The organism is Paucisalibacillus algeriensis, from assembly GCF_000577245.1.
In the GTDB taxonomy this organism is placed as follows: Bacteria; Bacillota; Bacilli; order Bacillales; family Amphibacillaceae; genus Ornithinibacillus.
Genome location: NZ_CBYO010000009.1, coordinates 1 through 57,671, shown reverse-complemented (window position 1 = coordinate 57,671; position 57,671 = coordinate 1). Strand labels below are relative to the sequence as shown.

Annotated in this window: 58 protein-coding genes and 3 pseudogenes (1 of these 61 running past the window's edge); 16 read left to right on the top strand and 45 right to left on the bottom strand. The window is 35.7% G+C overall.

Annotation, left to right across the window (positions count from 1 at the left end; translation table 11 throughout):
- The 3 genes from TY11_RS06925 to TY11_RS06915 form a co-directional block, all read right to left on the bottom strand.
- Window positions 1-238: the 5' portion of an ABC transporter ATP-binding protein gene (locus tag TY11_RS06925; RefSeq protein WP_042144416.1), read on the bottom strand. Its footprint begins 1,496 nt before the window's first position; only the first 238 of its 1,734 coding nucleotides appear in the window; the start codon lies at window positions 236-238; its stop codon lies beyond the left edge, outside the window.
- A gap of 328 nt (window positions 239-566) precedes the next feature.
- A complete protein-coding gene (locus TY11_RS06920) occupies window positions 567-2,165 on the bottom strand; it encodes an ABC transporter permease (RefSeq protein WP_042144414.1) in 1,599 nt (532 codons plus the stop codon).
- Window positions 2,165-3,079 (bottom strand): ABC transporter ATP-binding protein, encoded by a 915-nt coding sequence (locus tag TY11_RS06915; RefSeq protein ID WP_042144411.1) that lies wholly within the window; start codon window positions 3,077-3,079, stop codon window positions 2,165-2,167. Before TY11_RS06915 ends, TY11_RS06920 begins: the two co-directional genes overlap by 1 nt.
- A gap of 160 nt (window positions 3,080-3,239) precedes the next feature.
- On the opposite strand from TY11_RS06915, the gene TY11_RS06910 reads away from it, so the two are divergent.
- Window positions 3,240-3,830 (top strand): TetR/AcrR family transcriptional regulator, encoded by a 591-nt coding sequence (locus TY11_RS06910; RefSeq protein WP_042144409.1) that lies wholly within the window; start codon window positions 3,240-3,242, stop codon window positions 3,828-3,830.
- A gap of 55 nt (window positions 3,831-3,885) precedes the next feature.
- On the opposite strand, the gene TY11_RS06905 is transcribed toward TY11_RS06910, so the two are convergent.
- The 5 genes from TY11_RS06905 to TY11_RS06885 all read right to left on the bottom strand — a co-directional run bounded on the left by TY11_RS06905 (window position 3,886) and on the right by TY11_RS06885 (window position 6,607).
- Window positions 3,886-4,695, bottom strand: a complete 810-nt coding sequence (locus TY11_RS06905) for a DUF4097 family beta strand repeat-containing protein (RefSeq protein WP_042144408.1) — start codon at window positions 4,693-4,695, stop codon at window positions 3,886-3,888.
- Window positions 4,688-5,248: an HAAS signaling domain-containing protein gene (locus tag TY11_RS06900; RefSeq protein ID WP_042144405.1), complete on the bottom strand. Its 561-nt coding sequence runs from the start codon at window positions 5,246-5,248 to the stop codon at window positions 4,688-4,690. Before TY11_RS06900 ends, TY11_RS06905 begins: the two co-directional genes overlap by 8 nt.
- Window positions 5,241-5,564, bottom strand: coding sequence for a PadR family transcriptional regulator (locus tag TY11_RS06895; RefSeq protein ID WP_042144403.1), 324 nt, complete (start codon window positions 5,562-5,564; stop codon window positions 5,241-5,243). The genes TY11_RS06900 and TY11_RS06895 overlap by 8 nt, the downstream gene beginning before the upstream one ends.
- Window positions 5,565-5,761: 197 nt before the next feature.
- Complete coding sequence (locus tag TY11_RS19825) at window positions 5,762-6,271, bottom strand: DUF2812 domain-containing protein (protein WP_052345767.1); 510 nt, start codon at window positions 6,269-6,271, stop codon at window positions 5,762-5,764.
- A complete protein-coding gene (locus tag TY11_RS06885) occupies window positions 6,272-6,607 on the bottom strand; it encodes a PadR family transcriptional regulator (protein WP_042144400.1) in 336 nt (111 codons plus the stop codon).
- Window positions 6,608-6,842: 235 nt separating this feature from the next.
- Between TY11_RS06885 and TY11_RS06880 the strand changes: the two genes are divergently transcribed.
- The 3 genes from TY11_RS06880 to TY11_RS06870 are packed head-to-tail and all read left to right on the top strand — an operon-like array spanning window position 6,843 to window position 9,252.
- Window positions 6,843-7,598: a GTP cyclohydrolase II gene (locus TY11_RS06880; RefSeq protein ID WP_042144397.1), complete on the top strand. Its 756-nt coding sequence runs from the start codon at window positions 6,843-6,845 to the stop codon at window positions 7,596-7,598.
- A complete protein-coding gene (ribD, locus tag TY11_RS06875; protein WP_042144395.1) occupies window positions 7,591-8,679 on the top strand; it encodes a bifunctional diaminohydroxyphosphoribosylaminopyrimidine deaminase/5-amino-6-(5-phosphoribosylamino)uracil reductase RibD in 1,089 nt (362 codons plus the stop codon). The genes TY11_RS06880 and ribD overlap by 8 nt, the downstream gene beginning before the upstream one ends.
- A gap of 15 nt (window positions 8,680-8,694) precedes the next feature.
- Window positions 8,695-9,252 (top strand): 5' nucleotidase, NT5C type, encoded by a 558-nt coding sequence (locus TY11_RS06870; RefSeq protein ID WP_042144393.1) that lies wholly within the window; start codon window positions 8,695-8,697, stop codon window positions 9,250-9,252.
- A 48-nt stretch (window positions 9,253-9,300) separates the two neighbouring features.
- Here TY11_RS06870 and TY11_RS06865 read toward each other — a convergent pair whose 3' ends face one another.
- The 3 genes from TY11_RS06865 to TY11_RS06855 all read right to left on the bottom strand — a co-directional run bounded on the left by TY11_RS06865 (window position 9,301) and on the right by TY11_RS06855 (window position 12,411).
- The gene (locus tag TY11_RS06865; RefSeq protein WP_042144390.1) at window positions 9,301-9,765 is read right to left on the bottom strand and encodes a MarR family winged helix-turn-helix transcriptional regulator; all 465 of its coding nucleotides are present in this window, start codon (window positions 9,763-9,765) and stop codon (window positions 9,301-9,303) included.
- A gap of 158 nt (window positions 9,766-9,923) precedes the next feature.
- Window positions 9,924-12,035: a heavy metal translocating P-type ATPase gene (locus TY11_RS06860; protein WP_042144388.1), complete on the bottom strand. Its 2,112-nt coding sequence runs from the start codon at window positions 12,033-12,035 to the stop codon at window positions 9,924-9,926.
- Entirely contained in the window at window positions 12,022-12,411 is a 390-nt protein-coding gene (locus TY11_RS06855) for an ArsR/SmtB family transcription factor (RefSeq protein WP_042144385.1), read from the bottom strand. The genes TY11_RS06860 and TY11_RS06855 overlap by 14 nt, the downstream gene beginning before the upstream one ends.
- Window positions 12,412-12,536: 125 nt before the next feature.
- Between TY11_RS06855 and TY11_RS06850 the strand changes: the two genes are divergently transcribed.
- Complete coding sequence (locus TY11_RS06850) at window positions 12,537-13,574, top strand: flavin-containing monooxygenase (protein ID WP_042144383.1); 1,038 nt, start codon at window positions 12,537-12,539, stop codon at window positions 13,572-13,574.
- A 20-nt stretch (window positions 13,575-13,594) separates the two neighbouring features.
- On the opposite strand, the gene TY11_RS06845 is transcribed toward TY11_RS06850, so the two are convergent.
- The 4 genes from TY11_RS06845 to TY11_RS06830 all read right to left on the bottom strand — a co-directional run bounded on the left by TY11_RS06845 (window position 13,595) and on the right by TY11_RS06830 (window position 16,395).
- Window positions 13,595-14,353, bottom strand: coding sequence for a GNAT family N-acetyltransferase (locus TY11_RS06845; RefSeq protein WP_042144380.1), 759 nt, complete (start codon window positions 14,351-14,353; stop codon window positions 13,595-13,597).
- 20 nt (window positions 14,354-14,373) lie between these two features.
- Complete coding sequence (locus TY11_RS06840; protein WP_042144379.1) at window positions 14,374-14,748, bottom strand: VOC family protein; 375 nt, start codon at window positions 14,746-14,748, stop codon at window positions 14,374-14,376.
- A gap of 71 nt (window positions 14,749-14,819) precedes the next feature.
- On the bottom strand, window positions 14,820-15,764 hold the full coding sequence (locus TY11_RS06835; protein WP_042144376.1) for an RNA polymerase sigma factor: 945 nt from the start codon (window positions 15,762-15,764) through the stop codon (window positions 14,820-14,822).
- Window positions 15,765-15,789: 25 nt separating this feature from the next.
- On the bottom strand, window positions 15,790-16,395 hold the full coding sequence (locus TY11_RS06830; RefSeq protein ID WP_042144374.1) for an SAM-dependent methyltransferase: 606 nt from the start codon (window positions 16,393-16,395) through the stop codon (window positions 15,790-15,792).
- Between the two features lie 194 nt (window positions 16,396-16,589).
- Between TY11_RS06830 and TY11_RS06825 the strand changes: the two genes are divergently transcribed.
- The gene (locus tag TY11_RS06825) at window positions 16,590-17,753 is read left to right on the top strand and encodes an MFS transporter (protein ID WP_042144370.1); all 1,164 of its coding nucleotides are present in this window, start codon (window positions 16,590-16,592) and stop codon (window positions 17,751-17,753) included.
- 283 nt (window positions 17,754-18,036) lie between these two features.
- Here TY11_RS06825 and TY11_RS06820 read toward each other — a convergent pair whose 3' ends face one another.
- Window positions 18,037-18,660 (bottom strand): class I SAM-dependent methyltransferase, encoded by a 624-nt coding sequence (locus TY11_RS06820; RefSeq protein ID WP_042144368.1) that lies wholly within the window; start codon window positions 18,658-18,660, stop codon window positions 18,037-18,039.
- A 151-nt stretch (window positions 18,661-18,811) separates the two neighbouring features.
- On the opposite strand from TY11_RS06820, the gene TY11_RS06815 reads away from it, so the two are divergent.
- The 4 genes from TY11_RS06815 (at window position 18,812) to TY11_RS06800 (ending at window position 21,935) form a co-directional block, all read left to right on the top strand.
- Complete coding sequence (locus tag TY11_RS06815; RefSeq protein WP_042144366.1) at window positions 18,812-19,243, top strand: YugN family protein; 432 nt, start codon at window positions 18,812-18,814, stop codon at window positions 19,241-19,243.
- Window positions 19,244-19,732: 489 nt separating this feature from the next.
- Window positions 19,733-20,503, top strand: a complete 771-nt coding sequence (locus tag TY11_RS06810; RefSeq protein ID WP_042144364.1) for a transporter substrate-binding domain-containing protein — start codon at window positions 19,733-19,735, stop codon at window positions 20,501-20,503.
- A 62-nt stretch (window positions 20,504-20,565) separates the two neighbouring features.
- A complete protein-coding gene (locus tag TY11_RS06805; RefSeq protein ID WP_042144361.1) occupies window positions 20,566-21,210 on the top strand; it encodes an amino acid ABC transporter permease in 645 nt (214 codons plus the stop codon).
- The gene (locus TY11_RS06800) at window positions 21,207-21,935 is read left to right on the top strand and encodes an amino acid ABC transporter ATP-binding protein (protein ID WP_042144359.1); all 729 of its coding nucleotides are present in this window, start codon (window positions 21,207-21,209) and stop codon (window positions 21,933-21,935) included. Before TY11_RS06805 ends, TY11_RS06800 begins: the two co-directional genes overlap by 4 nt.
- A 192-nt stretch (window positions 21,936-22,127) precedes the next feature.
- Here the strand turns inward: TY11_RS06800 and TY11_RS06795 are convergent, their stop codons facing one another.
- The gene (locus TY11_RS06795; protein WP_042144356.1) at window positions 22,128-23,198 is read right to left on the bottom strand and encodes a C45 family autoproteolytic acyltransferase/hydrolase; all 1,071 of its coding nucleotides are present in this window, start codon (window positions 23,196-23,198) and stop codon (window positions 22,128-22,130) included.
- A 117-nt stretch (window positions 23,199-23,315) separates the two neighbouring features.
- On the opposite strand from TY11_RS06795, the gene TY11_RS06790 reads away from it, so the two are divergent.
- Window positions 23,316-23,528 carry a hypothetical protein gene (locus TY11_RS06790; protein WP_042144354.1) on the top strand — a complete coding sequence of 71 codons (213 nt, stop codon included), beginning with the start codon at window positions 23,316-23,318 and terminating at the stop codon, window positions 23,526-23,528.
- Between the two features lie 264 nt (window positions 23,529-23,792).
- Here TY11_RS06790 and TY11_RS06785 read toward each other — a convergent pair whose 3' ends face one another.
- The 5 genes from TY11_RS06785 to TY11_RS06765 all read right to left on the bottom strand — a co-directional run bounded on the left by TY11_RS06785 (window position 23,793) and on the right by TY11_RS06765 (window position 30,163).
- Complete coding sequence (locus TY11_RS06785; protein ID WP_052345766.1) at window positions 23,793-27,062, bottom strand: ABC transporter permease; 3,270 nt, start codon at window positions 27,060-27,062, stop codon at window positions 23,793-23,795.
- The gene (locus tag TY11_RS06780; RefSeq protein ID WP_042144352.1) at window positions 27,059-27,751 is read right to left on the bottom strand and encodes an ABC transporter ATP-binding protein; all 693 of its coding nucleotides are present in this window, start codon (window positions 27,749-27,751) and stop codon (window positions 27,059-27,061) included. Before TY11_RS06780 ends, TY11_RS06785 begins: the two co-directional genes overlap by 4 nt.
- Before the next feature lie 165 nt (window positions 27,752-27,916).
- Window positions 27,917-28,855, bottom strand: a complete 939-nt coding sequence (locus TY11_RS06775) for a nucleoside hydrolase (RefSeq protein ID WP_042144350.1) — start codon at window positions 28,853-28,855, stop codon at window positions 27,917-27,919.
- A gap of 195 nt (window positions 28,856-29,050) precedes the next feature.
- Entirely contained in the window at window positions 29,051-29,587 is a 537-nt protein-coding gene (locus TY11_RS06770; RefSeq protein WP_052345765.1) for a cupin domain-containing protein, read from the bottom strand.
- A gap of 84 nt (window positions 29,588-29,671) precedes the next feature.
- On the bottom strand, window positions 29,672-30,163 hold the full coding sequence (locus tag TY11_RS06765; RefSeq protein WP_042144347.1) for an NUDIX hydrolase: 492 nt from the start codon (window positions 30,161-30,163) through the stop codon (window positions 29,672-29,674).
- A gap of 223 nt (window positions 30,164-30,386) precedes the next feature.
- Between TY11_RS06765 and TY11_RS06760 the strand changes: the two genes are divergently transcribed.
- Window positions 30,387-31,730, top strand: coding sequence for a sodium-dependent transporter (locus tag TY11_RS06760; RefSeq protein ID WP_042144344.1), 1,344 nt, complete (start codon window positions 30,387-30,389; stop codon window positions 31,728-31,730).
- Window positions 31,731-32,109: 379 nt separating this feature from the next.
- Here the strand turns inward: TY11_RS06760 and copZ are convergent, their stop codons facing one another.
- From copZ to rpoD, 13 genes and pseudogenes are all read right to left on the bottom strand, one after another.
- Window positions 32,110-32,316, bottom strand: coding sequence for a copper chaperone CopZ (copZ, locus tag TY11_RS06755; RefSeq protein ID WP_042144342.1), 207 nt, complete (start codon window positions 32,314-32,316; stop codon window positions 32,110-32,112).
- Window positions 32,317-32,332: 16 nt separating this feature from the next.
- Entirely contained in the window at window positions 32,333-32,635 is a 303-nt protein-coding gene (locus TY11_RS06750) for a metal-sensing transcriptional repressor (RefSeq protein ID WP_042144341.1), read from the bottom strand.
- A 209-nt stretch (window positions 32,636-32,844) separates the two neighbouring features.
- On the bottom strand, window positions 32,845-34,266 hold the full coding sequence (locus TY11_RS06745; RefSeq protein ID WP_042144339.1) for an MFS transporter: 1,422 nt from the start codon (window positions 34,264-34,266) through the stop codon (window positions 32,845-32,847).
- A 315-nt stretch (window positions 34,267-34,581) separates the two neighbouring features.
- Window positions 34,582-34,731 carry a DUF1541 domain-containing protein gene (locus TY11_RS21090; protein WP_155982679.1) on the bottom strand — a complete coding sequence of 50 codons (150 nt, stop codon included), beginning with the start codon at window positions 34,729-34,731 and terminating at the stop codon, window positions 34,582-34,584.
- Window positions 34,732-34,878: 147 nt separating this feature from the next.
- Window positions 34,879-35,088 carry a hypothetical protein gene (locus tag TY11_RS06740; protein ID WP_042144335.1) on the bottom strand — a complete coding sequence of 70 codons (210 nt, stop codon included), beginning with the start codon at window positions 35,086-35,088 and terminating at the stop codon, window positions 34,879-34,881.
- 38 nt (window positions 35,089-35,126) lie between these two features.
- Complete coding sequence (locus tag TY11_RS06735) at window positions 35,127-35,798, bottom strand: DUF8832 domain-containing protein (protein WP_042144333.1); 672 nt, start codon at window positions 35,796-35,798, stop codon at window positions 35,127-35,129.
- Between the two features lie 263 nt (window positions 35,799-36,061).
- Window positions 36,062-36,238 carry a copper ion binding protein gene (locus tag TY11_RS20070; RefSeq protein ID WP_081755859.1) on the bottom strand — a complete coding sequence of 59 codons (177 nt, stop codon included), beginning with the start codon at window positions 36,236-36,238 and terminating at the stop codon, window positions 36,062-36,064.
- Between the two features lie 669 nt (window positions 36,239-36,907).
- Complete coding sequence (locus TY11_RS06730) at window positions 36,908-37,858, bottom strand: cation diffusion facilitator family transporter (RefSeq protein ID WP_042144331.1); 951 nt, start codon at window positions 37,856-37,858, stop codon at window positions 36,908-36,910.
- A gap of 272 nt (window positions 37,859-38,130) precedes the next feature.
- Complete coding sequence (locus TY11_RS06725) at window positions 38,131-38,454, bottom strand: ArsR/SmtB family transcription factor (protein ID WP_042144328.1); 324 nt, start codon at window positions 38,452-38,454, stop codon at window positions 38,131-38,133.
- 485 nt (window positions 38,455-38,939) lie between these two features.
- Window positions 38,940-40,370, bottom strand: a complete 1,431-nt coding sequence (locus TY11_RS06720) for a 6-phospho-beta-glucosidase (protein WP_042144326.1) — start codon at window positions 40,368-40,370, stop codon at window positions 38,940-38,942.
- An 11-nt stretch (window positions 40,371-40,381) separates the two neighbouring features.
- The gene (locus tag TY11_RS06715; protein WP_042144324.1) at window positions 40,382-42,241 is read right to left on the bottom strand and encodes a beta-glucoside-specific PTS transporter subunit IIABC; all 1,860 of its coding nucleotides are present in this window, start codon (window positions 42,239-42,241) and stop codon (window positions 40,382-40,384) included.
- A gap of 87 nt (window positions 42,242-42,328) precedes the next feature.
- Entirely contained in the window at window positions 42,329-43,159 is an 831-nt protein-coding gene (licT, locus tag TY11_RS06710; protein ID WP_042144322.1) for a BglG family transcription antiterminator LicT, read from the bottom strand.
- A gap of 475 nt (window positions 43,160-43,634) precedes the next feature.
- Window positions 43,635-44,506, bottom strand: a pseudogene (rpoD, locus tag TY11_RS06705) (RNA polymerase sigma factor RpoD); the annotation flags it as partial.
- A 330-nt stretch (window positions 44,507-44,836) separates the two neighbouring features.
- Here rpoD and TY11_RS06700 point away from each other — a divergent pair.
- Window positions 44,837-45,250, top strand: coding sequence for a TetR family transcriptional regulator C-terminal domain-containing protein (locus TY11_RS06700; protein ID WP_042144319.1), 414 nt, complete (start codon window positions 44,837-44,839; stop codon window positions 45,248-45,250).
- Window positions 45,251-45,402: 152 nt separating this feature from the next.
- Here the strand turns inward: TY11_RS06700 and TY11_RS20640 are convergent.
- Window positions 45,403-45,660 (bottom strand): annotated as a pseudogene (locus tag TY11_RS20640) (cation transporter dimerization domain-containing protein); the annotation flags it as partial.
- 117 nt (window positions 45,661-45,777) lie between these two features.
- The gene (locus TY11_RS06695; RefSeq protein ID WP_042144317.1) at window positions 45,778-46,476 is read right to left on the bottom strand and encodes a Crp/Fnr family transcriptional regulator; all 699 of its coding nucleotides are present in this window, start codon (window positions 46,474-46,476) and stop codon (window positions 45,778-45,780) included.
- A gap of 94 nt (window positions 46,477-46,570) precedes the next feature.
- On the opposite strand from TY11_RS06695, the pseudogene TY11_RS06690 reads away from it, so the two are divergent.
- Window positions 46,571-47,348: pseudogene (locus tag TY11_RS06690) on the top strand (HAD-IIB family hydrolase).
- A 244-nt stretch (window positions 47,349-47,592) separates the two neighbouring features.
- Here the strand turns inward: TY11_RS06690 and TY11_RS06685 are convergent.
- The 7 genes from TY11_RS06685 to TY11_RS06655 all read right to left on the bottom strand — a co-directional run bounded on the left by TY11_RS06685 (window position 47,593) and on the right by TY11_RS06655 (window position 55,128).
- Window positions 47,593-48,639 (bottom strand): NAD-dependent epimerase/dehydratase family protein, encoded by a 1,047-nt coding sequence (locus tag TY11_RS06685; RefSeq protein ID WP_042144314.1) that lies wholly within the window; start codon window positions 48,637-48,639, stop codon window positions 47,593-47,595.
- A 239-nt stretch (window positions 48,640-48,878) separates the two neighbouring features.
- Window positions 48,879-49,838 carry a serine hydrolase domain-containing protein gene (locus TY11_RS06680; RefSeq protein ID WP_042144312.1) on the bottom strand — a complete coding sequence of 320 codons (960 nt, stop codon included), beginning with the start codon at window positions 49,836-49,838 and terminating at the stop codon, window positions 48,879-48,881.
- Between the two features lie 642 nt (window positions 49,839-50,480).
- Window positions 50,481-51,338, bottom strand: coding sequence for a PhzF family phenazine biosynthesis protein (locus tag TY11_RS06675; RefSeq protein ID WP_042144310.1), 858 nt, complete (start codon window positions 51,336-51,338; stop codon window positions 50,481-50,483).
- A gap of 112 nt (window positions 51,339-51,450) precedes the next feature.
- Entirely contained in the window at window positions 51,451-52,452 is a 1,002-nt protein-coding gene (locus TY11_RS06670; RefSeq protein ID WP_042144308.1) for a zinc-dependent alcohol dehydrogenase family protein, read from the bottom strand.
- 731 nt (window positions 52,453-53,183) lie between these two features.
- Window positions 53,184-54,143, bottom strand: coding sequence for a proline dehydrogenase family protein (locus tag TY11_RS06665; RefSeq protein WP_042144305.1), 960 nt, complete (start codon window positions 54,141-54,143; stop codon window positions 53,184-53,186).
- A gap of 379 nt (window positions 54,144-54,522) precedes the next feature.
- Window positions 54,523-54,690 carry a hypothetical protein gene (locus TY11_RS06660; protein ID WP_231495793.1) on the bottom strand — a complete coding sequence of 56 codons (168 nt, stop codon included), beginning with the start codon at window positions 54,688-54,690 and terminating at the stop codon, window positions 54,523-54,525.
- 9 nt (window positions 54,691-54,699) lie between these two features.
- Complete coding sequence (locus TY11_RS06655; RefSeq protein ID WP_042144303.1) at window positions 54,700-55,128, bottom strand: DUF2000 domain-containing protein; 429 nt, start codon at window positions 55,126-55,128, stop codon at window positions 54,700-54,702.
- Between the two features lie 127 nt (window positions 55,129-55,255).
- On the opposite strand from TY11_RS06655, the gene pdxR reads away from it, so the two are divergent.
- Both pdxR and TY11_RS06645 read left to right on the top strand, forming a co-directional pair.
- Complete coding sequence (pdxR, locus tag TY11_RS06650) at window positions 55,256-56,653, top strand: MocR-like pyridoxine biosynthesis transcription factor PdxR (RefSeq protein WP_042144301.1); 1,398 nt, start codon at window positions 55,256-55,258, stop codon at window positions 56,651-56,653.
- Complete coding sequence (locus TY11_RS06645) at window positions 56,646-56,945, top strand: transposase (protein ID WP_255342660.1); 300 nt, start codon at window positions 56,646-56,648, stop codon at window positions 56,943-56,945. Before pdxR ends, TY11_RS06645 begins: the two co-directional genes overlap by 8 nt.
- 211 nt (window positions 56,946-57,156) lie before the next feature.
- Here the strand turns inward: TY11_RS06645 and TY11_RS06640 are convergent, their stop codons facing one another.
- Window positions 57,157-57,507, bottom strand: a complete 351-nt coding sequence (locus tag TY11_RS06640) for a DUF3221 domain-containing protein (protein WP_042144299.1) — start codon at window positions 57,505-57,507, stop codon at window positions 57,157-57,159.
- Between the last annotated feature and the right edge of the window lie 164 nt (window positions 57,508-57,671).

Here is a 57,671-nt window from a genome sequence, read left to right as displayed (position 1 = left end):
AAACCCCATCAACAACTGCTTGGAGAATAAACACCACAAATATTACGATGACAAGAGTGGTGCTTAACGAAGCAACGGAAAATCCGTCGACCAATTCTCTTGTCAAAAGTGGGATGGATAGTCCAACAAGCATGGTAATAATGCTCCCGATTAACCCGATAGTTAATGCTAATTTGGGAATATTCGTTGACAACATCAGGGCAATAAAGGGTTTGAGACTATTTTCTTTTTCTTTCATATAAATACACCTTCTTCCAGTATTTATTACTTCTTCTATTTCTACTCTTGGTACATGTAGAATTTAAAAAACACCTGATATTTGCTTTTACTCACGGGCAAATACCAGGTGTTTACAATATGGGTTCCAGACCCCATATCCCATTCATCCATTCTAATCCTTAGTGTGTTAATAACATTATATCATGTTACCGTTACAAACGATACTTCTAGAGTACTCAGGAAAGATTTGATATGACCTCTGAGAAAATCCTATATCAGGTGTAATTCTAAAAAATGCTTTTAGTATTTCCCTCCTGACCGTGAGGCGAAACTGGAGCATCTGATTATTATTGGATATCACGTTTTCGATATCCAATAATACCAATAATTGATAGCATTATAGCTACTATGACCAGTATTATACTTACCATCCAATCCATTTCCTCAATAGGTAGCTGCGGAATATACCCAAATGGTGATAGCTTACCTACCCAATCAGAAAACTGGAATAGTCCACCAAGATATAAGACAAAGAAGGAATAAAATACATATAACCATATGAAGCTAGTTCTTCTAGGAAACCATCCTATAAGAAATACTGCTATACTAATCATAACTAGTACTGCCGGATAATACACTATTGTTGCTCCATACACCATTCCAAAGTCAAGGCCGTCTTCTACAACAGAAGTACCCGTAGCCCACAAGCCAATCCCTGATAAAGAGAGCATGACAAATCCACTAACTATGGAGATTAATAGAAAGCTAGCCATAAGTTTTGTGCGAGATACGGCCTTGCTTAATACATGCTCCATACGCCCCTTTTTCTCTTCCCCACATAATTTGTTCATATTCATGACTGCCGGAACAGTAGCAAGTATCGCCATAACCATCATTAACATAGGTAAAAACTGTTCCGTTAAGGTATATCCATCAGCTGTAACTAACATATTCTGTAATTCTTCACTACCCTCAAAGAAGGATTCGAGATCACCTAAAACAGAACCATACGAGGCACCCATAACAAACATTCCAATTGCCCATGCAATAATTCCAGTACGCTGAAGTCTCACTCCTAGCCCAATTGGTGTTTGTAAAAACGTGCTTGCTTGTTTTCTACCTGGTTTAGCAGGTAAGAATCCTGCTCCCATATCCCGAATGGAATTTAAATAATAAGCTAGAGCAATCAGTACAATGGATACTACTAACAATAATATTACTGGCCACCAGTTATTAGAGGAATAGACGTCTGTTTGTGTGACCAACCCCATTGGAGATAACCAGCTTAACATTTCATTGCTAACATCACCGATTGCTCGTAATAAATAGGCTAGTATCAATACTGTAATGGATAACCCAATTGTTCCTCTAGGGCTTTCCGAAGCTTGAGCAAAAACAGCAGTTAAAGCAGTAAAGAAAATACCTGTTGCTCCTAAAATAGAACCATAAAGAAGAGAACCTTCTAGATTCATACTTTCAATATTTAACGCAAATAACCCTAAACCTACAATAAGAGCTAATAGAATATACGTAACCACATAGACTACAATAGCTGCATTAAGATTTGATAAACGGCCAACTGGTAGTGAACGAACCATTTCAATTCGTCCATCTTCTTCATCAGCACGAGTATGTCGTGTTACAAGTAAAATACTCATTAATCCTACTACGATTGCTGTAAAAATTAACATCTGGTGGGCAGTCATAACCCCAATCGTATAATTCTCGAAATCTGCAGGGCCAGCCATTGCTATCATAGCTGGATTTTTCATTGTTTCTGCCATGATATCTCTGTCCTGCTGTGTAGGATATAAATCCAAAAAGGCAGCAGGGATAATGAATGTAAAAAATACAATGCCCAAAATCCATAAAGGTAGACGTACTCGATCTCGTTTTAAAATAAATCTAGATAAGCGTCCTGTCTTTGTAAAAGAAGTTGAAGCCATTAGGATCTCCCCCCTACCCCTGTTTCTGAGATTCCTTTCCCTTCATAATGTTGCATAAACAAGTCTTCCAATGTAGGGGCAGTACTTTCCAGCTTTGTCACTCCATACTGACTAATATGTTTTATAACAGAATCCAAATGTTCCGAATCAACCTGGAAGGAGATTGTTTTACCTTTTTCTACTATTTCCTGTACTCCAGGGAACTCTTGTAGATTTATAATAGGATTCTTTGTTTCAACTATTAAATTGGTACGTGTTAAATGACGTAATTCATCTAATGTACCAGTTTCAATGATCTTACCTTGTCTTATAATGCCAACTCGGTCACATAACTTCTCTACTTCTGACAAAATATGACTTGATAACAGGATACTTTTTCCTGCATATTTCGCTTCTAATACACATGCTTGGAAAATTTGTTCCATCAGTGGATCTAGCCCCGATGTTGGTTCATCTAAAATATATAAATCTGCATCAGAAGAGAAAGCAGCGATTAACGCTACTTTTTGGCGATTCCCCTTGGAATATGTCCGACATTTTTTAGATGGATCTAAGTCAAATCGCTTTATAAGTTCATTACGCTTTTGTTTATCGATTCCTCCACGAAGGGCACCAAATAAGTCAATCACTTCTCCACCAGTTAGATTTGGCCAAAGATTTACATCACCTGGAACATAGGCAATTCGCTTATGAATTTCTACCGCATCAGACCAAGCATCCTTCCCAAAAATCTTAGCCTTACCTTCTGTTGCTTTTAATATTCCAAGTAAAATACGGATAGTTGTAGACTTACCGGCTCCATTTGGGCCAATAAAACCAAAAACCTCTCCTTCGTTTAACTCTAAATTGACGCCTTCTAAAGCAGTAAATTTCCCAAAACGTTTTGTTAAATCTGTTGTCTGTAAGACCGCCATTATCCTGCCCCCTTATATAAAATTAGCAACCTAGTTTTGAAATATTTTATCATTATAAGTTCATAATATAAAAAACTAATGAATTATGCAATATATTTATGAACTATTTTAATTGTTATATTTCAAAAGTTTTATTAAACTAATGGAGAGGTGAACGACATTGGATGGTTTTAAACGAAGAAGTGAATTGAAAAAGACTAGTATTCTTCAATCCGCACTAGATCTTTTTATGAAATACGGAATTAAAAAAGTTTCAGTAGCTGAAATAGCCAATGCAGCTACTGTATCACAAGTAACGATATATAATTACTTTGGGAGTAAGGACCAATTAGTGGATGAAGTAATAGCTTATTACATTGATGATATGTGGAATGAATATGAAGTAATCGTAAAAAGTGATATAGATTTCTCTGAAAAAATAAGGAAGTTTATTTTTAATAAAAGAACATCCGCAAACTCCATACATGAAGAAGTCTATAACTACATTATGCAGGAATTTACTTCTGGTAAAAACTCCTATATTGAAGAATTTTATACCAAAAAAGCACTTCCTGAATTGATTAAACTATTTGAGCAAGCTAAGAAAGATGGAAAAATTGACCCAACTATTTCGAATGAGTCCATCTTAGTTTATATCCAGATGTTCCGTGAATATTTACAACAAAGAGATGTTTACGAACATATTCTGCCATTAACAGAGGATCTAACAAAACTTTTCTTTTACGGTATTGTTGGGGGTCGGGATAAGTAATAACTCTTTTAGATTATTAAAGGGTAGAGGCAAATTGTTGTCTCTACCCTTTATACTATTTAGAAACCGTCACACTTCCATTAACAGTCTTCAACTTAATCTGATGCTCTCCATCACCAATTACCACGCTGCTCGAATCATTTCCAAAAATATCGACTTTTCCATTTACCACATTTACTTCTATCGTTGCATTGGTTGGTTCTGTATCAGTTTGTACTTTTATTTTTCCATTAACCGATTCTAAATCTATCGTGCGATCTAAATTATTCGTGATAAAAGTTGTACTACCGTTTACAACATCGCTCGTGATAGTTCCATTTACATATTCGAATGCAATACTTCCATTTTCCGAAGAAACAGTAGTTCTAGTTGTATTCGTATCTTCCATCTCAATTCTGCCATTGATTGTCTTGACAATAATAGTTTCAACATCAAGTTGTTCAACCTTAACTTTACCGTTTACATTATCAATTGTTAATTTTTCATATTGTTTCTCCGGTAAATATACAGTAATTTTGGGTCCCGAAAAATCAAAATCTAAATTAAAATTAATGAATTTGATAATCTTTTCGTTTAATTCTACAGAAAGAGCGTCCCCTTTCTCTTCAATATCTAATTTGTATTTATTGTATTTAGACTCTTTAGCGGAAAACGTAACTGTAATAAGTTCTTCCGTTGTAGGTAATACCTCGATTGTTGCATTGTCTGATTCAATTGATATTTCGGTTATGTCCGGATTCTGAACCACTTTCGATCTATTTATTTCTTCTCCAGCTCCAGATGACTTATATGTGAATATTACGCCTACTAAACCAATAACAATTAGACCCGTAGCAATAAAAGTCAATAGCCTGCGTTTAGGCATGTTTCATTCCTCCTTTAACCATTCTCACATTAAAGTTCAAATACTTCACAAATACCTTAAACAACCAAAGTGTTACATAATACATTCCTATAGCTATAAATATACCTATCCCCGATAAGAATAAAGCAAAAAACAAATCATACAGCATAAATATTTCTGGATAGATTACCACGTTTAATAGATACAAAATAGGCGATAAGATGAACCCTAATCCCGCAGCCCATCCTGACAGCACGATTCCAGCTATGGCAAGGAACGGTCCAAGCACGATAACCAGATTAAAGAATCCAAGTCCAACCACTGCCCAAACTGCTCGAAGCACATTTCCTGTAGAAGCTGTTTCTTCCAATTGCTCTAATCTATATGATGCAACCATTTCCTTAGCAATCTGCTGAGGTGAACCAAGTCCACTTGTAATCTCTTCTTCTGTATTTCCTTTACTTAAACCAACTTCAAAATGCTCTCTGAAATCCTGTAATATATCCTCCCGTTCAGTAGAAGGTAGCCGCTTCAAAGAGTCATTCAATTTTGTTAAAAATTGTTCCTTATTCATCCCTTACACCTTCCTTTATTAATTGATTCACACCATTGGTAAACCTCTCCCAATCGGCAAGGAGTTCTCCAAGATATGTTCTTCCTTCCTCAGTTAGAGCATAGTACTTACGTGAAGGTCCTTCTGAAGATTCTTTTAAATACGTCGTAAAATATCCCTCTTTGGTTAACCTTCTTAATAATGGATAAACCGATCCTTCCGATATAGCAATTTGGTCAGAAATTTTTTGAACTAATTCATATCCATACCGATCTTGTTTATCTAACAAAACGAGCACACAAAGCTCTAATACGCCTTTTTTGAATTGTACATTCAAGATTTTCACCTCTTTAAAATGGTAGGGTTTCACTACTATATATTGTATAGTACTAAGTTATAAAAAATACCCTTGGCTATAATTTAACACACACTACTGTTCAATGCAAGGTACTATTATAAAAAAATAGTAAAATAAGTAAAAAGCCCAGGAAATCCCTGAGCCATGGAAAAGAAAACTTTCTATGCGATATACCGTTAAGATCTTTTATAAAAGTTTATTCGTTTATTAAAAACATAGAACAAGCGTAAGTATAGCATGATAACTCCTGCGTCTACAGCAATAACAATATAACGAGGCCATCCATTCCAGGATGTAAATACTCCCAATTGTGACACGAGAAACAGAATGAAAATTAATAAATAGAAGCCTCGCATTCTCATATAGGAATCCTGAATAGACTGGCTATCTGAATATATCTTTTGAACATCTGACCTTGTGGATTCTGTGCGAAAATAGTGAAATACACCAATAGATTCGGTTACATATTCCCATCCTGCATCTTGATATAATTGAAAATAATCATGTTTAGCACCTTGTCTAAAATCAATCTGATACCTATATGATTTAGAGGGGTCTTCCTCAAAGTGATAGGTAAAGAAACGATATTTTTGTAGATGTAATCCTTTACGGGACATCTCTGTTAACCATTCTTCCTCTTTCGTAATATCTGGAGCTATCCATAATCTAAATTTTTTCACCGTCATCTACTTCTCCTCCATTTCTTTAATCAGCTCACCTGAATTTTCTACTAAAGACTTCAACCTCTTATACTCTAATTGCAATACTTCTTTTCCCAAATCAGTTAATTGATAATACTTTCTTCTGTCATCATCTTGAACAGTAGCTTTTTCGATAACCTTCTGCTTTTCTAGTTTACCCATTGCACCGTACAATGTACCCGGACCTATCTTCACTTCACCTTTACTTACCTCTTCTACATCCTGCATAATTCCATACCCATGTCGAATCTCCCTTAAGGACAACAGAATATAGTAAGTAGCTTGGGACAAAGGTAAAAATGATTCTGGTTGCTTCGGCATATTATCACCACCAACATATATCATGATTCGATACATCTAGTATCGATATATCGTATGTCGATATAGTAGCATGGATTATTTAGGTTTGCAATAAGTAATTTCTTAGAATACAGACCTAACTGAATAAAAAAGCATATTTTAATAGCAAATGGTTAATTATCTTTAATTGCGAGAAAGATAAATTGAAGCAATTATGGTTTTTCATTATACTAGGGACAGTGAAAGGGGTAAGTATATGGATCAAACTAAATTAGAATCAAAAGTACTATCTGTTTTACAGGATAAAATTCAATCAATTAAGACACCAGAAGGCGCAATTTATTTAGTAGGGCCTATTCGCCTTCCTGTTAATTTATATGGGGAAACTGTCGAGTTTAAATGGTATTGCTGGTTAAACTGCTCAGATGTTGCCGATGATTATCAAAAAATTATCGATAATCTATCCTCTCAAAACTTGGCAGAATACCAACAATCGAGTGTATTAGTTTACGGAGACTTTGAAAACGATGATGATGCCTTAATTCGCATGCACTCCATTTGTCATACTGGGGACATTTTTGGTAGTAAGCGTTGTGACTGTGGATTTCAGCTGAAAGAATCCATGCACAAAATTAAAGAACATGGGACTGGAGCTATCTTCTATTTAGCGAACCATGAAGGCAGAGGAATCGGTTTATTTTCAAAAGCAATGGCTTATATCCTACAAGAAAATGGTTATGACACAGTCGAAGCAAATGAAGCTCTTGGTTTTGTAAATGACTCCAGAAATTATAGCGATGCTATTCAAGTTCTTAAGCGACTGCGTTCTAAACCAGTGACATTAATTACAAATAACCCACTAAAGCTCGAGGCAATGAAAAATGCCGGTTTAACACTAGCTGGTCGTGTTCCTCTATGGGGGGATGTTTCAGAATATAATGAGCGTTATTTGAAAACTAAAGTAGAGAAGTCGGGCCATATGGAGGAAGAAAGGAACTGCTCCAATGACTAGTCATGAATTTTACATGGACCTAGCCCTCCAAAATGCTAAAGCAATGAAAGGACAAACTGATCCAAATCCACTTGTTGGCTCTGTTATTGTAAATGACAATCGTATCGTTGGTGTTGGGACCCATTTGAAGGCAGGAGAACCCCATGCAGAAATTCATGCCCTACGCATGGCTGGTGACAAAGCTAAAGGCGGAACTATTTATGTTACCTTAGAGCCTTGTTCCCACCATGGACGAACCGGGCCATGTGCGGAGGCGATTGTGCAAGCTGGGATTAAAAAGGTTGTCATAGCTACCCTTGACCCTAACCCAATAGTTGCTGGGAACGGAGTTAAGATCTTAGAAAGTGCCGGTATTGAAGTTATTACAGGTATTAGAGAACAAGTTTCCGTTAAAATGAACGAAGTGTTTAATAAGTTTATTGTGGAGAAAAAACCATTTGTAACCATGAAAGCAGGAGTGACACTTGACGGGAAAGTAGCAACACATACTTTTAGTAGTAAGTGGATTACTTCAGAGGATGCTAGGCGAGATGTTCACCACCTTAGAAATGAACATATGGCAATTCTAGTAGGTATTAATACTGTATTAAAGGATAATCCATCCTTAACAACAAGAATTCCGAATGGACGTAATCCGCTTCGGGTCATTATGGATTCTTCTTTAAAGATTCCATTGGATGCTAATGTAGTTAATGATAGGCAAGCAAAAACATGGATATTTACTAGTCAACATTATGATGAACTTAAAAAGCAAGCACTAGAAGATATGGGCGTTCGCGTCTTTGTGACATCTAGTAGGAACTCCATTGACCCAAAAGAGGTTGTGGATATTCTAGGAGAACACCTTATTTCTTCTGTGTTTATTGAGGGCGGTGGTAATATCCATGCTTCATTCCTCGAAAACAAATTAGTAGATAAGGTCGTCCTTTATTTTGCCCCTAAGCTAGTTGGTGGAAAGGATGCCCCAACATTCTTAGAGGGTGAAGGAATAAGCGATATGGCAGATGCTATAGAACTATCGGATACAGACATGGAGAAGATTGGGAAAGACTTTAAATTTACTGGTTATCCAATTTACTAAAAATAAGGAGATATCATGAAGTTTGGTTTTGATATTGATGATACGTTAATAAACTTACGTGAACATGCTTTCATTTTGTATAAAAAGAAGCTAAATAAAGATGTTCCTCAGGACGAATTTTATAAATTACAAAGGGTAGAGATTCATGAGCCCTTTGGTTTAACAGACGATGAAGGTAGTGAAATGTGGAATCGTTCACTTGAGGAGATTTATTACACTGACTGTCCTCCATTTCAAGGCGCTGTAGAAGCATTGAATAAGTTAATAGAAGATGGCCATGAAATTTTCTATATTACAGCAAGACCAAAGCAGCATGGTGAGAGAACGAAAGAATGGTTGAAGGAGCAAGGCTTTCCTGTTCAAGATAACCGTTTCTTCTATGGTATGCAGGATCATGAAAAAGTCCATATCATTAAAGAATTGAACCTAGATTATTATGTAGATGATAAACCAGCTATCCTGGATACCTTATCAGAAGAACCGATAAAGCTATTCTTGATGGACCAATCGTATAATCGCACACATAAATATAATAGAATTCTGAAATGGTCAGAGTTTATAGAAGAAATATAACAAAAGGTACTGCTCATGTGGAAGCAGTACCTTTTGTCAAAAACTTAATTATATTAGTTCTAAGTTTTTAGCGAATAGACCTAATCTCTTCAATTGATCTACTGCAACTTTTTTCTCTTCAACGGATAGACCACCCATAATTTCACTCATTGCAGCCGCATGCTGCGGGAAGATCTCATCCATTAATTCCGTACCAGCCTCGGTTATGACGGCGTGTGTAACCCTTCTATCATTAGGACATGCTTCACGAGTTAAGAAATTCTTTTCTTCCAATTTATCTACCACGTAGGTAATACTACTACTTGCAAGTAACACCTTTTGTCCGATCTTCTGGATAGGTTGTCCACCTTTATGATATAGCAACTCAAGTACACCAAATTCGGTTAAATTAAGTCCATAACTTTTAATATTTTGAGTAACCTGTTTTTCAATTGCTTCGATAGCTCTCGTTAAAACAATAAAAAGTTTCAGAGAAAGCTCCTGGTCTTCATTAAATTGATTCGATTTGACCATAAATATCAATCCTTTTACTTATTGTAATCAAGTTGAGTATAGTATATCTTATATAATTAGGATTTTCTATGAATTTAATAGTAAATAGTTATTTTTTTCCATTCATGAAGGTTGATAGAAGCCATATCATAAGAGGGATGTGCTACAGGGACTTTTCCCTATAGCACATCCTTTTTGATTAGTCGCATAGAATTGAGGACAACAATAAGCGTAGCACCCATGTCAGCGAAAATAGCAATCCATAAGGTTAACCACCCTGGAATGACTAATAGCAATGCAACGATTTTTAAAGCTAATGCGAATGTGATGTTTTGTTTAATAATTGCTAATGTTTTTCTGCTTAAAGATATGGTATATGGGAGCTTTTCCAAGTCATCTGCCATCAGGGCAATATCTGCAGTTTCAAGAGCGGTATCTGTTCCAGCTCCTCCCATTGCAATCCCAACATTCGCACTTGCTAAAGCTGGTGCATCGTTTATCCCATCTCCAACCATTGCAACATTTCCATATTTCTCTTTTATATTGTTTATAGCTATTAATTTATCTTCGGGTAAAAGTTCTGCTTTTGTTTCTGTTAAACCAAGACTCGACCCAATCGCATTCCCAGTTAACTTATTATCACCGGTTAACATAACAGTTTGTTTGATTCCAAGTTCATGCAGCTTATGAATGATGGTTTTGCTTGATTTACGAATTTGGTCAGCAACCGCAATAAGCGCATCGACTTTAGTTTCTGTTCCTAGTAGCATAACAGTCTTGCCGTCTGCTTGTAGACGACTAATTTTTTCTCGCACTTTACTACCTATGTCCAATATATCTTCAAATAAAGTTGGAGAGCCAATATAATATTCTACTCCCTGCACCGTAGCCTTTGCACCTTTTCCAGTAACAGAAATGAATCCATCCGCTTGATACGATTCTGCATGAACACGAATGGCTTTACGTGTAATCGCAGAAGCAAGTGGATGTTGCGAAAACTGTTCAATTGACTGAGCAATACTTAATATTTCCGACTCGCTTTTATCGGTTAATAATACTATATCCGTTACTTCTGGTTTTCCTTCTGTAAGTGTCCCTGTTTTATCAAAGGCAATCGCATTTAGTCGTCCTGTTTCTTCCAGATGAATTCCGCCTTTAATTAACACACCGTTTCGAGCAGCATTTCCAATTGCTGTTACAATTGCGACTGGTGTTGAAACAACTAATGCACAGGGGCACCCCACAACCAATACCGCTAATCCACTATATACCCATTCTGACCAAGAACCTCCAAATAGTAGTGGAGGTATGACGGCAACTAAAAATGCAATTATCATAATAGCTGGAGTATAATATTTAGCAAATCGATCAACAAACTGCTGGGAAGGGGCTTTTTCAGCCTGTGCCTCTTCCACGAGATGAATTATTTTAGCAATAGTCGTATCTTCTACACGCTTGGTAACGCGTACTTCTAATGATCCTTCTTCATTTATTGTCCCGGCAAATACTTCATCACCAGCTGTTTTATGAACTGGGATAGACTCACCTGTAATGGCAGCTTGGTTGATAGAGGACTGACCTTTTACTACTTCGCCATCCATTGCAATTTTTTGACCTGGTTTAATGATTAGAATATCGCCAATCCGAACATCTTCCACATCAATTTCCATTGTCGCACTTCCACGTCTAATGGTAGCCTTCTTTGGCGCAATATCCATTAATGACTTAATGGATTGACGTGCCTTTTCCATTGAATAACTTTCCAATGCTTCACTTAGGGCAAATAAGAATACTACAACTGCCCCCTCTGCCCACTCACCAATAATTGCTGCTCCAATAATAGCTATCGTCATCAAGGTCTTCATATCAAACTGAAGCTTTAATAAATTTTTCATACCAACTTTAAATAGACTATAACCACCGATTAAGATCGCACTTATGAATGCACCTACTGTAGCAGGGTGACTTTCATCTAACATAAAGTAAAGTACGTAGCCTACCACTGTAAAAAACAGCGATATTATTGTGGTAATATTTTCACGTTTCTTCCAAAAGGATTGCTTCTTCTCAGGCTCGCGACGATTATCCGGATAAACCTTGATTCCATCAAAAGCTCCCGCTTCTTCTAATTCATCAATTGTTGCTGCTCCTTGTACCGTTAACTTAGCTGCACCAAAATTCAACTGAACATCTTCTACACTTGTAATCTCTCGTACATTTTTTTCAAACTTAGCAGCACAGTTTGTACAGGATAAACCTTGTAGTCGATAAACCTGTTTATTTTCCTCCAACTGTGACACCTTCCTTCGAATGTTCTAGTGCAATGGAAACTAGTTGATGCACGTGGTCATCCTTTAAAGAATAGAAAACCAGTTTACCTTCCTTACGGTATTTTGCCAGTCCCATATTTCGAAGTAATCGTAAATGATGGGATGCAGTTGCTGATGTTGAATCAATAATATTTGCAACATCACATACACATAGTTCTTCTTCTAAGGTAAGAGCATAGGTGATCTTTAGTCGTGTTGCATCTGACAATGCTTTGAATATCATTTCAACCCCGGCAACCTCTTCTACTTGTGGCTTTATTTTATTAACCTTTTCCTCAGCATAACAAAAAGTTTCACATGTATCTTTCTCCACTTTTTTCAACACTGTATCCGCCATATTTATCGCCTCATTCTAATATTCGTTTGATTATAGTAATATTGTATGCTGCAAAAGAATATTTTGTCAATTATAATATTCAAATGGGTATTTGAATGATAAAATAATAGTAAGGGGTGATTCGATTGTACAATACCATTGTTGTTGGGGCTGGCCAGGCAGGTCTTTCCATTGGGTATTATCTAAAAAAGACTGGTCTGGACTACCTTATCCTAGATAAGAATCAAGAAATTGGCCAGGTGTGGAGAGAACGATATGATTCTTTAATACTTTTTACATCCAAACAATATAGTTCTCTCCCGGGATCAATAGTAGAAGGTGATTCAAATTCACTTCCAACTAAAGATGAAATTTCATTCTATTTGAAACGATATGCAGAAACGTTTGATTTACCAGTTAGACTTAATACTGAAGTATATCAAATACATAAGAATGGGGATTATTTTTCTATATCTACAAATCAACGAGAGTATAAAGCTAAGAATGTCATTATTGCAACAGGGCCATTTCAGCACCCGAAAATCCCAACTTTTGCAAAAAAACTGGCATCCGAAGTCTTGCAACTACATTCGTCTGAATACAAAAACCCTACTCAATTAGTAGAAGGAAACGTTTTAGTTGTTGGAGGAGGAAATAGTGGAGCGCAGATAGCTGCGGAAGTCTCTAAGGAGAGAACCACCTATCTATCAACCGGTCAAAGTCTAAAGTTTATGCCACTATACATAGGGAAAAAGAGTATTTTCTGGTGGTTTGATAAATTGGGTATATTATCAGCAAGTTCTACCTCCTTCTTCGGAAAAAAGATTCAAAAGCAAGGAGACCCTATTTTTGGTAATGAATTAAAGCAAGCCATTGTTGAAAAGAATGTAAGAATAGTGGGGCGTTCTTTCGATGCAAGGGGAAATACGGTCTTTTTTAATGGGCAAGATCATTTGGAGATACAGAATGTGATCTGGGCAACAGGTTTTAAGCCAGATTATCATTTTCTTTCCAACATTCCAGAGGTTATTAATCAGAACGGAGCCCCACTACATAAAAGAGGAATTACAAATATAGAGGGGTTGTTTTTCCTTGGTTTACCATGGCAATATAGAAGAGGTTCTGCTTTACTACAAGGAATTGGGTATGATGCGAATTACTTAGTTGAGCATCTAAGACAATAGGACAGGTATCCCCCGTCCTATTATTCCTTCTCATACACTTTCAAAGCCTCATATTGGAAACCTACATATTTATAATTTTGCCTCTGGTACATCTCTCTAGGAGTATCATCCCCATCGGCAACTAAAATTACCTTATTATCTTTATAGGAATCCATAACAAACCGCTGTAATTGGCTACCAATTCCTTTACGTTGAAATGGCTCCTTCACAAATAAATTATCAATCTCAACAATTCCTTCGGTTAGAATAACATCTACTGCACCAGCGGGACTTCCTTTATAGTAGGCAATAATTTGAATAACTATACCACTGTCATAATTACGCTTTAGTAGATTCTGTTTCTCTTTTGCAAAGTTCTCGCCATACTTTAGGTCCTGCTCATACTGAAGGAGTAGATAATCCTTCAGCGTCTCCATACCTACCTGTTCAACAAGAATATCTTTAATTGATCGAGCCTCTGGGAATTTGCTTGGTTCAATGGTATATAATTCATTTTTTGCAATGGAGTACTCTTGTTTATTAAGGTACTCATCTAGTTCAGTAGTTGGTTTCTTATCTTGAGGAAAGACAAATTCCACATGATGTTGCCCATGTTTTAAATGAAAGTCACGTAAGAACTGTTCTGTTCCTACAAATTCATGAAGAGTTGGCATTTTCTTGAACGCTATGAAATTACTTGAATATCGATTCAACATTTCTGGGTAATGATAGTGTTTGTATAGATTATTCTCCTTTATAACGTTCCCTATGATGTCGATATTTTTAAATGAAATATTCATGTTTCCCTCTTACCTTTCAGTTATCCTGTGCAAATCATTATGATATTATGGTCTGGATCACGGACTGTGAAGTAGGAAAAGTCCTCAAACCTAATAATCTCAGAGTTGATATCATAATCTAGTTGATTAATATATTCATATGCTTGGTCTATATTCTCTGTATGAAAATTAAATAAAGGATAGTCTAGGAATCCAAGATTTTCCCTTAATCCCGATGGTCCTGCATCTATGGTTATACCTAATTCCTGATTTACCTGTAAGTGGTAAACCGGTCTTATTACTGATGATAAATCATAATCTTGCCCCATTAAGTCACAATACCATTTTACCAATTTTTCCAAGTTACTCACATGAATAAAAATTGTATTCACTTTGTTTTGAATTGGGCTTTTCATTCTAACACTCTCCTATAATAGTTATATCACCTTATATAACGAGTGATAAATAAAAAACCTTACATAGAATTTTAAAAAATATGATAAAAATTTGCTGCGTTTAGTCTCACATCAAGTGTAGCTGCAACCAATTTCATGAAATCATAAGAGAAACAGTAAAACTTCCAATGGATGACCTTATCTTGATGCAATTCCATATAGTGGACATTATTAAGATAAAGATAATTGTCAGACTTTCTTTCCATTTCAATAATAACCGGTTTCCCCCATAACTCGATATACATAACTTCTAAAAGATGTTGTTTATCCACGATTTCTTTCCAATCCTTCAACGAGTTCCGTTTAGCTTCATTAACTCCAAGCTCAACTCCTGAGTGGATGATATCTACCGTTATATTATCATCTAGCATAGAAGCAATTAGCATTGGATCTTTATTTCGAAAACCTGCAATCAGCCTGTCCATAGCTTTATTAGCTTCAATCGGATGTATGGAGTTCGGGAGCGATATTTTCTTCCTATTGTTCTTAAGAACACTTCTTGCCCTACTTAAGCCTGTATAAATCGCTCCTTCAGAAGAACCTATTATTCTGGCAACATCTTGTGCTTTGAATCCAAATCCATCTGAAAGAATTAGTGCTACATATTGCATAGGTGTAAGTTGCTGAACCAGTATCTCTAAGTTTTCATACAGCATATAATCAAATTCTGAGGAGTTTTCCTGTAAAACAAATTCTTTCAGTGGTAGTTGAGTAATTCGATTTTTTCTTATATGGTCAATCCACTGATTGGTAGCTATTCTAAATAAATATGCTTTAGTTTCTACAGGTTGAAATAATTTGGCTAATACAGATAATGACTTTAATAAAGTTTCTTGAACCAAATCTTCCGTATCCCAAGGCGATCCAGTTAGTCTATAACAATACCTCCATAAATCCGAGCGATGGGGCTCTATTTTTTTCTTAAATTCTCTCTCAATTTTTCTTAGTTCATCGCCTATTTGATTCAAATTTTCCATTAGAATACTCTCCTATCATGATTACTTATATGTTTAAACGGTAGATTAAAAACCGTTCATTTGGGTTCTTTTCAAAATATCCAGGTACAACAATTTCCTTATCCAACCTAAAAACACTTTGATTGTCCATATAATATATATAATCCTCCGAAGGATAGTACAAGATGATATCAACTTCTCTAGGAGATTCTTCAACTGAACGAAGAATTCGATTGATGATGCGTTGGAAAATATGGATAGAAAACGGATTAAAGAAATAAAACCGATTGTCTTTTTCAGTAATACCATAATCCTCTGCTCGGCAACATTTAAACTCTACCCTTTGAATCGGTTTCTTTATCTTCTTTGCATATTGTTTTTGGTTTTGGAGAGCCTTCCTATAAGAGATTTCATTCATCTCAACTCCTACCACAGAAGCTTGGTAAAAATAATGAATGAAGAAATTTAATCTTCCTAGGCCACATCCAAAATCAACAACATGGTCACTGCTTTCCAACTCGTACTGTTCAAATAATGCTTCCAATGCTTCATACGGCGTTGGCTCGTATGGATAATAATGACCTAATTGATTTGGGGTACCTTTCTCATTTGTATGTATGTTCAGAAGTTTATCGTACGAGTATTCCTTCATTTAGGGTTCTCCTTTGTAGTATTTATCGTGTTCTAAGGTTCTTTATTTGTATAGACAAGAGATATTCTTCCGTAAGGGGTAGCTAACTTCTGCTTATCTACTTATTCCTATCTCCTCTTCTATTATTTCGCGCTTGTTTTCCCTCGTCAACACGGTTATCATTAAAAGGTATTTAGAAAGGACGTACTTACTTCATGGACAAACGCGTATATTTTTTAATGATTGTTTCGTTTATCGTTGGAATGGTTGAACTGATTATAAGTGGATTATTGGATTTAATTGCTAAGGATTTAAATGTATCCTTAGGAGCTGCAGGCTTTCTAGTGACTATCTTTTCATTAATATTTGCAATCGCCTCGCCAATCCTACTAATCATGACAGCAAAAATTGAACGAAAAAAATTAACGTTAAACTTTTTAATTCTTTTTTTACTTGGGAATATCATATCTGTTATTAGCCCAACTTACGCTATATTATTAACCGGTCGGATTATCTCTGCTTTTAGTGGGGCACTTCTTATTATCTTATGCCTTGTTATGGCACCAAGGCTTGTAGAGCCAAAATACCGTGGACGAGCCATCGGTATTGTATCGATGGGGGTTAGTGGATCGTTAGTGCTTGGTGTACCAATTGGATTAATGCTAGGAGAAATGTTTAGTTGGCGAGCACCCTTTGTTCTTATCTCTATATTAACAGCATTTTCCATTATCGGTGTTTATCTATGGATGGACCGAGTTGAACCAAGTCCCTCTGTACCAATTGGTGTACAGCTCGCTACTTTGAAAAGCCGAAAGATACTGTTTGCACATATTACAACCTTTTTATATATGACTGGACACTCTGTGCTATATACGTATTTAAAGCCTTTTCTACAGGAATCAATGGATTTTGGAGCAACATGGATTAGTATTATCTTTTTGATCTTTGGTGTTGCCGCGGTAAGTGGTGGTGGAATTGGCGGTACATTAGCAGATACACTAGGAACAAAAAGAACGGTGATTTCTGCCATTGTTCTTTTTGGTATGATTATGATGATTATTCCTTTTACAACTGGTATAATGCCAATATTCATAATCAGCCTAATCATTTGGGGCATCATGAGTTGGGCTATTTCGCCTGCTATGCAAAGCTATCTGATTGAGAGTTCACCGGAAACAGCTGATATTCAACAAAGCTTAAGCAATTCCTCTTTACATTTTGGAATAGCTGTTGGTGCTTTCTTTGGTGGAATTATTATTGGACAATTTTCTACTGATGCCAATGCTTTTATTGGAGGGATATTAATTATTGCCTCCCTTGCATCCATGTATATATCGATGAAAAGTGGAAATATAAATAAATCTACAACAACAAACTAACCAAAAACACCCTTGGAGGATGTCCCCCCAAGGGTGTTTTCTACATTAAGCTACATCATAGCCTTGATCTTCAACTGCTTCTAGCAATTGTGCTAATGTTACTTTTGATTCATTATAACACCGTCACCTACCATTGCCACTTTCTTACCTTGCAATTGAATTCTTTTATTCGGTTGGCTTTCGTACACAACGTTTCTTTAAACTAAATTCTCCTTGAACTAAATTACTTGTCTGTTAATAACATTACAAATACACTGCCACAAAAAAACCGAATTCCTTAGAATTAAGTCTTTTTCCTACATATTGCTATTCCAAGTGGAAAATTTTTATCTTCAGTAGCATCTGCTGGCTGAATCAATACACCTTTTTGATAGTAAAAATCTGTATTCTGATACTCATGAAATAAATGTTTAAATTCCTCAACCGTTAACTGGTGAATATGAAACTCCTGTCCACTAGGTATACCCCTTCCTTCCCCAAATGGGGTCGATAAAATTAAAGTCCCTCCAGGCTTTAGCATCCGATATATATTTTGTAAGAATGCTTCTTCTTCTGAAACATGTTCAATCGTTTCAAAGCTAACAATGCAATCAAATACTCCGAGCTTATCTGGGAGTTTCGAATCAACCACATTCCCAACAAGAAACTTAGAAAGCGGATGATAATAGGTAGCCTGTGCATATTTCACTGCATCCTGGTTAATATCAATTCCAATTACTTCATCAATCGTATTCATGTTAGATTTTGCGATAATGTGGGTACCGAATCCTGAGCCACTTGCAAAATCAAGTACTCTTCCATAAACATACTCCCTTGCAAAATGGTATCTTGCTACATGCTCTAACAATAAACCATTCATGATTTTCATTTTTTCTGGTATGACTCTTTCACCTGTATCCTCTAGCATAAATTTCCCCACATTCCTTCATTATAAAATCAGTCTATCACTCCTTTTGACAGACTGCGAAATATATTATTTAGTAGCTTATATATTTAAAGGTATTTTATCCCAATTATTGCTAATGATAGTAAATATAAATCTAGGAAGGAGTACATATATGATTGAATTAGAAACGGAACTAGAAGGAAAAAGGATATACTTCGGAGATGCCCGCAGGTTAGCAAAACAATTTGGTCTTAGTTTGTGTGGGAGTTGGGAGTATGATGGGGCTTTCTTTGATGCAACACTACATCGTGAGGGTGGAGAAACTATTTATCTTCGTATGCCATTCCATGTGTTAGAGGGCATGTTAGATCGAAACGATGCATTCATTGAATTCCGAAAACCATTTGTTATTAAACACGTTGTACATTTAGGCTTAGATAAGGATGAAAATTCCTTACTTGCAGCAACAGGATTTAATCAATTTCAGGCTCCACTTGATAAAGATGGCTATATCCGTGAAAAGAATAAGTGGGAAGAGATTGGTGAAGATGTATCCAATCAGTTTGCTAACGAAATAGCCATACGTAATAAATCTATATCTTAACAAATGAAGAGGCAAGTTTAAATGAAGAATCGAACAATATAGTGCTAATACCTGCTTTGGAAATATACTTCACTTTAACTTCCAGCATAGGGACGAGTAAGCGCAGTCCCAAGCAAGGCTACGGCAGCGAAACATCGCACACAGAAAAAGCGTTTTTCTTTTTCAAGGTACTTATATTTCGGAAGATAGTAAAGCGCAACGACAGCCTTTTCCTTTTATAATCTAGTTTAGTAATGTCCCTACCTCTTCTCGTTTTATGCATTTATAGCTTAAAAAGCTGAAATTCAAAAATACTTAATTTTATACCTGAGACTAAGGCAACATATTCTTTTTATATGTTGCTTTTTGTAATTTCGTCAGTTAATTAACGAAAGTAATTAATTATTTTTCATTTTTGATTAATTTTGATTTTTCTTGACAATTACTTGTGCGTATGTATAGAATACTAGATATGTAAGCGTTAAATATAAATCAAGGAGGCATTAGCACATGAAAAAATTACTATATTTTGGTTTTATAATCACATTAATTCTCATCTTAACCGCATGTGGTGACTCAAATTCAACCTCAGGAGAAGGTGGAGATGACACAGTTTATACAGTTGGAGTTGATACTACATATCCACCATTTGAATATCAAGAAAATGGTGAAATGAAAGGAATCGATATTGATTTAATAAATGCAATTGCTGATGACCAAGGATTCGAAATTAAAATTGAAGCAATGGACTTCAGTGGCATTATTCCAGCAATGCAAGCTGGTGAACTGGATATTGGTATGGGTGGAATGAGTATTACGGAAGACCGAAAGAAAACGGTAGATTTTTCTGATCCTTATTTTGAATCTGGGTTGTCACTAGTTGTTGCTGAAGACAATACAGAGATTTCTAGCATTGAAGATTTAGAAGGAAAGACAATTGCTGTTAAAAATGGAACTACCGGTGCAAATTATGCAACGGAAAACAAGGATGAGTATGGCTATGAAATCATCCAAGTCAAAGACAGTACTTCCATGTTCCAAGAAGTTTCAAACGGTAGTGCCGATGCCTTGTTAGAAGACTATCCGGTCATCAAGTATGCCATTGCTACAAGCGACCTTGAATTAAAAGTTGTGGGAGATAAGTTAAACGGTGATAACTATGGAATCTCAGTATTAAAAGGTAAAAATGATGAGTTATTGAAGAAAATAAATGATGGCTTAGCTAGTTTAAAGGAAAATGGAAAATACGACGAAATTATCAGTAAGTACCTAGGAGAGTAAGTAATCTGTATTCCAAGCGCGCAAGAAGTTAGCGCGCTTTCTTGTTTAAAGGAGCTGAGTAAATGGAGGCAATAATGAATGCCCTTCCATACCTTTTGGAAGGCTTAAAAGTAACTATATATATTTTTGTTATCGCAATTATTCTAGGTTTTATTATAGGACTTATTATGGCATTGTTACGTTTATCACCCATAAGGGCATTAAATTGGATTGCCAAAATTTTTATCGATGCAATTCGCGGAACCCCTATACTAGTTCAATTGTTCTTTTTCTACTTCGGTCTAAACTCCCTTGAATTTATCTCTTTTGATCGAACAACAGCGGGTATTATCACAGTAGCAATCAACGCCGGAGCTTATTTTGCCGAAATAATTCGTGCTGGTATCCAATCCATGGATAAGGGGCAAACCGAAGCAGCACGTTCACTAGGTTTAACTAGTGCGCAAAATATGCGCTATATCATACTTCCTCAAGCATTTAGAAGAATGCTACCAACCTTTACAAACCAAGCAATAATTAGTTTGAAGGATACATCCTTACTATCTGTAATTGGTATTGCTGATTTAACACAACAAGGTCAAATTGCCATCGCTGCAACATTTAAGGCATTTGAAATATGGCTTGTAGTTGGTATTATGTATTTTCTATTAATCTACTTATTATCATTATTATCTAATTTCCTGGAAAGGAGATTTGAATTACGATGACAATGATCGATGTAAAAAACTTAAAGAAATCGTATGGTAAGTTTGAAGTATTGAAAGATATTAGTGTAGAAATTAAAGAAAAAGAAGTTGTTTGCGTAATTGGAGCATCTGGTTCGGGGAAAAGTACATTTCTTCGTTGCTTAAACAGGCTTGAGGAAATCACAGCTGGCCAGGTAATTATTGATGGGCAGGATATAACAGCAAAGGAAGCAAATATTAATAAAATACGCCAGGAAGTAGGAATGGTATTCCAGCAATTTAATTTGTTTCCTCATAAAACAGTATTAGAAAATATTATTCTGGCACCAATGAAAACGCGCGGAACAGCAAAAGCGGAAGCAACTAAAAATGCTATGGAATTATTAGAAAAGGTTGGTTTAAAGGAAAAAGCAGATAGCTACCCTGGTGAATTATCTGGAGGACAGAAGCAGCGTGTTGCGATAGCTAGAGCTTTGGCAATGAATCCGAAAGTAATGCTATTTGACGAACCTACATCTGCTTTAGACCCTGAAATGGTCGGGGACGTATTGGAAGTAATGAAACAGCTAGCACAAGAGGGAATGACAATGGTCGTGGTAACACATGAAATGGGGTTTGCTCGAGAGGTTAGCGACCGCGTTTTATTTATCGATGAAGGTGTTATTGCAGAACAAAATGTACCAGGGGAATTATTTTCGAATCCTAGAAATAAGCGTACACAAGCGTTTTTAAGTAAAGTATTATAAGGAATATGGTTTAATAGCGGGAGTAATTCATGAAGTTTAATTCATCACGGAGTTGCATCAATTCGCATCAGACCACATCTTATTGGTAAAAGCAAATCAAATAGACAGAGTTTCTGCTTTTGCGTTAACTCTGTCCATATCATCTTTCTAACAAACCTATCTACTACCTATCCCTTTTCTTTTGTCCCATCACTACAGCATAATACCAGGATTTGTGAGAAGCTCCATATTTACAAATGGTGAGTTTGAATTTAGCTTACCTTTTATTTGCTTAATAAGTACCTTTTCACCATCTAGCCACTTGTTAAAGTCAAAAATGACGGGTTTCTGATCTCCACCAATCGAAATCCAAGCCCTCATCTCTTTCGGAAAATAGACAGCCGTGTGAAGTGTTCCTGCCCACGCACCATACTTCTCAGAAAATATCCCTCTATCCATATTATTCATCATTTGGAATGCTTGATAGGCATCCTGTGTATCTACGGCTTGCGTATTCATCGTCTGCTGCCTTTTCAAAGATTCATCCATACGATAGCGATTTTCTTCGGTTAACTTTTCAAAATGATTGGTACATGCGTGATTATGGTGGATATCTACCCTTCGTGGAGAAGCCTCCACCACATAAGCCTCGCCACTTTTATCTAATAGAACATAACTGAACGAATGCCTATGTGGAATTTCCTTCAATAAATCTACAGCCTCCTCAACGGATGCACAAGCCTCCAGAATAATCCGTCCAACCATATTACATACAAATCCACTTCCAGACTTTTTCCGATTAACAAAGTTATACCCCATTGCAAGACCCTTTTCATTTAATCCATCGATTCGCCCAGTTATTTGCATCGAAGGCCCAACTACTGCATAGCCCTGATCGGTAGGGTGATAAAACATATATCTCCCCTCATATGAGGCAGGATGATTATCATAATTTCGAACTATATAATCCTTTCCAGTAAAAATAGAGCATCCGCTTCTTCCATACTCCAAATAATACCCACCAAATTCACGAATGGCATCATTAAGATTCCACTGTAGCGCATCAGATAGACCCACGATCTCATCCCATATTCCAGGGGCAAACTTCATTAAGGTGTTTTGAACTTCCTTTTCATCTATAGAAAAATGATATTTTCTTTTCGATCCCCACTGTTTTTCACGGTTGGGAAGAATTGGGGACTCTCTTAATAATTCACCTTGCATATATCCAAAATCATAGTGACTTCCACGAAACTGGATGATATCACTTATTACTTGCTTCATATTAACTCTCCCCTCTTATTAATCATTAGTTTAGTTTATTTTTAAAGAGATATGAAAATTTATGCTTAATCGCATAAAAGAAACATCATTAGACAGTCTACTACTGAGGTGATAAATATGACAAAAGAGCCAGGAAAGAAAAAGTTTGATATGCCTAACCAGGCTAATACCGATGGGGACATTGGTGTTCAAAATGGATTAAGAGCAAATTATCCATTTGATTATTTAAACAAGATGGTCGGGGATTCGGTTAAAGAACATAAAGAATTAGAGGCAGCTAATGAGATTATTGCGGAGAAGGAAATTGGACAGAGCTTTAATAACTCTTAGAATTTCGCTTATTAAAAGAAGCAGGAATAACGTATGGAAGTAGTGTGCAAATGGTAAATCACCCTTCATAAAAAGGTTAGGAACAGGATTTTATTGTGGATTTAGTTTTACTAAGAAAATTTCGTTTGAAGATATGGTTTCTATTACGTGAATATACAAAAAAACTCTGATTGGTTAATCAGAGTTTTTTTGTTGTTTATTACTTTCCTTTATTCATAGGCCTTATTAATGCTGTATAGACTACTCTACCTGTACCTAACTACCTCACCGTTCAAACCAAACTAATATCCCGTCTCCGAAGCCAGTAGTTCTTAATACGAACCCAAAATCCTCCACATCATCAGGTACAGTATAATCTAATACCGCATCCATCTTTCCTTTTAACCATTGATTTTCATCCCAGTCTTCTACTTCAAGTATTGTCACATTCTCCGGATAATATTTTTTCTCATCAACGATAATGGTAAATTCCCTCTTTGGTCGCATTAGATAGGACGTAAAAGGTGAATCCTCTATAACTTCGAAGGTAAATTCAATGGAAATATTCTTCATTCCTTCATCTGCTGGAGGTTGTTTACTTTCAACCTCTGTTGCACTATAAGATAGAATCCAGCTTCCCTTGTCGGTTGTATTTTCACCTTCATTTAATATCTCAAAGAAATTACCATCTACTTTGTCACTATACGTGAATGCATTGTTTTCTTCTGATTTATCCTGCTCAGTAGTGTCAACTGGTTGCCTTATCTCGGCCTCACCTTCTGTCGGACTAAACGCATACTCTACTTCAGCCGCCTTATCAGTAGTTTCAATATTTGGAGCCACCTTAATCATGGTAAATAAAAAGGTACCAACTAACATGACTGCTATTGAAGTAACTACCAACTTCATTCGTTTTTCAGTTACTTTACGATTCGAATAGTTTCCAACCATTCCCTGGTTTGGAACAATTCGCACAGCACGCTCTGCCGGGAATATAGTTCCAACTAAGCCGATTACGATTGGAATAACTCCTGTAGCCAAAATAAAGCCTATTTCTTCAGCTGGGAATTCTCCATATAATCCCCACATCAATACGAATGCAACTGAGAGACCAATAGCTGCTGCGAATAAACCACTGAACACACCTTCAGCTAGAACCAGTCTGCGTATATGCCAACCCTTCCATCCAATTGCTTGAAGTAATGAAATCTCTTCTCGTCTTTCCGAAATATTCTGCCATGTAATTTCAGCAGTAGTTAAAATAGCTATAATTAATGAAACGATAATCGCCACATAATGTGCTAGACCTATTTCTAATGCTATATATTCCCCAAGCATAGAGGTATACATAATCCCTCTTAATCGAAACGTAATATATAAGAATACCGCCAGAAGAGATGTTGGTAAAGCAATAGACGTTACCGAAAGAAGACTCCGTTTCCACTTCCCAATAAAATGATTAAATGCCATTCGATTAATCCCTCTTGCTCGAAATAATCGCTTGCTATTGCCGGATATCTCCCCTGAGCGCATCGCTTCATAAGGAAATATATTTCGTGTGAGTATCATTGGAATAACCGCACCAAGCACATAAATAATAAGCCCAAATAAACCAGTCCATAAGAATCGTGTAAACGTAATTGTTGTATCACTCGATATATGCACAAACCCAAGCATCATCCAGGAAATTATTGCTACAAATAAACCGATAATGCTAGATTCTATAAAAAGTAATCTACTTAACTGGCTTGGTCGCCAGCCAATTGAAAGTAATACAGCAAACTCCTTTCGTCTCGCCAGTAAATTAACAATTCCGGAAGCCCACACATAGACGATAGCTACTGCAATTACACTCCCAACAACCCCCGAAAAACCAATCTTTGTTTCTCTAAAAATAGAAATCGAGGAACCAATATTTACCCACGGTTGTTGAAACCATCCAAAATCACTTTCCTCATTTAATCCTGGGACAAATGTCAATGCCAATTGCGGTGATGATCCTAGTGTGATATCTGTAATCAACCCTGTTCTATTCTCAATTTCAGCAGCGACCTTCTCCAGGATTTCCTGACTCTCATCACTTAAATCCGTAACACCTGCGACTTTAATGCGAATTGCTGAGATTGGCTCATCCCCTAGTATTTTCTCAGCCGCTTCGATTGTCGTTAGCATTCCTGGTGGTTCCGTTAAAAAATTATTAGGATCTCCAACTGGCTTTAATTGTTTAGGAGGATTCACCGGATTCCCATCCTCATCCATCACAAACTCTGCAGTCGCAGGACGATACGTTTCCATAGGAAGCTCAGTAGTTGGATCCTTTGAAATTGTTAGTTCACTAGCATCATAGAAGCCAATCCAATTAGGTTTGATACTAGGATAATTAATGAATTCTTCTTCAATTAGAGCGGGTTCACGATAGGATTCCTGATTTCTATATCTTGGAACCACATCCTCTCCATTTTGAAATGGCACCACTTGATACGTATACGGCCATCTATCTGCATAGGGGCTCGCAATTTCCTGATATTCCAAAGGACTAGGTTTAAAAACCACTCCCGTTATATTGTCCGCTCCAGATTCACCATCCACATCCTCAGATTCCCCTTCAGATTCTATCGGAATCGCTTCACCAGTTTCCCAATCAACACCTGTATTTTCATTAATGAACTGACGAAAAGCCTCTTCCCCAGTATAAGTAAACGTCTCCACAACTTCCCCTTCGATAGAATCTAAATATTCATCCGCACCATTTTTCTTTACTTCTTCCATTACTTCATTTGCATTCTCTTCACTAATAGGGATATTTAAACGCTCAAATGTAATTGTTTCCACTTTATCTACAAATGTTTGTTGATTTACTATGACCGGAAATTCATGATGTCCTCCATTTATTGGATCATAATAATAGCTGTCAGACTCTTCAAAATACCTACTTGTCCCTAAAGGTATAATAGCCTCATCTAAACCAACTAGTTTTGCTTCCTGTTCCGGGTCAATTCCAGCTAAAAGAGAATAGGAGGTGACCGTTACATCTAAACTGGGAGCACCAGCACCGTACCCAAATTTATTGTAATAATCCCAATTAACATTAAGTGGGAAGTGTGAGGTCCCATTTTCAGTTATTTCATATATTCCATTATCTACAGTTGTTTCCATTACCTTTCTGTATATTCCAGGCTCCTCTATTTCCACATCGCCGTAATAAACATCATAGGATGCATAGCCAATCAAAGAAATCGGAGCCGCAACCGCTATGCCTGGAATATTCTTAATTGTTTCATACTGTTCAATACTAATACCACCACTTATACCGCTTAAGTAGTTTGGTTCTAATAACTTCTTATCCTCGGTCAAACTTCGAGTACCTTCTGGTCGAACAACAATATCATACGAAGCAGACCACCGCTGTTGCAGCGTATCCACGATAGTTCCTTTATTTGTTTCCGACAATCCAATTAAATAGGTAAGCCCCGCACTAATAATAAAAGCACCAACGATCAGTAAAATAAACCGTTCCTTCCTCCTCCACCAGTTCTGCCAGATAAAGCGAATCACGGTGTTACACCCACTTTATCCGAAAGCACAACACCATCTTTCATCGAAATAATGCGGTTTGCTTTGGCCGCAAGCGCTGGATCATGCGTTACAAATAGAACACCACAGCCCTCTTGATCATTAAGCTCTTTTAGTAAATCATATATCCGTTCTCCTGTTTCAGTGTCTAAGTTTCCAGTTGGCTCATCCGCAAGTAACCAGCTTGGTTTATGTACAATTGCACGTGCAATTGCTACTCGTTGTTGCTGTCCTCCCGATAATTGAGAAGGAAGTGAATTCATTTTATCCTGAAGCCCAACCTGTTCAAGGACTTCTTTTGCACGTTCTAATTTGTTGTATGGGACTTTTCTAGAGAATAATGGAGTAAGTACATTTTCTAATGCAGTTAAGGTAGGAAGTAGATGAAATTGTTGAAAGATGAATCCTATTTCTTGGAAGCGAAAGTCTGCAATTTTGCTTTTACTTTTCTTCAAAATTTCTTCACTGTCGTAAGTAATTACACCTTCACTGGGCTTGTCTAAAGTACCAATAAGACTTAATAATGTAGATTTACCAGAACCAGAAGGTCCAATAATGGCCGTGAATTCCCCTTTTTCAAAAGTTAAATCAATGTCTTTTAATGCCACCGTTTTCGTTCCATCACCTTTAAATGACTTTTCAACATGTCGACATACAATTTGTTGAATCAAATTTCTCCCCTTCTTCCATGGATAGTTTTTTCTCTATTTAGCATTACCTTACACTTTTGGAAAGTTGGCGTCAATGAATAATTTGAATATTCGTTCTGTTTCAAGGCAATTCTCCTCTCAACAAAAGAGACCCCACTCAGTGGAGTCTCTTGTTTACCTTCTTATTTAACCCTTTAAAACTTTTACTAAATCCGCCTTAAATCCCTCTCTATCAACCACTTCACAAACTCTCACATTCGGCTTCTTACCACTACGGTTATTAATATCAACCATATTATAGCCTCTAGTAATCTCGCCCTTTGTTTCCACATCCACATAATACAAATTCGACTTAGTCATTAGTTTTTCGTTAGCGGCAATTGCAACCAACAATGTATCTGGATGTGTTGTACCATTAATCTTATGTACTTCACGATTAAATCTAAGAACAACCCGATTGATATCCATGAAAAACTTCGAGCGATTCGTTCCTAATTTTTCAATATCCCGATGATCCTCATCTGCCATAACAGAGTACTGGGTACACATATCCCACCCGACCATTGTAATTGGAATACCAGAGTGGAGTACCATCTTAGCAGCTTCTGGATCAACATAGAAATTATATTCTGCTGCTGCGGTTATATTTCCTAGTGAATTGTTCGTGCCACCCATAATATAAATATAGGGAATATCCTTTACTATAGTTGGTTCTTTTTTTATTGCCATTGCAATATTTGTTAATGGAGCAATCGCTAATAACTCAATCTCACCTGGATTCGCTTTTACTGTTTCAATGATAAAATCCACCGCATGCTTTTCTTCCGGGCGTTGCTTCGCTTTTTCAAAGAAAGAGTCCCCCATTCCATCTCTGCCATGAACGTCTTCTACGGTTACATGTCCCTTTTGGTTACCTAAAATTGGCCCTTCATATCCTTTAAAAACTGGAACATAATAATCTGGATTAAATACTTGAATCGTATATAAAGCATTTTCAACCTCTTGATCAAAATCGACGTTCCCACCTGTAATGGTTATTCCTTCTACTTTGAAATGATGAAGTGCTGTTAGAATGGCAATCGTATCATCACCTGCTGTATCTGTATCAATAATCATTCTTCTCATCAGTCTTCCTCCTATGCCACCCATGGTTTAAGTACTCTTTCAACTCGTTCCATGCATTTGCTTAAAATCCTTATTTCATGCAATAATTATAAGCTACTTTCATTTTACAATGCTAGTTAATGATTTCAAATAGAAACTTAATTTCTGATTAAATCATACAAAAAGCACAACTCCTAAGAATTGCGCTCTAGTTTTTTATTCTTCCGCCATTGCCTCTGCTTTCGTCCTTTGAACAGTTCCATGTGGATGATGTGGTGGGGCATAGATTGTATAAAGCTTAAGTGGTTCACTACCCGTATTAGTAACATTATGCCATGTTCCCGCTGGTACCATGATAGCCGAGTCTTCCCTAATCTTTCTTTCAAAACTTAAATTATTTTGGCTCCTACCCATTTGAACAATTCCTCGACCTTCTTCAATACGAATAAATTGGTCCGTATCTGGGTGAATCTCTAAACCAATATCTCCCCCAACCGGAATACTCATTACTGTAACTTGGAGATGTTCTCCAGTCCATAAAGTTCTTCGGTAGTTCTTATTTTGTTCACTAGCGGCTTCAATATCTACTACAAATGGATTAGGACCATAATCTTTCCATTGAACCCTTGATTTCAGTTTTTCTGCTTGCCAATAACCCCATCTTACGTCAGGAGCTTGAGAGTATCCATTGTTTATATATTGCGGTATATAATAAGGGGGCGGATATGGATAACCATAAGGAATATAGTACATTTCTTTCATCCTTTCATAGAAATTCTAAACTATTCTATGCAAATGAGTAGGTAAATGTACATATTGGAAAAAAGGATAAGTTTATTATGAGTTCTTTACTTTCCACCCATCATAATATTCCGCTTCAATTCCTAATTTACCAGTGTTAATCCACTCCAAGGCTTTTAGCACTAATGGTGAGGCATTATCTTCGGTTATCACATTCTCCGTGACCCAAACAGCTCCAAGTGAATCTTGTCCATCAAATTGTTCAGGGGTGCTTATTTCCCCACCTACTTTTCTTACTAAGTAATATACAGCAATATGATGGACATGGGTATGGCCATTCCATTCCCAAGGAAGCACGAAATCAATGACACCAATATTTTTGATGATTTCAATTTCAATCCCGGTCTCTTCCTTGAACTCCCTTTTCATTGCCTCTGCAAGACTCTCTCCTTCTTCTAAACTACCACCTGGTAAATCAAAGCGATTCTTATATGGTCCACCATTTTTGTTGATAACCAAGACTTTATGACCCACCTCACAGATTCCATATACACCGAAGGCTTGATGGTACTTTTCATTATTTGACAAGTTAATCCCCCCAACGGGACAGAGGGACAGGTTTGTTGTCCCAGGGACAACAAACCTGTCCCTCTGTCCCAAATCTATGACCATTATAGTACTTAACACAATCAAATAATATCCAAACCATTGTGACTACCCAAATATCATCTAATAATCTAAATTTCTATTGACAAGTATCCCTTTTATCATAGAAAATGGTAACCATTACACAAGCAGGAGGAAACATATTTTGGATCAACGCGAACAGTTTACTACAAAATTGGGATTCATTTTAACAGCAGCCGGTTCTGCCATCGGACTTGGTGCAATTTGGAAGTTCCCTTACATTGCCGGTCAAAATGGTGGTGGCGCTTTTTTAATCATCTTTATTTTATTTACCATTATTCTTGGGCTTCCACTTCTTATGGCAGAATTTACAATTGGTAGAACTACACAACGAGACGCTATTACTTCTTTTAAACAAATAGCTCCAGGAACAAAGTGGCATTACATAGGAATCTTAGGTATGGTTACCTGTTTCATTCTATTATCCTTTTATAGTGTTATCGGTGGTTGGATAATCACCTACTTGATAAAAGTGATCACAGGTGGCTTGAACCATCTTGACAGCCAACAATATGCCACTGTATTTGAAGAAACCATCTCAAACCCCATTGGGAGTTTATCGGTTCAATTTGTGTTTATCGTATTCACTATTATTGTTGTAGCTAAAGGACTTCAAAAAGGAATTGAACGTGCAAGTACCATTATGATGCCAGCCTTAACGGTCCTATTTATCATTCTAGTAATCCGTTCTATAACGTTAGATGGTGCTTCAAATGGGATTTCTTTTTTATTTCAGCCTGATTGGTCAAAAGTTACATCAAAGACCATTTTGGAAGCAATGGGACAATCATTTTTCACACTCAGCATAGGCGTGTCAGTTATGATTACATATAGTTCTTATTTGCCCAAACAACAGAGTTTGCCTAAATCTGCATTGTCGATAGTTGGCATGAATGTTGCTATCGTACTTTTGGCAGGTCTAGCCATTTTCCCTGCTGTATTTTCATTTGGCCTTTCCCTTGATGCGGGTCCAGTACTACTATTCAATGTACTACCAACAATTTTTAGCCAATTACCGTTCGGCATGTTATTTTTTGTGGCCTTTCTTATCATATTTCTATTCGCTGCATTGACATCAGCCTTTTCCATGCTGGAAATCATCGTTTCTGTTATAGCCAAAGGGAACAAAGCGAAGCGAAGTAAAGCCTCGTGGATAATTGGTTTGTCAATTTTTATTTTTGGTATTCCTTCCGCATTGTCATATGGTCTTTTAAGTGACTTTACTTTATTTAACAAAACCTTTTTTGATATTGCGGATTTCACCGTAAGTAATATACTTATGCCCATTGGTTCATTACTGATGGCTATATTTGTTTCATTTAAAATGAAGAAGTCAGCTCTATTTGAAGAAATAAAACGTGGAAGTAAAATAAATCAAGCAGTCTTTCAAATTTGGTTTATCTTGATTCGTTATGTAGCTCCTATTTTAATCATTGCAGTAATGCTTGATGTTTTAGGAGTTTGGTAGAACAGAGGAACTGCTACGTTTATAAAAAGCACATGTAAGAGAGACACTTTCCTTTTACATGTGCTTTATTTGTTACTAGCAATACAGACCTTCAAGGATTCATCAATTCCCACTATAAATCCAGCAAAAACTCCCGTGTTTTTTGAAACATGATTCATGCTTCTACATCTAAAGGTGTTATGATTACAGATAATGTGTTACAAAATCCTTATTGGTCAAAGAACTATCTGTTTTCTAAGCGTGTACTTCAATAACTTTAGCTTTGAAATGATTACCAACATTCTTTTTAAGAAATCCATATAAAATAATAAAAAGGTAAGAAAAAGTTAAATAAAGAAGCTGGTTTTCATAATAGAAAACCAGCTTCTCACTCATATATTTAAGCTTCAACATCATAGCCTTGTTCTTCTATTGCTTCTTTCATGGCATCAACGTTTACTTTGGATTCATCAAAAGTAACATCTACAGAACCCGCTTCTAAATTTACTTCAGCTGCTGACACGCCATCTAACTTTTTTAATGCACCTTCAACGGACATTTTACAATGACCACATGTCATGCCTTGTACATTTAAAGTTTTCTCCATGTCTTTTCACCTCCTTTTATTTGGAGAATTGCTTTAAAACTTCCATTAATTCTTCGATTGTTTCTTTACCTTCACCTTGTCTAATCGCATCACTAACACAATGGTTTATGTGTCGTTCTGTAACAGCGAAACCAACATTCTTCAAAGCAGATTGAATCGCACTAATTTGTACAAGAATATCCACACAATATCGATCCTCTTCCACCATTTTCTGTATTCCACGAACCTGGCCTTCTATACGCTTTAAACGGTTAATCACTTTTTGCTTTTCATCTGGTGTTCTTGGTTTACTCGGGTGATCATGTAAGAATTTATCCAAATGAATCACTTCCTTTACCTTTTATTTTTATACTATACCCCCATAAGGTATATTTGTCAATAAAAGTACCTAGGAAATATTAAGGACAAGCCCCAGGAATAGACTCCTGAGGCTTCTTTCACTCTACGTTCTTAAAATTATCCACATACTTGTTTACAATACAAGTTTATATATGGGTTGCATATATATCACTTTAGGCGATTTTTATTTTACTGTTTTGCTGATCGGGTAAATAGAAGTACCAGTATAGCACCTACAAATGCTATGATACCACCCCAGAAAAATGCTTGCTGAAACCCTTCATTTAAGGCAACCACTAATGACCCAGCTGTATTAGAAGCAGTAGTTGCACCTGCAATAGCTACTATTACAGCGAGACCAACTGCAGATCCAATTTGGTAAAAAGTATTGTATAAACCAGATGCAATACCTGACCTTTCTGATTCGACTTCAGACACAGACGCCGTAGTAGCAGGTAAGTAAGCAAGCGCATTACCTAAAGAGGCTATTAACGAAGCAAGTAACACATTCGTCCAATAGTTCCCTTCTACTTGAGCAGTTTGCGAAAATAAGACAGCTCCAGCCCCAAGTAGAATGAATCCAGTAAACATAGTCTTTTTAATTCCGAATTTAGCCATCACTTTTTCCGCTACAAATATCATGAAAATAGCCATAAATATAGGCATAGGTAGCAATGCCATTGCCCCAACAAATGGAGAAAGCTGTAAAACCTGCTGCAAGTATAGAACAAGTATATAAACAAGCGGGAACCATGATGCTGCTATTAAGAAAACAGAAATATTTCCTATTGCAAGATTTGGGGTCCTAAATATATTGAGCGGTAAAAGTGGTTCTTTTTTCTTGGACTGTACCAAAATAAAAATCAGAAGCAAGACAGCACCAACAGCTAAGGGAACTATTGTACCTGCTGACTGCCAACCACTTTTCTCTGCAGTTACAATTCCATAAACAATTAGCATGGAAGAAACAGTAACTAAAATGGCCCCGATATAATCGACATTACCAGTTGCTTTACTCGCCGACTTTTGTAAAAGTTTTGGAGACAAGATAAGTACGATAATTCCAAGCGGAACATAAATAAATAATGTCCAGCGCCAACCTAGTATTTGTGTAATAACACCACCGAAAACGATACCTAATGCTCCACCGGCTGCCCCAGATAGTCCCCAGAAAGCAAGTGCTTTACCCATTTCTTTAGCATTGGAAGAAAAGAGTAGCATAATTAGGGATAGTGCAGCTGGTGCTATGAAAGCAGAGCCTAATCCTTGAATTCCCCGTGCTACGTTTAAACTCATTTCACTCCATGCTAATCCTGCAAACAAGGATGATACAACTAGAATAATGACGCCTAAATTAAATATACGTCGATTTCCGAATAAATCTGCTAACCTTCCACCCAATAATAGAAATCCTCCAAATATAATAAGAAAGGCACTCATGACCCATTGTAAACTTTCTTGACTATATCCGAGTGCTTCCTTAATAGATGGTAGTGCAATCTGAATAATTGCAGCATCCATCATTACAAGGAAATTCGCAAAGCACAACAAAGCTAGTGCTTTCCAACGCTTAGGATCGGGTTGCGAAATAGACTGTGCATGTGTTGACATATTGATATTACCTCCAGTTTTGAATGTTAATTTTGTTTAGATATTCAATGATGGCCAAATCAAGTAAAAGATGAATTATTTTCTTATCACAACAATATAAAGAGCTTTACATTTACATATGAATTGACCCTTGCCGACCCTCTTCAAAACGTCTCCCATTTTTTTTCGAAAATAGGCAGCAATGATCTCATCAACGGTATCGCTCAACTCTTCTGGTGTTAAATTCTCCACTCCAACTTTCTCATTCGTTCCTTAATTCCAGCAATTTCTTCTCGCTAATCACAAACACCATACAGAGGTAGGGTATATAAACTATCAAAAATGTTGGATAATACTCTTTACCAAGAATTTATCACACGTTGTGCAAGTACTAACGTTCTCTACAGGCTTACCACCAGTTGTTGGGGAATAGGAAACGGCATAAGCAATTTTCTCAAATGCACCGCTTAAAACAAAAGCTAGCATTAAAGGAACAAATCTTAAATAACTTTTTATTTTTCATTATCCCTTTCCTATACTCAACTAAATTAAATGTTGCAACGATTAGATTCCAAAACCCAGAAAGGAGGAAATCAGCAGTTCAGCCAATATCTCCTTTCTGATTCATATAAACTATCCAACTTGTATTAGCTTTTTAATTTTCTCTTTATCCTGCCATCCCGTCATCCTTTTTGACTTTCTTTTCATGCCTAAAATCTTAGCCTCAGAAAATACAAATCCGGGAACAATTCCGCTTCCTGTTAGCTTTTTCAAGAATTTCTTTAAGTCTTTGCAATCCGAGCAAGTAGGTCGCGTATAGATTTCCAGATGATATTTTGCCATCTGTCAAATCGACCTTCTTTCGATTATTATGACTTTGCTTATTCTGCTACTTCTATAATAAACGAATAGACGTGTACATTATTATCAAACTTAAATTCTGCCCAGATTTTGTACATACCTGGCTTAGAGAAATATGCATTAAAGGTGGTTGTATCATCTGAAGCTGGGTGAACATGAATATATTGTTCAACACCCTCATCCAAAATCACTACATGACCTAAAGCACCTAGATAATGATCTGGAGTTTCTCCATGTAAATCAAAAACCAAAGGGACTTCATCTCCGACCCTAGCAATAACATCCTCTAAAGTGACAGTTTTCCCATCAATTTCTTTTATCCAATTATCCTCACTCTCTAGACTTGCTTTATCCGTTTCACTTGTTCCAACTTGCACAGGGTTTGGAGAGATCTGGTATGCCTTATTAACAGGTGTAATATCAACAAAAGCTTGATAGGTGCCATCATTTAAAGATTGACTTACGGCATAAGTTCCTTCTTGTTCCTGCTCCGGGTGTAAATGATAGTACTCCTCCAGATTATTGGAAACCATGATGAAGTGCATCTTTGCTTCATGTTCGAAAGCCAGTTCAGGTATTGCACCTGTATTATCCTTTAATTTGATGAAAATTTTCCCATCATTGTACGTTACATTTGTCTTAACCTCTGATTCAACGTGATGATCATGATTATGATGGTGACTATGATCCATTATCCCTACCTCCTTTTGAACTTCTGAATTTTTATTTGTTATAGTCTTCTAATTTCACACTTTGAAACGGTTTATCTACAGTAATTAATCTATTTTCTAGGGTAACCAACAGCATATACAAAATACGTAAGGAACTCTCATTTCTTTATTGACCCTAGTAGCAAAGTCTCGATTCATTTTAGCTAATCGTTCCCTTATATACTATACAGGGGTATATTTTTATCAAAAAAAGAGATCCTGCTTTAGAAGCAAGGCCATCCTTCTTAGGCAACATCGTAGCCTAGTTCTTCAATAACTTCTGTAATATCTTTCAAGTCCACCTTTTCTGGATCAAAGGTTATGTCTACTTTCCCATCTTGCAAATGAACTTTTACGGTTTCTACACCGTTCAGTTCCTCCACACTTCCTTCAATAGAATTTACGCAATGTCCACAAGACATACCTTGTACGTGTTTTATTTGTCATATCATTACCTCCTGTTTTCTAATCCCTTTTCATATTACCATACCCCTGTTGGGTATTGTCAAGCAGAAAAAATACTTCTTTATCTTAGAGTTAGTTGTCATGCATTCCAAATTGATTTTGGATCATTTTTCTCTAAACATTCTATAACACAAATGTTTATATAACTTTCCAAAAGTAACCGTGAAACGAAATACAATCTGATTGCGCAGCAGACATTTGATTTAAGATATTGTTACAGTGGGGGTATATGATTGAATATAACCTGACCAATTCAACAGGTTATGTATACCTCTCTTTAATATCTTTCACACTTCTTCAATATTTTGTTCATATCCAATCAGGAAATTGGGTTTGTTTATGAACCTATCAGCGATTTATATTTAGGTTAAACACCGTTAATGGCTAACTTCTGCCTTTTTTCTTTTTCAATAAAGTAATTGCCAGTGTACCGATAAAAATTAAAGACCACCAAATCACTTTTAAAAGCTTCAATATAATCCGCTCCTTCTTCTTTTGCTCCATATCCTAAAATACAAAAAGTTGGAACATTCTTGTACCGGTTGTTGATTAGCCTTAATCTGTGCAGGGTATTCAACAACCGTTTGCCGCTTTAACTATCATCATCTTACTTTTAACTATGATCCTTAGTGATGATGATGGTGATGATGTGACGGTTCGTTTTTTATTTGACAAAGAATTGAATTGTCATGTTTATGTGCTCCTGTCTCTAGTTGAATCGTTACATGCATAATTCCTTTATGCTCAAGGTCGTGTTCAATCTTTCGTAAAACATTCTCACTTTCTGCTACCGTTAGCTGATCATCGACTACAGCATGGCAAGAAAGTGCATTTAGTCCACTAGTAATTGTCCAGACATGTAAATCATGAATGCTATGAATCCCGTTAATTTTTTCAATGGTTTGAATAACATCATTAACGTCGACATTTTGTGGTGTTCCTTCCATTAGAACATGAATAGCGGCCTTAGTCACATGGAAGCCGCTTCTTAATACAAGAATGGCGACAATAACACTCGCAAGTGGATCTGCCCAACCCCAGCCAAAGAACATAATAAGCAGTGCAGCAACAATCGCACCAATAGATCCAAGCATATCACTTATTACATGTAAATAAGCCCCACGCATGTTTAAATTTCCCTCTACATCCGCACCACGTAGCATAATCCACGCAACGAGAGCATTAATAGCTAGGCCAATGATACTGATAGTCAACATTCCTGATGTTGCGACTTCAGAAGGGTTTACGAAACGCCCAATTGCTTCATAGAAAATAAACAAAGCAATTACAATTAACGTCACACCATTTAATACAGAAGCTAAAATCTCAAATCGTTTGTAGCCAAAGGTCTTACTTTGACTCGCTACCCTTTCTCCTAATTTAAACGCAATTAAAGCAATCGCTAGTGAAATAGCGTCACTTAGCATGTGACCCGCATCTGCCAAAAGGGCAAGACTATTGGTTAAATAGCCCCCCACCGCTTCTACAATCATATAAATTGTAATGATTAAAAATGATATTAATAACATTTTTTTATTTGCTCCATGTGTATGGTCGTGTCCATGGTCATGTCCCATTATAAGCCCCCCAATATTCTTATATTTATATGTATGCATATAACAATATTTTTAACATCACTTACTATTATTTATAAATAAGTAAGTAAAATTCAATCGCCCGCAAGTACAAGCCTTCTAAACTCTAATATATTTAATTAATTGAAGTAGCTATCTTTCATTATTTGTTTTTCCTCTGGGGATAAATTAAGCACAGTTCTATTTATTTACATTCTTATATATTTCTATAACTGGTATTTAAAATTGCTTGCCACTTACTTAAATAAGTAAAACTAACTGTGACAAGCATGCTCTATCATTTGTTGCAAAAGAAGCATTACGTGAGCATCATCGTGGGAATAGTAAAGTGTTGTTCCCTCGCGACGGTATTTCACAAGCCTTAAGTTTTTCAAAAATCGCAATTGATGAGATACAGTAGATTGTCGGATATTCAAACTATCTGCAATTTCGTTTACAGAACACTCTTTTTTAAAAAGCAAATTAAGAATTCGGATTCTTGTGGGATCACCTAATGCTTTAAAGGTTTGTGACACGATAAATATTGTTTCGCTATCTAAATCCTGAGTAGGGCCATTCTCGTTTTTAAAGTCTTCCATTTTATTCCTAACCTCCCTGCATCATTTCGTACAATTATAAATAATAATTAGAAAATCAATCCCTTTATATGAATACATTAACATATATGCATTTAAGGCGCAATTATATTTACTTTCAATGACTTCCACGACTTCGACATGTCTGGAACATCAAAATCAACAGCCTACTCTTGCAAAGATTCCAAGTCATCTTTCTCGGCATTGTTAACTGAACATTCAACAAAAGTGTATTAGTGTATATTATCTTAATCAGTTTTCAATACCAAAAAGACTTGCTAAATTTTTATCATGGATATAACTTGTATAAGCTATATATTAAAAATCCCCTATTGGAGATGTAAGAACATTCTTGTTCTTCTATCTCCAATAGGAGCACAAAATTAAAACTCTAAATAAGGGAAATTAAAAAAATTAACATTTATTAATAAACACTTTTACATTAATATTACTCATTTCCCCATGTTTTTAATATGAAATGTTTTACGTTAAAGGATCTCCCCATTCGAAGCAATTACTTTCTTATACCAATCAAACGATTTCTTCTTGGTTCTTTTTAGAGTACCATTTCCTAAATTATCCCGATCAACGTAGATAAATCCATAACGCTTTTTCATTTCCCCAGAGCCTGCACTTACAATATCAATACAGCCCCACATGGTGTAACCCATTACTGGTACACCATCAAGGTCAATCGCATCCTTCATTGCTTTCATATGATCTGTTAAATAATTGATTCGTTCATCATCATTGATATTTCCTTCTGAATCTGGTATATCATTTACTCCCAAGCCATTCTCTACTACGAATAAAGGTTTTTGATATCTGTCATATAACTCAACTAATATTACTCTCATACCTACAGGATCAATTTGCCATCCCCACTCAGATGATGGTAAATATGGATTTTTTACAGAATCAAAAACATTACCAGTTGTTTGCTCAGCTATTTCAGGATTAGCTGTTCCGACACGAGACATATAATATGAAAAAGAAATAAAATCAACCGTATTCTCTTTTAATATCTCTATATCTTCTTCCTCAAAATCAACTTGGATCCCTTCTCTTTCGAATTTTCTAAGCATATAACTTGGATATTCTCCTCTTGCTTGGACATCCGAAAAGAAATAGTCTTCTCTATCTCTTAATTGACTCACAAGAACATCATTCGGATCACAGCTATATGGATAGTGCTTTCCTCCAGCTAACATGCAACCTACTTGATTTTCTGAGTCAATTTCATGAGCAATTTTTACCGCTAAGGCGTTAGCAACCAATTCGTGATGAGCTGCTTGATACTTCACTCGTTCTGCTTCTTTTTCATCTAAATCACCAATATATAGACCCGCCCCCATAAAAGGTGCGTGTAGAATCATATTGATTTCATTAAAGACCAACCAATATTTCACTAACCCTTTATATCTCGTAAGAATTGTCCGGCAATACTTTTCAAAAAAGCCTATCATCTCTCGACTGCGCCATGATCCGTATTTTTCAACTAGATACATCGGAACATCAAAATGAGAAATTGTTACAAGTGGTTCAATATTGTATTTCTTACACTCTTTGAAAACATCTTCATAGTATTTCAAACCTTTCTCATTCGGCATTTCTTCATCACCATTTGGAAAGATCCTTGTCCAAGAAATTGACATCCGATATGTTTTAAAACCCATTTCTGCAAACAAAGCCATATCTTCTTTGTAACGATGATACCCATCAATCGCATTCATTGCTGGATAGAAATATCCATCTTGAAAGTCAAACATCTTTTTCTCACCGCAAACCACCGCTCTTCTATCTTCTCCTGCTGGCAATAAATCAACGTTTGCTAAGCCTCGTCCATCTACATTATATGCCCCTTCATATTGATTGGCCGCAGTTGCGCCACCCCATAAGAAATTCTTTGGAAATCCCATAATTATCCTCCTTAAGATTCGATTTTAATAATTGGTTGCAGTTTTTTAACTTCTAAATTATTTTCAATAATACTTGAAACATGCTTGTTTGTTTCAGATTGATTAGTAATAACAATTGGGGTTGTAATATCGTAGCCTTGTGATTGAATATATGGAATATCAAACTCTAGTAAGAGGTCCCCAACCTTTACTTGATCCCCATCATTAACCTTTGGAGTAAACCCTTCTCCATCTAATTTAACCGTATCCAATCCTACATGAATTAGAATTTCATCTCCGTTCTCCGATAATAGTCCAATCGCATGACCAGTCTTAAACATTACTTTAATCGTGCCGTTAACTGGGGAATAGACCTTTCCGATAGATGGAACAATAGCCAGACCATCTCCTAATAGCTTTTTAGAAAATGTTGCATCTTTCACTTCTTCAATTGAAATGGCTTTCCCTTCCATCGGTGATAACAATTCATTCACTTGCGTTGAGGCACTGTTATTATTTGTTGTTTTATTTTTCCTTAAGTCTTTAAACCCTAATACAAATACCATTATAAACGCAACGATAGAAGCGATAACTGCTACAATAATTGCATTAATTAAATTAGCAGCTCCTTCTGGAGAGATAAATTGAATCATTGATACAATACCTGGACTGGCAAAAGCAAACGACTTTACATTCAATATCCCTACAAATATCCCAGCAACGCCTGATCCAATCATTCCGGCAACTAACGGTCTTTTAAGCCTGATAAGCACCCCGAACAATCCAGGTTCTGTAATTCCGGCGATACTCGCTGAAATCCCTGAAGTCCATGCAATAGATTTTAGATCTTTGCTTTTTGACTTTATCCCAACTGCGAGACAAGCTGCTCCCATCGCAAAATTATTTGCCAGCATCATCGGCATTAAAAATGAGTCAAAGCCCAGTGCTGCATGACTGGAAAATGCAATAGGGTTAAGAGCATGATGCATTCCTGTCATAATGATTAATGGCATAAAAGCAGATAGAATTGCTTTGGTAAGCCATGGAACATATTCCGAAGTGACCTGAGCTACATATGACAGACCTTCTCCAATAATTGCACCAAGCGGGGCAAAAACAATAAGAACTATTGGGATCGTGAAAATTAATCCTAACAATGGTCTAAAAATTGCTTTTGTCCATCCCGGGGTAATTTTATCAACAAATTTTAAAACCAGTTTTAATATCCAGACAGCAAATAACGGCGGAACAACAGCATTAGCATAGTTGGCAGAATAAATTGGTATTCCCAAAAACGCCAATCCTTCCCCGGTCATCGCTTCAATAAGCAAAGGATGAATTAAAATGGAAGATACTACAATAGCAAGAACAACATCTGTATTTAATTTCCTTGCTGCAGTATAGGCTATAATTACAGGTAAGAAATAGAATCCAGTATCACCGATTATATTTAAAACCTCATGCGTCTGTGTATTTTCCATTCCTGCCAATACCAAAATCACAGCAACAAGTTTTACCATACCGGCACCAATAATTGCTGGAAGGGCAGCTACTAAAGAGCCAGAAACATAATCAAAAATTGAGGCAAAATAACCCTTTAGACCTTTCTGTTTCGAAGACTTATTCTGTTCCCCTTCGCCAGTTGTATTACGTACGTTATTGGGGAATGCTTGAAAGACATCAGCGACATCTCCTCCAATAATAATCTGATACTGTCCTGCCTGTTTCATTACGCCTTTAACACCTTGTATATTTTCTACAGATATATCATCAGCTTTCAATTCATCTTTTAAAACAAACCGCAATCTAGACATACAATGTGTGGCAGACTCTATATTTTCTTCTCCGCCAATTTTTTGGATAATCTCATCGGCTATCTTCTTGTACTTCATTTTCTTTTACTCCTTTAAATAAAAAAGACCCAAACTCCTAGAAAATAAGAGTTGGGTCTAGCTCGATTTATTCGATAACAATCCCATTTATTTATCATTTATAACACGATTAATATGAATAGTAATATAGGCTAACTCAGCTGTAGTTAGCTTATGTCTAGTTTCATCAAAAACATATTCACTGATTTTAAGCGCGCAATTATATTCTTTAGGATAACTGTGACGGATCATAGAAAACAACTCAATATTCTCGTCAGGAAGAGAGCGGTTCAACGTAATTCGTTGCACAAAAAATTTCAAATGCGTTAACAACCGTTCGTAAGCAAGGCTTTCTTCAGAAAACTCCGTATTGAAGGTGTACTGAATAATGCTTAACACTTGTTTAATAATTTTGGTCATTCCTACCGTATTATCCATGGTATTATCCATCTCAGCATTAACAATATGCAATGCTATTGTTATGGCTTCATCTATAGGAAGCTGGATTTTTAATCTTCTTGAAATAATTTCCAAAGCTTCTTTTCCTATAAGGTATTCATGATGGTAAAAGTGTTTTACTTCCCAAGCAAGTGCATTTCTAAAATCAAGACCTTTTTCATGTCTTTCAATAGCAAAGTGAAGATGATCCATTAGTGAAATATATATACTATCGCTTAATTTTTTCCCCAGAGACAACTTAGCATATGATACTATTTCATTAATAGCTTGCATTTCTTCCAATGGTATATCTTGCAGTAACAGCTTAAATCTATCAACATTACTTGGGTTATCTAGAGTATATATTTTTTCGATTTGTTTCGGATCTATCTCTTGGCCAATTTCTTTTTTAAACCCTATGCCCTTCCCCATAATTACAACTTCATTTTCGTTTTGTACGGATGTTACAATATTATTGTTTATTATTCTTATAATCTCCATCACAATCCTCCTTTCCGATGTTTTAGCAAAAAAAAATAGTTATCCCCAACATAAGAAAGTTGGACATAACCGGGTCAAGCTTACTTACGTAATGACTATCCCTACATTATATCGTAGTAACACTATTAAGCTTTAGTCTTGCCCACCTAAGGTAACAATCTAAACAAATTTTAACACGCTTACATTAGAAAATCAAGAAGTTGCTAAATTCAAAGTAACAGGATATGAAAATCATACTACATTTGTAACCCTTCACTCACTTTTTAAGTACTTTTAACCCTTGCTAGCAGAACAACCTAACCCCAGGTTAAAAATACTAATTACAAATTTAATTTAAAAAATATTTCCTCTAACAATGACTAAAAGTAAAACTTGCTTTTATATCGATTAAATTTTAAGCAAAGAAAAATCCGAACGAATTCACATTTTTATGTATCTCCTTATCGCCTATGTCTATTCTTTTACAAGCTAGAAATTAATCAAGAAAATCTGTTAATCGTTTACTGCGGCATGGATGTCTTAATTTACGTAACGCTTTTGCTTCAATTTGGCGGATCCTCTCCCTTGTTACACCGAATATATCGCCAAGTTCTTCTAAAGTTCTCTTTCTTCCGTCATCTAATCCAAATCGAAGACGGAGAATATTTTCTTCCCGGTCGGAAAGTGTATCTAGTATGTCCTCTAACAGTTCTTTTAACGTTTCAAAAACTGCGTAATCTGAGGGGCTTCTTGGTCCTCGATAAAGTCACCTAAATACGAATTATCTTCTCCACCGATTGGCATTTCCAGGGACAGTGGTTCTTCAGCAATTTTGAGAATGTCTTGCATTCTTTCTGGGCTTATTTCCATTTCTTCACCAATTTCTAAGGGTGTTGGTTCACGACCTAAATCCTGCAATAAAGAACGTTGAACACGGATTATTTTATTGATTATTTCTACCATGTGTACTGGAATTCGAATGGTACGAGCTTGATCAGCAATGGCACGTGTTATAGCTTGTTTAATCCACCAAGTTGCATAGGTACTGAATCTATAGCCTTTTCGGTGGTCAAATTTCTCAACAGCTCTAAATATACCTATATTTCCTTCTTGAATTAATTCTAAGAAGACTATACCTCTCCCTACATAACGCTTTGCAATACTAACTACCAGACGAAGGTTTGCCTCAACTAGTTTTCTCTTAGCTTTTATGTCTCCGTCTTCGATTAAGGAAGCTAGCTCAATTTCTTCTGCTGCAGATAGCAAATCTATTTTGCCAATTTCACTTAAATACAATCGAACGGGATCATCCATCTTAACTGATTTTTCTTTTTCTTGCTCCAAGGTAGTTCCGGTTCTATCATTTGGATAGTTTTTTGTTCGATCATGGGGTTCCCCCTCCTTCCAGGTTGTTAAGTTTTAATTAATAATATAGATAAAACGAATATTCTTTTTGATTTGAGCCCGTTCTTGCATATAGTAAGTGGCTTTTTCAACCATATATAAACCCCAACAAAACAATATTTCCTTGTTTCAAATTCCCTGTTGCTTCATGTTCATAAATACTTTTTTCATACCGTACAGCCCCTTTTAAAGATGAACTTCACAAAATGATGTAGCTTAACACTTATATTTTTTACCATCAAGCCGTCTTTTGGGTTATTCATTCATGTATTGGATGAATGGGAAAATGAATGGATGGAGCAATGGGAGGACCAAAAAAAGCAATATTCTACTACAATTGATCAACTGTACGGAATTGCAAAACACTTTGTTATCAATGATTATAACCATCCGCTGACAAATGTGGCCGATGAATTTTTTTGTCATGAAAAGTCTAATACTTTAGTACAGAATCAGCTTTATAAAACGATTAACATTAGAATTTCTTATAGTCAAAAGCTATTATCAGAAGGAATGCAATCAGGAGAATTCAAATCAGATGATTCGCTATTATTAGCAAAGATCTTTGACACCCTGTTATACGGACTAAATAATATTTGTAGAGACTTAAATATGGACGACACCCTCGAACTATATAAGAAAGCCATCGATACTTTTCTATTTGGTATTGCTTCTTCTAAGCAGGTTAATCCACCCGATAAGAACTAGAAATGAATTATATTCTATTTAACAAGTGAATTGAATTACTACTCCCTGTAGATATGTCAAGAGTAGCAAATACACAAAGTTACTTGTCATAAATAGAAAAGGATAAAAGTACGAAAAACCATTTCTAAATAACTTGGTTTTTCGTACTTTTATTAATGACTATGGCCGCGATGATGTGGGGGTACGTTTTTTATTTTACAAAGAATAGAATTGTCATGTTTATGCGCTGCTGTTTCCAGTTGAATCGCTACATGCATAATCTCTTTATGCTCAAAATCATGTTCAATTTTGCGTAACATATTCTTACTTTCTGTAATCGTTAGCTAACCATCGACAATTACATGGCAAGAAAGTGCATTTAGTCCACTAGTAATTATCCAGATGTGCAAATCATGAATGCTATAAATCCCTTTTACTTTACCCATCAAATGCAGAAAACTTACGAGGTTGAGAGCCGCTACTGGAACAGCCCATACTCTAAAGAATAGAGTCATATCCTAATATTCAATAGAAAAGAAGGTTATTCGTTATTCATAACGGATTCCATTGGAAATTTCCCCCAAAACAGACCAATTTAATATTCGAATAGAATCTTTATCTTTTTTAATAATTTTCCTTTGGCATAGCGAATTAATAACTCGATTTAGATGTCGATATGTCGTGCCAAGTAAATCTGCAATCTCTTTAATATTGGAAGTCCTTAGTTCTATTCCAAAATTATTGTCAGGCTCAGGTGATATCGTGGACATTAGGAAACTTGCAAATTTGTTTTCCACAGATGCCAATAAATTGACACGAGATGCTGTGGTGCAAGTTTGAAGTTTATAACTTACATGTTCTAAAAGTGTTTGCAAAAACATCGGGTTATTCATTTCATGTTGTTTTATGTAATCAAAAGGTAATCCGATTAATAAGCATTCGTTAACTGCTTTAACCTGTGACTGGACAGGAACGTCTCGAATTAGTTCAATATCACCAATAATGGAGAAAGGTTGGACAAATCGTAGTAAAAGTGATTTTCCGGTTTCAACACTAGACGTTACTTTCGCTTTTCCTTCCACTAAAAACAATAGTGATTTCAGTTCATTTCCTTCTAGTAAAATTATTTCATCTTGTTCATATTGCTGCAATGTAAATGGAAGTGGTCTTTTCTGGTTAAATATTTGCTCAATACTATGTTCTCTTAATTTTGATTGAAGTAACTTCAAGTCTTGAATAAATTTCATATAAAAACTCCCTCCTTTTAGGACATATGTCCTTTTCATTATAAGATTAACTGATATGATAAGGACAATAAAATATTTGTAGGAGTGTCATAAAATGAAATTTGTGTTCGATTTAGATGGGACAATTTGCTTTAACGGTAAGCCAGTTTCTGAAAAGATACTAGTATCATTAGAAACGCTAGTTGCACATGGGCATGAAGTCATATTTGCTTCAGCTAGACCGATTCGTGATTTACTTCCTGTCTTACATGAGCGTTTTCATGCATACCCAATGATTGGTGGAAATGGATCTTTAATCTCAAAGAATGGTAGTATAATTTCATTCCGACTCTTTTACCGATTCCCAAATTGACTCCATAAAATCTATTTTAGCTGAGTTTAAAGCTACGTACTTAATTGATGGGGAGTGGGATTATTCCTATACCGGTTCTCAAGATCATCCAATTTTAAATAATCTTGACCCGTTTAAATTAGCAAAATTGGTTGATTTAGATGTTCATAAATCAATTATTAAGATTCTGATTTTAACTTCTGATAACATGGAAGAACTTACTAAAAGAATATCCACCCTTGATGTAATAACACATACACATGGAGATGAAAATGTGCTTGATATAAGTCCAAAAAATATTCATAAATGGAGTGCTATAAGTAGGTTAGGAATAAAACAGGATGAATATATAGCATTTGGAAATGACGCTAACGATATTACAATGTTTATGAGTGCAAAGCATTCCGTAATGATTAGTTACCATAAGGATTTAGCCAAGTATGCTTCAGAAACAATTTCATTAGATGAGAATACAGAAGATATGATTGTTGAAAAACTAGATCAGCTTTCTCGCATTTACGATTATACAAGGAATTGTTGAGTTAAAGATAAAACCTTCTACAACTCTTTCGAAGTATAACGTAGAAGGTTTTTAATGCCTTACTTAGTAATTTTGTATATAAAGCTATTTGACAAGCACATTATATGCAGATAGAAGACAGTAAATGCGGAAGTGAGATCCGCCACCACTGATTCAACTTACAGCCCAGGCAAGCAGCACCGCTCTAATTTTTCTTCAGTTCTTTCCTAATTCTACAATCCTACTTTATTAGTTAAATTCCAAGCTACTTGTGAATTTCCTTCAAATGGAACCAGGCATCTAGTACCTCTTGCTCTTTTTTACGCGTTATACCTGTTTTTCTTTTTGAATCCTTTCTCGATTTTTCCCATTGATATACATCATGTATTGTTTCTTCAAGACGACGAAAGGAAAGCCCTGCGTCTAAAGCTTTTTTTACGCTTATACACATTTTCCACGGCTCAGTTTCTCCTTCTAACGGAAATTGTTCAGGAATCCATAACGGCATTTCCGTCCACGGCTGTATTTCATGTTCCAACACAAATTCTTCATCTACCCAGACAAATTCAGCATCGCTGTTTGTAACTACTTTACACGTGTTTAAAAGCTCTTCCATCGTCAATTCATAATCGGGACCTGTAACATTGAACGTTCCAGCTTTTCTTTTTTTCACCATATCAAACACCCATGTTGCTATATCTTTCACGTCGATTAGTTGAATTGGACGGTTCGGACTTCCAGGCACCATTATGTTTCCGCCTACTGCCACACGTTGAACCCAGTACGGGAGCCGATCCGTATAGTCAAACTGCCCGACAAGCTGACCTGCCCTGATATGCAACACCCGCCCCGGCCAATATTTCTCTGCTTCTGCTTCACATAGCACCTTCAAAGCACCGTAATGTTCATAAGGAGAAATTCTTCCTTCCTCAACGTTTTTCAATACGTCTTTCAATTGATCTGATGGCATTGACTGTAAATGATAGTCTTCTGCGATATTGAACGGAATCCAATCTTTATAAACGGAGATGCTTGAAATGTATGTATAATGTTCGATGCTAGTCCCGAGAACAGCTGCAATTTTGTTTATTTGGTGAGGAGCGAAGCCACATGTGTCCATTACAACATCCCATTTCCTGTTTTCGAGCTGTGATACATCTCCGTCCCTATCACCGTTGAGCTGTTCCACATCAGAAAACGCCTCTTTATTGGTCCCACGATTGAATAATGTGATTTCATGACCTCTTTTCAATCCTTCTTCTACCAAAGCTTTTCCTAAAAACCGAGTACCTCCCAATATAAGAACCTTCATACTTTTCCCCCATTCCTTTAATTGCCTACAATTACATTCAGGCCAGATTGTTGAAAAAAAGCTAATGACGATTGTTTAAGTAAACTACCCTGTTAGCATAATAACTTCTATTTCAATACTAGCATAATATTCCTAAAATTATTACAATTTCACAATAAGGAAAAGGTGACCTTCTTGGAGCAAATTCTTTAAGTATTGCACCAAATAGTTTAAGTAGAAAACTTCACAATCTCTTGACTCTATTCGAACAATGGCATAATATGCTTTCTAATCAATTCTATCCTATCCTTGGCACGTGGCATAAAGCGAGAAGCAATAGCAACTACCATTTCCTTTTTAGGGTTTATGAAAATTACATTTCCACCATCACCCAAAGCTGCATAGCAATCATCAACAATCCACCACAGGTAACCATATGACAACTCTCCCCATCGACTTTTTTCCTTTGTGCTTTCCTCTATCCATTTGGAAGATAGAATTTGATTACCGTTCCATACACCGCCACTTAAATATAACTGACCTACTTTAGCCATATCCCGTGGCGTTAAAGTAAGCCCCCAACCGGCGGTGTTTATACCTTTTGGGTCTGCTACCCAACCAGTTACATATTTATCCTTAAGAAAAGCGAAATGTTCTTCTTTATTTTGTATAAATGCATTATTAGGAGCTTTGATTTCAAGAGGTTTAAACAAGCTCTCTGTAGCGTAATCAATCACAGATTGACCAGTTGCATTTGTAAGAACACCTGATAAAATATGTGTGCCAACGGTAGAATATTTAAACTCTCCAATACCACCTTTTCCACCTAGCAAATCCAATGTAGCTTTTACCCAGTCATCACTTGTATAAATCTTTGTATATGGCTCTGACTTATATTTATATGGTGCAGTCATTGTCATCAAATTTTTTATGGTGACATTTTGTATTGTTTTTTCGCCACGCCTAACTGTGTAATCCGGAAAAAATTCTAATACTTTCTGTTCTATATTTTTAATATATTCTTTATTTATTGCAATACCAATAAGAACTGACATAATACTTTTTGTTACAGATGCTATATGCAATACATCCTCTTTGGTGTACCCATCAAAATATTTTTCATAAATCAAAGTATCTTTTTTTCTAATAGCAATACCTGCTATATTGGAATATTCTTTTTCTATTAAATCTTCAAAGTTAGAATTAGGATTATTATTCATTCTTACCTCCTTTTCGTATTGACACATTGACGTCAAATATATCAATCCATTCCTTTCGTTAAAATGAGTGATCAATATTGATGTAATAAAGAATAATTTATTATAAAATTATTTTCAATTCTTTGTTTACATATAAATAACAATGTGGGAAAATGATGATTCAATCACTCTTTCAATCGGAATATTGATTACTTTAGGTAGTGACTTTACTCCTTTTAATAATTAGCGATAAAAAGAGTACACAAAAAACTTATCCTCCTTTATCCATTTCTCAATTTTCTCGGATGTGGTATCCCGTTTTCTCTTAGCCGAAACATCATCCCCCTTATCACTTATTTTCTGTGTAATATATGGTGTATTTGTTTAAAAAGTATAAAAAGCTATCCCTGTTGGGATAGCTTTTTATTTGAAGTATTCTGTTTTCCTCAATTTTTGTTACTTATTTTCTTCATTGTAGTTCCCCTAATTCATGGCAAGTATTATCTCTAAAAAAGTATTATTTATTAATGGTAAGATCAGGTAGCCTAAATTTCTTAATCTTAATATACTGTTCGACTTTTTAGTCAGTTTCCAACTTTATTAGTATTGAGCGCCGGAATGTGGAATACCCGTATTCTTTTATTAGGCATAAGAAGAAGACGCTTAGTATAGCTTACCTTTGGTCAATATAATTGCTTTCCCACCTACCATAACTTTTGGATTATTCTTATTAATTAATTTTGTAATGATATTAGAAGGTCTGCCCATACTATACCCTTGAAGGAAAGTGTACTCTTGATTAAATTTATTTAATACGTGGTCAGTAAAAAGATAGTATGTTAATGCCCCATTTGAAGTGCCTGTTGCGGCTTCCTCATCAATACCATAGAGCGGGCAAAAGTTTCTACTTTCTGCTATTCCTTCTTTTGTATCAAGAGTAAATGCATGGACTCCCCCCACTTTATTGCTCTTTGTATATTCAGCAAGTGCTTTAAGATCGGGATTTAGAGCATACAGAGCATCCTTTGTTTTTATAGGAAGCATTATATCCCAAAGACCCGTGCTTACAGCTTGAGGAACAAGATTAAAATTTATATCGCCAATTTGACTCATGTTAATTTTAAATATGTCAGACAAAACATCATAATCATCAAAAACTCTTCCAAGCTTTGGTTCAGCTTGCTCCATCATTATAAATGATTGATATACTTCAACAGAAAGTGTGCCGGCGAGTGTTTTCATAAAATATGTATTGTTATCTTCAATAGCATGACTGTCCAAAAGGGCTTTGAAAGATGCAATAGTAGCATGTCCACAAAGTTCAACTTGTGAAGTCGGTGTGAAAAACTTTATTTCAAAATTTTTATCGTTTATTTTTTTGATAAATGCTGTTTCTGAAAAGCGAACTTCTGCAGCAAATTTCTGCATAAACCCTTCGTTCAAATTTTCATGGATTACTACTCCTGCTGGATTCCCTCCAAATTTTGTTTCTGTAAAAGCATCAATTACATAATATAACAATTTTAATTCTCCCTTTGTTATTAGTTTAAAGTATCCCCTTTGCTTAACTAAAAAATATTTTCGATTTTCTAAGCATTTTGCAATAATTACTCTACAACCCATTAGTTGAAGATTAATTAACTCGATTGCTTGTTAAAAATACTTTCCCTTTAGTTATTTTAGAAGATTCCATAATATCAATAGCCTTATTCACATCCGACAAATCATATTTAGAATCTACCATCATCAAGCGTAAATTTTTATTAGCTACTAGCCTTATTAAATGATTGAAAGTTTCTTTCCATTTATCTGCTGAGACATTTTTATTCCATTTTCGTAAATGGAATATATTCGCATTCACCTTTGCTTTATTTACAATGTCGGCCCAGTTAACTTGTATCCCTGATAAAAGACCAATAGTTAAAAAGTTCCCATTAGTGCGGACACTAAAAGCCAAATCATTTCCAGACGAACCTCCAACGGAATCAATAGCAGCATTTGCACCTATTCCATTTGTTAATTCCATAACTGTTTCATAGAGAGAAGTTTGAGAGGTATCAATCACATAAGAAGCACCAAGATGAAGTAAGTCTTCTGTATATTTATTATTTCTAGTCACTGCAATTAATCGAAAACCTAAAATCTTCGATAATTGAGTAAAAATATGCCCAATAGCAGAGCCGCACGCATTAACCAATAAAACATCATCCGGTTTTAATCTCAATACTTCAGTACAAACAACCCATGCTGTAATTGGATTTATATACATTTGTGCTGCCGTAAAATCATCAATAGTATCAGGTATGCAAACTGCATATTCTGCTGATGTTTTAACGAATTCTTGCCATGTACCTTCCCCACGTAAAGGTAACACACGTTTACCAATAAGGTTTTTAGAAACTAAAGGACCTACATTTTCTACTATACCAACTCCTTCATATCCCGGAATATTTGGTAAAGAAATCCGGTGAGCATAAGATCCTCCTATCGGTATTAAGTCAGAGGGATTTATTGGGCGAGCTAACATACGAACAAGAACTTCATTATCTTTTGGTGATTCAATGGTTTTATATTCAACTTTTAGAACATCTTTAGGACTACCAAATTCGTAGAATTTAATACAATTTGCATCCAAAACTATTAGTCTCCTTCATTAAAGCAATTTTATTTAATTATATCACCTTCAACTAACAAGCTTTACCTTTACTTCCCAATGTGGCCCTGAGATTGAAGAAAATGAGCGCCTTTCCTTGCTACGTTTAAACTCTCGATTGTGGAATGTAAATATTTTAACCTTACTCAAGATAGCACTATTAGTTAAATAAGAACTTTTGAAATAACTAGTAATATTTAGGTAATAATAAACAAGACTAAATCAACGGAGGAAAAATATGAGTAAAAATGTTATCTTTTACAGCTTACGCATCAAATGTAAATGCTAAATTAACAGAAGAAGAAGCAGTACAAACTATTACAAAGGATTTTATCATATCATACTAAATTCAAGTAGATGGTTATAATTACATCTCTAATACGGAAATTGCACCAAATAAAGATAATCTAACTACTCAACAAAAATATTTATTATATATTTTAATAAATATTGCTGAGTCACAGTATTGGTGGAGATTGGTCTCCAGTATTCTATCTGAATAAAGAAAGAAAAAAGGGAAATGTACTGGAGAAAAAACTTAGTGGGATAAATAATTTATATTTAATGTCTTTTGATGATAAAAAGCAGAATTGGAAAATAACAAATAAGAGTAGTAAAAAGAGTACTGACTTACTTAGAAAGTGCGAATTAGTATAACAAGGAATAAGCAAATGCTTAATCCTTGTTAAATGTGCTTAGCTTGTTCCCTTAATTCAATAAAAAAGATGCCGCTGAACATCACCTTGTTCAAGAATATCAGAGATAAGAGTATATACATTAGGTGGGTATTCTGAAATGCGATGAACTAAATATAGATACCATTCCGTACCATATGTAACATAAACTTTGGATGGAATATCATCTTCCTTTAAAGTTTTTAACAAGTCTGATCGAACTCCATCTAACATTTCGACTTCAACATTCTGACTTTGTAAATATCCCTTTGCATTTAGATCCAACAATAAGTTTTCATCATGAGTAGCAATAGAAAGTGGATGGTCACTTTCTACACACATTGAAACAAATTCAATGTACCGTTTATTTAACTCTTCAGATCTAGGTATAAATATACCTTCAGGTTCTTGATAAGCCCCCTTTACTAAACGAATTCTACCCGGCATCTGCAATAACTCTTTAAGATCCGTCAAAGATCGATTTAGATGAACCTGCAATGTTATTCCAACGTTAGCGTATAACCTTGAAATGTCCCTATAAATGGATAAAATCTTATTCGTTTTTTGAGATTCCTCCATGCTAATCATTAATTGAATCTCATTTTCTTGCGCTACTCTTGCTAATTCTTCCAGATGGCTATACGCTAATGAATCAGTAATCATCATGCCTATATGTGAAAGATCAAAAGATACGGTTCCTTTTATTTGATTAGCCCCTAGTTCCTTAATTAATTCCTCAAATTCTTTCTTTGCAGACTTACACTCATGCTCAGATGTTGTATTTTCTCCAATGAATTCTAATGAAATCTGATATCCTTTGTTATACAAATAAGTGGCGCGCTCTATCCCTTCAGTTCGCGTTGTTCCCGCCACGAACCGGTTGGCGCCCTTCATTAAAAGTGTAAAAAGTTCTTTTGAGTTTTGAAGATAAGCTTTTATTTCTTGATTTCTTGCAATTGATTTTAATGCGTTGGATAATCGTTTTTCTTCATTAACCATAAAAATCACATCCCTTGTTCAAACATTTTTTAGTCTCTTCTCATTCTCATTCCCTAGTTTGGAAATGAATAGCTTTTCTTTCTAAGTAAAAATTACCATGTTAAAGTGGCCTAAAGTAGTGCCAATTAGCCGAATGTTTGATAGTACCAATTTAAAGGGGATCAATGGATGACATGTTTAACTACTGACAGGTCTTAACAAAATTTAAAAGAATTGCAAAAAAACAACTCAGTATATTTGAGTTGTTTTCTGTTTTGTTATAACGTTTCCTAAACTAAAACTACCCGTTACTTTATGTGTATTCCTTAACATTATTGTAATTCAAACGATTTTAATTCCTTTTTTTATTTAATAATGGACTCATCAGAATTAATAAGAATTATATTGATTTCTGAGTGTAAAGCACGGATTCCATCAACAGCATTACCCCTGCAGGGCCTGCCTTACCGGTAGCAACCCCACTAAGCACAAATATCCCCGCACCAACCATAGCACCGATTCCAATGGATGTTGAAGCACGAATTCCAAGAGTTCGAGTTAATTCCATCTTCAACACCTACCTTAAAAGGGACAGATTACCTGTCAACTTGTTAATCTTTTTACGATCACCGTATAAAGCAATACCCAAATAATGCAGATCTTCTCTTGTATAGGTAGCTATTTTCTGAATGTATTCTTCATAGTTATTGGTAGTTTGTGCAGCATTAGAAAAATAAACAACAAGCAAATCTTGAAATGCTTCAGAAGATATCTTCTGTTTTAATGCTTGTAAGTCTTCCCTCGTAGTTTTTAAAATGGGAAGAGGTATTGTTGTAATGCCGGTATGTATTTGACCCGAACCATCCACTACATCAGGACCTATAATTCCTTCAGCTCTTTTTCCTATCGTAAGGGCCAGAACAGCTGCGGTATTAGCTAAATAACCCAACGGCAGTTCGGAATCAATCAATAAAACACATTTAATCTCATTACTTTGTTGGCTCACTTAAATTCCTCCAATTTTTTAAAATGAATCTATTTGGATGTATTAAAATTACCATATTAAAATGGTCTAAAGTAGTACCAATAATATGAATGTTTTATAGTACCAATTTTTCAAGGAGATTAAATAGATGGCATGGTTAATGATTGACCGTTCACTAAAGATACCGTTAATACGACAGATTTATCAACAATTGAGAACAAAAATATTAAATGGTGAGCTTTCGGCAGGATATCGTCTTCCTTCCACCCGGCAATTAGCAGAAGAACTGGAAGTTTCTCGTAATGTTGTTTTGGAAGCTTATGATCAATTACTTGCTGAAGGTTTTTTAGAAGGACATCAAGGTGCAGGAACATTTGTAGCAGCAGGAGCTTATTTAAAAAAGACAGAAATGAATACTCCTTTTATGTTGGAAAATAACTCGCCAAAGAAAAATGACAATATGATTGATTTTCGTTCCGGTATCCCAGCATTGAACTTATTTCCAAGAAAACAATGGGGAAACTTAGCGAAACGTGTAAGCATTGATACCGATCATGCCCTATTTGGGTATGATTCACCGGAAGGGCGTATAGAGTTAAGAACCGTATTATCAGACTATTTACTTCGAACAAGAGGTGTGGAATGCCACCCTGAACAATTAGTCATTACAACTGGAGCTACTCAAGCATTGACATTAATAGCTAAATTGCTTATTTCAGCAAATGACAAAGTAATCATCGAGGATCCAATTACACATGAAATTCAAACAATCTTTCAATCATATGGGGCCTCCCTTCTCCCTATCAGAGTTGATGAAAATGGAATGGATACAAACCAAATACCTCACGAATTAAAACCAGCGTTTATCTTTGTCACACCATCTCATCAGTTTCCTATCGGAGGAACTTTACCAATTCAAAGGAGGATTCAACTAATCGAATTTGCCAGAAAAGTGGACAGTTATATCGTTGAAGATGATTATGATAGTGAATTTCGATATGAAGGCCCTTCTATCAGTTCATTGCAGGGGCTAGACCCTAATCGAACTATATACATAGGTACATTCAGTAAGATACTTTCACCGGCATTACGGTTAGGATACATAATACTTCCTCCAGCACTAATTGAACGTGGCCGTACACTAAAGTATTTCAGTGACTTACATACACCCTCTTTAGAGCAACTTACACTTGCCCTGTTTATTAAAGAAGGTCACTTAGAAAAACATATCTATCATATGAAGAAAATTTATCGAAAAAGAAGAGATTTTCTAAAAGAGCAGCTTTATAAAGAATTTGTGGATAACGTTAATATATATGGTGATTCTACTGGATTACATTTAGTTGCTGAATTTAATGGAATTCATTTTACGGAAAATCTCCTATCAAAATTACATGGTCATGGCATAAAAATGTACCCTGTTGAACTGCATACCATTAACAAAGGATTATATTCAAATTATATTATTTTAGGCTTTGGAAATTTAGATGAAGTTAATATTGCAGAAGGAGTAGCAAGAATAAAGAGAGTCTTGCACAATAAATAACAGGGAAAACCACTCGGTAATTAAAGGAACCGTGAATCGAATCACTAAAAGAGGATCTAGCCGATTAAGACACGCTCTATTTATGGCAGTTCGCTCCGCCATCCGTGATTCTCGGAAACAGAAAACAACGGATGAAATCATTCCCCGTAACAGGAAGTTACGAGCCTTTTATGATAAAAAACGCGAAGAAGGAAAACCTTACAAAGTAGACGTAATAGCATGTGCAAACAAGTTATTACATTGGATTTACGCATTATTGAAAAGTAATACTACCTTCCAAGATATTGCTTAAATAAACAATTTAACCATATACCCCAAAACCTTCCAATTGGAGATTGAAGGAGGGTTATTTGGTATGTGCAAATTTAGTATATCATAAGCTATTTAGGATTTTTAGAGAAAAATATTGACAACTATTAGCTGGTTTAATTTAAGTAGATAGTTTCACAAACTAATTTCTAAATACCTTTTTATGTCTTACAAAATCAATAATAATAGGTAACTTACAAATTCATCTTTTTCATTTTTAATACTTTTACCTTGGCAGGATTAGATTCAAAAATCGTTCCATTATGCCATACTTTAACCTTTTGACCACTTCGAAACTTCGAAAATGAAAATGGTATTTTATCAATTACATAAACTTGGCTAAAGTTCCATATTAACTCTTCACCCGCTATTTCATTTGCAACCTCTGCATCAAAATTTTCATCATTAATTAAATAATAAGTTCCATCTTTTTTAAAGAGGTAACCATCTAATGTCATTGAATCGCTTGTTCTAAACATATTGATTACGTCTGCCAAAATTACCATAGCGAAAAGCAGTGATACAAGTATAATTGTTTTTTTCATATTACCAACCCCTTTAATTAAAAGACGTTACCTTATTAAGTAAAGTTTCAAATACGTTATTCCACTAATCTCCCTCAATATAGAAAGTGAAATCTACCGATTTCTCACGTTTTCTTAGATTTTCTTACTAGTTTATATTCGATATGTATTGGTTTATTTTATCT

What these genes read in the sequence shown, in the direction of transcription:
- TY11_RS06745 (WP_042144339.1), bottom strand. Translation starts at nt 34,266, where the DNA reads ATGTCAACACATGCACAGTCTATTTCGCAACCCGATCCTAAGCGTTGG.
- TY11_RS06905 (WP_042144408.1), bottom strand. Translation starts at nt 4,695, where the DNA reads ATGCCTAAACGCAGGCTATTGACTTTTATTGCTACGGGTCTAATTGTT.
- TY11_RS06770 (WP_052345765.1), bottom strand. Translation starts at nt 29,587, where the DNA reads ATGTACTATATTCCTTATGGTTATCCATATCCGCCCCCTTATTATATA.
- TY11_RS06695 (WP_042144317.1), bottom strand. Translation starts at nt 46,476, where the DNA reads ATGAAATTTATTCAAGACTTGAAGTTACTTCAATCAAAATTAAGAGAA.
- TY11_RS06825 (WP_042144370.1), top strand. Translation starts at nt 16,590, where the DNA reads ATGGACAAACGCGTATATTTTTTAATGATTGTTTCGTTTATCGTTGGA.
- TY11_RS06800 (WP_042144359.1), top strand. Translation starts at nt 21,207, where the DNA reads ATGACAATGATCGATGTAAAAAACTTAAAGAAATCGTATGGTAAGTTT.
- TY11_RS06775 (WP_042144350.1), bottom strand. Translation starts at nt 28,855, where the DNA reads ATGAGAAGAATGATTATTGATACAGATACAGCAGGTGATGATACGATT.
- TY11_RS06855 (WP_042144385.1), bottom strand. Translation starts at nt 12,411, where the DNA reads ATGGCGGATACAGTGTTGAAAAAAGTGGAGAAAGATACATGTGAAACT.
- TY11_RS06700 (WP_042144319.1), top strand. Translation starts at nt 44,837, where the DNA reads ATGGAGCAATGGGAGGACCAAAAAAAGCAATATTCTACTACAATTGAT.
- TY11_RS06795 (WP_042144356.1), bottom strand. Translation starts at nt 23,198, where the DNA reads ATGAAGCAAGTAATAAGTGATATCATCCAGTTTCGTGGAAGTCACTAT.
- TY11_RS20070 (WP_081755859.1), bottom strand. Translation starts at nt 36,238, where the DNA reads ATGTCTTGTGGACATTGCGTAAATTCTATTGAAGGAAGTGTGGAGGAA.
- TY11_RS06685 (WP_042144314.1), bottom strand. Translation starts at nt 48,639, where the DNA reads ATGAAGGTTCTTATATTGGGAGGTACTCGGTTTTTAGGAAAAGCTTTG.
- TY11_RS06840 (WP_042144379.1), bottom strand. Translation starts at nt 14,748, where the DNA reads ATGAAAAGCCCAATTCAAAACAAAGTGAATACAATTTTTATTCATGTG.
- TY11_RS06870 (WP_042144393.1), top strand. Translation starts at nt 8,695, where the DNA reads ATGAAGTTTGGTTTTGATATTGATGATACGTTAATAAACTTACGTGAA.
- TY11_RS06815 (WP_042144366.1), top strand. Translation starts at nt 18,812, where the DNA reads ATGATTGAATTAGAAACGGAACTAGAAGGAAAAAGGATATACTTCGGA.
- TY11_RS06720 (WP_042144326.1), bottom strand. Translation starts at nt 40,370, where the DNA reads ATGGGATTTCCAAAGAATTTCTTATGGGGTGGCGCAACTGCGGCCAAT.
- TY11_RS06810 (WP_042144364.1), top strand. Translation starts at nt 19,733, where the DNA reads ATGAAAAAATTACTATATTTTGGTTTTATAATCACATTAATTCTCATC.
- licT (WP_042144322.1), bottom strand. Translation starts at nt 43,159, where the DNA reads ATGGAGATTATAAGAATAATAAACAATAATATTGTAACATCCGTACAA.
- TY11_RS21090 (WP_155982679.1), bottom strand. Translation starts at nt 34,731, where the DNA reads ATGCTAGCTTTTGTTTTAAGCGGTGCATTTGAGAAAATTGCTTATGCC.
- TY11_RS06865 (WP_042144390.1), bottom strand. Translation starts at nt 9,765, where the DNA reads ATGGTCAAATCGAATCAATTTAATGAAGACCAGGAGCTTTCTCTGAAA.
- TY11_RS06790 (WP_042144354.1), top strand. Translation starts at nt 23,316, where the DNA reads ATGACAAAAGAGCCAGGAAAGAAAAAGTTTGATATGCCTAACCAGGCT.
- TY11_RS06640 (WP_042144299.1), bottom strand. Translation starts at nt 57,507, where the DNA reads ATGAAAAAAACAATTATACTTGTATCACTGCTTTTCGCTATGGTAATT.
- TY11_RS06725 (WP_042144328.1), bottom strand. Translation starts at nt 38,454, where the DNA reads ATGGAAGACTTTAAAAACGAGAATGGCCCTACTCAGGATTTAGATAGC.
- TY11_RS06740 (WP_042144335.1), bottom strand. Translation starts at nt 35,088, where the DNA reads ATGGCAAAATATCATCTGGAAATCTATACGCGACCTACTTGCTCGGAT.
- TY11_RS06660 (WP_231495793.1), bottom strand. Translation starts at nt 54,690, where the DNA reads ATGGAATTAACTCGAACTCTTGGAATTCGTGCTTCAACATCCATTGGA.
- TY11_RS06885 (WP_042144400.1), bottom strand. Translation starts at nt 6,607, where the DNA reads ATGCCGAAGCAACCAGAATCATTTTTACCTTTGTCCCAAGCTACTTAC.
- TY11_RS06665 (WP_042144305.1), bottom strand. Translation starts at nt 54,143, where the DNA reads ATGGTTAATGAAGAAAAACGATTATCCAACGCATTAAAATCAATTGCA.
- TY11_RS06735 (WP_042144333.1), bottom strand. Translation starts at nt 35,798, where the DNA reads ATGGATCATAGTCACCATCATAATCATGATCATCACGTTGAATCAGAG.
- TY11_RS06830 (WP_042144374.1), bottom strand. Translation starts at nt 16,395, where the DNA reads ATGAAGGAATACTCGTACGATAAACTTCTGAACATACATACAAATGAG.
- TY11_RS06820 (WP_042144368.1), bottom strand. Translation starts at nt 18,660, where the DNA reads ATGCTAGAGGATACAGGTGAAAGAGTCATACCAGAAAAAATGAAAATC.
- TY11_RS06920 (WP_042144414.1), bottom strand. Translation starts at nt 2,165, where the DNA reads ATGGCTTCAACTTCTTTTACAAAGACAGGACGCTTATCTAGATTTATT.
- ribD (WP_042144395.1), top strand. Translation starts at nt 7,591, where the DNA reads ATGACTAGTCATGAATTTTACATGGACCTAGCCCTCCAAAATGCTAAA.
- TY11_RS06680 (WP_042144312.1), bottom strand. Translation starts at nt 49,838, where the DNA reads ATGAATAATAATCCTAATTCTAACTTTGAAGATTTAATAGAAAAAGAA.
- pdxR (WP_042144301.1), top strand. Translation starts at nt 55,256, where the DNA reads ATGGCATGGTTAATGATTGACCGTTCACTAAAGATACCGTTAATACGA.
- TY11_RS06835 (WP_042144376.1), bottom strand. Translation starts at nt 15,764, where the DNA reads ATGGAAAATTTGAATCAAATAGGCGATGAACTAAGAAAAATTGAGAGA.
- copZ (WP_042144342.1), bottom strand. Translation starts at nt 32,316, where the DNA reads ATGGAGAAAACTTTAAATGTACAAGGCATGACATGTGGTCATTGTAAA.
- TY11_RS06730 (WP_042144331.1), bottom strand. Translation starts at nt 37,858, where the DNA reads ATGGGACATGACCATGGACACGACCATACACATGGAGCAAATAAAAAA.
- TY11_RS19825 (WP_052345767.1), bottom strand. Translation starts at nt 6,271, where the DNA reads ATGACGGTGAAAAAATTTAGATTATGGATAGCTCCAGATATTACGAAA.
- TY11_RS06900 (WP_042144405.1), bottom strand. Translation starts at nt 5,248, where the DNA reads ATGAATAAGGAACAATTTTTAACAAAATTGAATGACTCTTTGAAGCGG.
- TY11_RS06805 (WP_042144361.1), top strand. Translation starts at nt 20,566, where the DNA reads ATGGAGGCAATAATGAATGCCCTTCCATACCTTTTGGAAGGCTTAAAA.
- TY11_RS06915 (WP_042144411.1), bottom strand. Translation starts at nt 3,079, where the DNA reads ATGGCGGTCTTACAGACAACAGATTTAACAAAACGTTTTGGGAAATTT.
- TY11_RS06715 (WP_042144324.1), bottom strand. Translation starts at nt 42,241, where the DNA reads ATGAAGTACAAGAAGATAGCCGATGAGATTATCCAAAAAATTGGCGGA.
- TY11_RS06880 (WP_042144397.1), top strand. Translation starts at nt 6,843, where the DNA reads ATGGATCAAACTAAATTAGAATCAAAAGTACTATCTGTTTTACAGGAT.
- TY11_RS06845 (WP_042144380.1), bottom strand. Translation starts at nt 14,353, where the DNA reads ATGAATATTTCATTTAAAAATATCGACATCATAGGGAACGTTATAAAG.